A 57,671-nucleotide genomic window follows, 5' to 3' on the forward strand; every position below is an offset into this window, starting at 1 on the left:
TCGGCATTTTCTGAAATGGAATCATTACCAGATTCGTTTAGGTGGAATTGCCAATCCGAATTAAAAGCAATTTCTCTATCTTCAAAAGCAGCTTTTTCTTCCTCCTCCTGGCAGGAAAAAAGAGAAAAAAAGAATAGTATATAGAGAGGGTTTAGTTTTCTGAAATTCATTTGAAAACTTTTTATAACATTAAAGTAAAGCCGAACCAATGAAGATGGAAGTAGCTAAACTTTCATCTTCATTGGTTTCAGCAATTAATTATTATTGATAGAAGCAATTAAGGCAATTCTCTGTAAATTATTTAATTAGTACATAATAATTTCCTCAATGTTAGCAGAGACAGCATCCATATCTGCAAGATCAGCGGCTAGACCAACCACATCTATTACAAAAACAAAGGTTCCCTGAGCTGGACTGGGAGCCTCATAAGTTACAGTGTAAGTACCATCTCCATTAACAGTTATTACATTTCCATCACCCTGAGGAGCCCAATCGCCATCGGCAAAATAGATCTTCGCATCATAAGAGCCTGCGGCATCTTCATTTAGTGTGATCCCACTTAAGCTAAAAGTTATTTCTACCTTTTCGCTAAAAGCTACGTCAGACCGGGTTAAGCCTGGGTCATCCATTGTGGAACCATATTCATTAAATAGTTCAAGACGAAGGTTGCCATTCTCTTCAATATCACCTATTGCCAATTTAGAATTATCAAAGTTTAGAGCAATCGGTTCAGTTGTTCCTTCTCCATCTCCATTGCCTTCATTACCGCCTAAAATATAATGGAAAGCCAACCATTCGTCTGAATCGGCATTATAACTTGTACCAAACCAGATTCCGCGGGATTGGAAATCATCATATGCCTTAATGACTTTTATAACATGGGTGGTCGGATTCATCCAGTGTCCTTCCGGTCCTTGTATTAAAGTATTATTTACAAGAGTGATTTCATTTGTTTCTTCATTAATGCTGAAGGTACCCGAAGTTTCCATACCATTTTGATAGCGGGTGTAATTCATACCGCCCCACTGGTCAAAACGTATCCATGAATCTGCTGCTGCTTCGTCCCAGCCTGCGTTCCATCCCCAGTCTCTGGAGCTGTCTGCATTTTCTGTCCAGCCAATTCCTGAAGCTATCCAGTCCACTGGATTTCCTTCGGCGTCAAGTTCCCATATTCTTCCTGAAGAAGGTCCACCGGTCAACATCTGTAATAATTCACCAGATTCGAATTCAGGATCAAAACCTTCATCTATCGTTGGCTCTACTTCTTCCGGTACATAGTTTTCTTTAAATTCTTCAGAAACAAAATTATAAACCAGTAAAGCAGCTCCGTCACAATCGTCCCGTCTTAAAACTCCAAGTTGCATAGTGTCTTCTGTTAATGACATTACCCGCACGTTGCTCCAGTCATTTACACATTCATCGTTGTTTACACTATGTAAAATCTCTACATCATTATTAAGATTAATCATATGTGCGTCCTTATCCAGGAAAAATGTTCCTGACTGCTCTCCAAGGGAAGGCAGCATATTATGATTTACAGTGACATAGGGGCCTCCTTCAAGACTAAAAGTCATTGATCCATAATCTCCTGCAGGCATTAACCACGTGTTGCCAGACCATTCGGGACTCCAGTTCCAACAGTCACCACCTTCTTCATAGCAACCTGTAGCACCGCCATCCCATTCGCCTCCGCCTTCCAGCCAACCATTGTCGGTTCCATAGAAGTACAGCGGTCCTACGAAATGTATGGAAGTTCCTTCTTCATCAAGATCCAGTACCCAGGTTTTAGATTCTCCATTACCACCGGTTAATTTAGTCCAAAGCGGGTCATCTACATAACTAAGATTGTCTTCAGTAACAGATATGGTTACAGGATCTAGATCTACCACTCCTCCGGCAGTAATTACATTAAGATCTATCTCATAATCTCCCTGAAACGCAAAGCGTACTGTATCAACAACTCTTGAAGATTTACCAGTTCCATAATTCCAGACGGGAGTGGCCCCGGGTGTGTTAAATTTTAAGATGACCGTATTCCCACCAGCATCAATATCATAATCCTGAATGATTTCATAATCTATTTCTGAAGGATCTAGTTTTTCTCCCATGGAATAATCTTCGGGCTGGCAGGAGGTGAGAAATACCCCTGCCAAAAAGAACGCAAACCATATTTTTAAATTTTTCATAACGCTAATATTTTAAGTTGTTCTATTACCAGCCCGTATTCTGTATTAATACGCCATTGGATAGGGTAATCTGGTTATTAGGAATTTGTTGTAAACCTTCAGTTTCCTGAATATTTGAAGCAGAAATTACTTTGGGTGTTTCTATACCGCCATTCAGCAAAGTAGTATCTTCAGCAATAACCTGAGCAGCTTCGCTAACACCACGTCTTAGAAGATCCCAGTATCTTATTCCTTCCAGAGCAAATTCCAGCCATCTTTCATGCTGAATACGCTCAAGAGTGACTGATTGTGAGCTGAAATCATCCTGATATGCCCTTTGTCTTACAGCATCAAAATAACTTTGTGCATTTGGGCTACCCAGCTCTGCAGCCATAAGTAAAACATCTGCATATCTCATAACATAAAAGTCCTGAAACTGACCAATCTGAAAATCTGTTCCACCTAATTCCACAGCAAGGCTACCTCCATCCTCTGTTGCCAAAGGTGTATATTTCTTCGTATAATATCCGGTATATTCTCGCTGATTTTCAATTTTATCAAAAGGAATTTCTTCTTCATCTATGGCGATTATAGAAGCATCTCTTCTGGTATCATCTTCATCATATGCATTGTAAAGCTTAGGATTTACTGTAATCCCCCAACCCTGTGCATATGGATAATGTGTAAATTCACGCATTCCCAACATTACCATCCAGTGGTTTCCATCTGTATTTCCATCATAGTCACTGGTGTAAGTATGTTTTACTGAGAATACTATTTCTTCATTGTTTTCTCCGGCAAAATCATCTACAGATGCTGCAGGCCATAATCTTGCATAGTCTTCCAACAAACCATGACCACTGCTGTTAATTACATCTTCAAGATGTGAAAGAGCATCAGCCTGGCTAACCATACCTACAAGGTCTGACTGATTGTAATAGCCTGTATAGTAAAGGTAAACTCTTGCAAGCATAGATTTTGCAGCCCAACGGGTAACCCTGCCAGATGGAACTGCGTTATAGGATTCTACCGGAAGGTTTTCACTACCAAACATCAGGTCTTCAGCAATAACAGTATAAACTTCATCAGGGTCTGCCTGGGGTATATTTTCTGAAGAAGGCTCTGTTAATAATGGAATATTCCCCCAGAGTTTCACCATTTGAAAATACAAATAAGCCCTAATAAATCTGGCTTCAGATTCGTACTGGCCGCGTAACTCGGGATCGTCACTCCAATCGATCTGGTCCATTTTATTAATGAGTACGTTACATCTGTACAGCGCACGGTAATATTCTATCCATAAAGTTTCATACAAATTCCCGTATGTTGGAGCGCGGTTAATATCAAATTCATCTACCGCCTGAAAGTTGAATGGATCGGCATTTCCCACACCACCAAACATATTATCTGATAGAACCATACTGGTTACTGGGTAGCTTAAGCCGGCAACCCCTCCGGAGGCTATTTGAAGGCCATCATAACATCCAGCAAGGGCAGAAAAAGCATCTTCCGGAGTTCTGTAGAAATTCGCGTCTGTTGTTTCTGTAATGGGTTCTGCATCAAGAAAATCTTCTGAACAGGATACCGTGCTAAGTAACCCCAGGAACAGTAAGAAGTAAATATTTAATCTTTTCATTACTAATTTTTTTAAAATGTTACATTTAATCCTACAAGGAATGTTCTCGGTCTTGGATAATAACCTAAATCAACACCAGAGGAGAAATTATAAGTATCGTTAGAAATACCATATCCAATTTCAGGATCCATCCCGTTGTAGTTGGTAAAGGTGTAAAGGTTAAGAGCAGAAAAATAAAGTCTTAGTTTATCTACTGCAAAATCCTCTGTAATTGTTGAAAAATCATAACCCAAAGTAAGGTTGTTTATTCTCAGGAAATCACCATCCTGTACATAGAGATCCGAGAAATTTGAATAGTTCCTGTTATCCAGGGTTACTCGTGGAACTGTGTTGGAAGACCCGGGCCCTGTCCATCTATCAAAAACAGCAGTGGTGTAATTGGCAAACTGGCTCGCCTGATTTCTATAAGATTGTACCAGCTGGTTTCCTGCAACACCGTTGGCAAGCATGGAAAAATCCAGCCCTTTATAGTTAAAGGAGATATTGAAACCATAAGTAAGATCAGGGTTTGGATCACCAATGTTTGTTTTGTCCAAATCATTAATAATCCCATCATTATTTTGATCCACCAATATAACATCACCTGGTCTTGCATTAGGTTGGATAAGACGACCATTGGCAGTATAATTGCTTACCTGCTCTTCTGTTTGAAAAACTCCCCCTGTTTCCAGTCCCCAAAAATAACCCAGGGGAAAACCGCTTTCTGCTCGATAGAATTCCGGTGAATTGTCAAAAAGCTGGTTGGTTAAACCGTGGATAATCCCATCTTCTGTTGGAATGTTACCCACTTCATTCTGGTTGTAAGCCCCATTTACACTAACATTATAGTGAAAATCCTGACCAATACTATTATTGTATCCAATTGCAAGTTCAACACCTCTGTTGGTCACATCACCCCCATTAGTAAACGGAGGCGCAGCACCTGCTGTAGCAAGCACGGGCGCAATTATTAACCAATCTTGTGTGGTTTTTTCATAAAGGTCAAGATTAACAGTTAAGGTGTTTTGTAAAAGCCTTGCATCAAGACCAAAGTTAATTTGTTGCGAAGTTTCCCATTTAAGATCTGGATTTGCCAATCTGCTGGGATAAGCACCTGGAGTTTGAAGGGCTTCTTCGCTTCCAAAATTGTAATTGGTATTTAAGAAAGTAAGCGGCGCAAGATATTGGAAAGCACTTGCATTCTGGTTACCCACCTGCCCCCAGCTGGCTCTAAATTTTAAATAACTAAAGAAGTCGGAATTTCTCAGGAAGTCTTCTTCCGTAGCAATCCAACCAACAGAAATTGAAGGAAAATATCCCCAGCGATTGCCTGGAGCAAAGTTTGAAGATCCATCTGCCCTAAAAGTAGTGTTTAATAGGTATTTATCTTTGTAGTTGTAATTTACTCTACCAAAGTAAGACATCCTCTTGTTCTCATTATTAGGTCCACCTCCCTGGTCCATTAAAGCACCTTCAGAATTAAGAGCATTATCGAGCCACGCATGTTCCAGATCATTAAAAATAAGATCTACGTTATTACCATTAATATAGGTGCCCTGGTAGCTAAACGAAGAAGTACCGGCAAGAACCTCGAAAAGATGATCCTCTGCAATGTCAAAATTGTAAGTCAGCAAATTATCCCACAGTAGGGAATAACCTTTACTCTGATTTTGGTAAACCCTGTCCCGCTCGTTAAATGTATATACAGATAGCTCATAAATAGGCTGGTAAGAGTGTCCTTCAGAAGCGTAATAATCGAGACCCATACTTGTTCTGAACTTGAGATTTTCCATTAACTCAAATTCGGCATACACATTTCCCAGTAATTTCTGGGTATTACTCTCGTTCTGATTATTGTAAACCATAGAAGCGTATGGATTTGCCCATCCACTCAGCCATGGCTCATTATCATTGGCAGTATTGTAAAATTCACCGTCATTATCATAAAAGTAAACTGTTGGAGGAGTTGCAAAAGCACCACGTAAGCTATTGCTATACTGGTTACCCACACTAACACCGTTACTATTGATGTATGAAAAAGTAAGGTTTTCTCCAAATGTTACAAAACCGTCATAAAGTTCATGTTCAGAGTTTAATCTGAAATTGATTCGTTCATAGTTAGAAAGATCTTCCCCACCTACTACTCCTTCATCCTGGGTAAAAGATAAAGAAGATGAAAATGTAGAAGTTTCGCCACCTCCGGAAAAACCTATATTATGGTTTTGGGTAATAGTATTTTCCTCAAACATTTCTTCCATCCAGTTCGTGCCTTCACCAAGACTGGCAATTTGCTCGTTGGAGAAAATAGGAGAACTACCAGAATTAAGCGCTGCTTCATTCGTGATAATCGCATATTCAGTAGAATTAAGCATCTCTATCTTGTTTGGTACACTTTGGACTCCATAATAAGAATCGAATGTGATCCTAGAGCTGTTTTTTCTCCCCCCTCTTGTGGTAACCAGGACCACACCATTGGAGGCCTGGGAACCATAGATAGCTGCAGAAGCGGCATCTTTTAGAATGGAAATCGATTCTATATCTGCGTTATTTAGATAAGAAATGTCTCCCGTTAAAACCCCATCAACAACATAAAGTGGAGAGTTATTACCAGTAGATCCAATCCCCCTTATCCTTACATTAAGACCAGACCCTGGTTGGCCCGAAGTAGAAGTTATTTGTACTCCGGGAGTTTGTCCCTGCATCGCCTGTAAAGCGTTTGTAGTACTACGATTCTGGAGATCTTCCCCATCAACCTGTACGCTGGCTCCGGTTACAAGTGCTTTTCGTTGAGTACCATATCCAACAACCACAACATCATCCAGGGTATTTAAATCTTCCTGGAGAGCGATGTCTATGGTGTTTCGGTTGTTAATATCAACCACCTGTGTCTCAAAGCCTACAAAGCTAAATTGCAATTGGGCATCTGGTGCTGCAGTAATAGTGTAATTACCGTCAAAATCGGTCACAGCTCCTGTTTGCTGTCCCACAATAGTGATACTTGCTCCAGGAAGAGGAAGGTCATCGCCTGCAGAAGTAACCGTTCCTGAAACCTCAATCGTTTGCGAAAACGAAAAAGAGAAACAGAAGAAACTAAACATAAGCAACAGGTACTTGCTGCACCTACTAAAATAAAAGAGGTAAAATTTTAACATGTGATGAGTTGTTTTAGTTAATTATAAAAGTGATAAAAGAGTATGTTGCAATATTTCATTTTTTTGAAGAGTCAATATTTTTCCCAATAATCATTTATAGATTTTGTGAACTCCCCATTATTTGTTCAAAATGTTACGGATAACATAATTATTACCAAATATAAAGACAGGGATACCCTCGTACTAAATGTTTTTTTGCAGATGCTAATACTTTTTTTGCTTACATATCTTGAAGTAGCTGTATTGAGCACACTTAATACCATAATGTATAGTTAAATAATTAGCAGTGAGTAGTATAGTGAGTAGTATAATGATGGTTTTGAATCATATTATCTGCTGAAGTCCTTATTGAAAATAAAGTGCGGAAAGCTGTAGAGACTATAGGTCGATAATTACCATTCTGAACCAGCACTTTAAAGAATCAAATCTAATAAATTGCCTTATTCCGCTGAAGATAATGTCTTATATGTTCAATCTCTACTGAAAAAATCCCTTCTACCTCCATAACTACCTATTTCATTAAAATAGCACTACCGGAAATAGGAAACGGCATCAGGATTTAATTTTCAGGTCGAAAACTGACATTTTAAGGCATTAGCTTTACTGGTAAAATTACTTTTTTTGGCGAAAAAACATTTTCTTAGAGAAGATTTGCAGTAGGAGGAAAACTGCAGGTCGATAATTGCCATTTTTGGCAGTACATCTTGAAGAAAATCAAATTTTTTTAGAAATAGAAGATCGCTTTGTTCTTTTTCAGATAAATTTAGATTTTTACCTGTCAGACTCAAGGCTTCCGAGTCGATAAGTGCCAAATTTAAGTTGGACTATTATTTTAGGTACAAGACCAGTCAGATATTAAAACCTGACTCTGCTTTTTCCGAAAACGGTTTTCAATTAAGCCTGGTCTTGGAGTTCCACTATAGTTGTAGTTGCACCCAATCAAAATAAAAAGCACAATATTGACCAAAAGTAATTTCACAAAAAATGCCATCCTGAAAAGAATGGCATTTATTAAGCTCCCCCTCTTGGGCTCGAACCAAGGACCCTTTGATTAACAGTCAAATGCTCTAACCAACTGAGCTAAGGAGGAATTTCAGTATGTCCAGAATTTTTAAAAAAAGCTTTCTGTTGCTTTTTGCTCCCCTTCTTGGGCTTCCCTCGACTCCGCTTTGCTTCGCTCGGGACAGGCTTCTCGCCCAAAAGAAAAATCTTCTTAAAAATTTGCTCCCCCTCTTGGGCTCGAACCAAGGACCCTCTGATTAACAGAAAGCTAAATTTCACTTTCATATAGTTTCACTAGGTTTCTTTTCTATTGACAATCAGTTTGTTATAAATTTTTTATTTATATTTACTTTCTTGGAAGTAGTAGAAACCTTCCTAAATGTTGTACCTATGTTGTACCCATATGTAATTACTCATGGTTAATATCAAAATCATTATTAGGAAAAAGAGACTTTCAAATGGGCAGTATCCTATTTATTTGAGAGTAACGAAAGATAGGAAATCCAAATATTTTAAAACCATCTTTAATGTTTTAGAAATTGAATGGGATTCGGCCTCTGGAAGATTTAGGAAATCTAATCCAAATTATATTCAAAATAACCGATTACTTTTGAAAATTCAGGAGAGAGTATATAAGTTGCTTACAGAATTGGAACTTGAAAAAGAAGATTTTTCTCTGGAGGACTTTGAGAAACGTTTCAGAGTAGAGAAAAATCCTCATAAAAATAACTTTTTTGCCTTTTGGCAAGAAGTCATTGACGAAATGGAAGCATCTGGACGCGCAGGGAATGCCAGAGCTAATAAGGATTCTTACCGGTCTTTAAAACTCTTCAACAGATCTACCAATCTTAAATTTCAGGAAGTAACTGCGGCATTCTTAAGCAAATATGAAGTTTTTTTAAGAGCTAGGGGTGGCAGTGATGGTGGAATAGGCGTTCGAATGCGTGCTATAAGGGCAGTATATAATCGAGCTATTGATCGAAATGTAATAAAAGCAACATCTTATCCATTTCGATCATATAAGATATCCCGACTAAAAGGTAAAGGTCAAAAAAAGGCATTAACAATAGAACAGGTTCAGAGTATTGTAAAAATGGATATCGATTCCTATCCCCATCTAATAAATAGCCGTAATTACTTTGTTTTTAGTTTTTATACTCGAGGAATGAATTTCGCAGATGCAATGAAACTTGAATGGAAGGATATTAAAGGCGATAGGATTTTTTATACGCGCTCCAAGACAAAAGGAAATTTTAGGATAAAAATTTTACCTCCGGTGGAAGAAATTTTAAACTTCTACAAAAGTGCGCCTAACGGCACGAAATATGTTTTTCCTATTCTGCTGAAAAACAATCTTTCTCCACAGCAAATAGAAGATAGGAAATCGAAAACTTTAAAACGGTTTAATAAGGATCTCAAGGAGATAGCTAGAATCTGTGAAATTGACAAAATCGTGACCAGTTATGTTGCTCGTCATAGTTTTGCAAATTGTTTAAAGCGAAAAGGAATAGCTACAGATATCATTAGTGAATCTATGGGACATAAAAATTTAACTGTTACTCAAGCTTATTTAAAAGAACTTGATAGCTCCTTATTAGATGAAGCTAGTGAAAAATTGTTGTTTTAATATTTCTAGATTAATAAAAATAGTGAGGTTTTAGTGCCGCGTGATGTGCGATTCTTGTCTCTCCACTTGCAAAACAACTCTTTGCTTGAGTTTCCATTCATATTTTTCATAAGCATCTGGGGAATAATTTTTTATTTGACAGCTATTCGTATTTCAATTCCTGTATGGTACGATTGGAAGACTCCACAACTGGCAACAATTTTGTTGCCGGTATGGTATTTTAATTCCTGTATGGTACGATTGGAAGGCAATCCAAAATATAAAATCCCAAAATACCTACAAATTTCAATTCCTGTATGGTACGATTGGAAGAAGAATTTTTGAGCCTTTGTCTTGTTTTCGAAAGATTTCAATTCCTGTATGGTACGATTGGAAGTGAAGCATCGGTAACCTCATACCAGTATCCTTCTAATATTTCAATTCCTGTATGGTACGATTGGAAGAAGTATGTTTTCAAGTTCAAAGACCTATGGCTGATCAAATTTCAATTCCTGTATGGTACGATTGGAAGTTCAGGAACCAGGAACTTTCCGTTCCTGAATTCTAATTTCAATTCCTGTATGGTACGATTGGAAGTAACCGGAATTTTAAGCAACGTAGAATTTGAAGTATGATTTCAATTCCTGTATGGTACGATTGGAAGCCCAGGCCGATGTGATGAAGACCACCGGAATGACCCGATTTCAATTCCTGTATGGTACGATTGGAAGGCTCATGGCAAGAACAGAAGCAATGCAGCGAAAGTAATTTCAATTCCTGTATGGTACGATTGGAAGAAACAACAGCCAAATAGTTTTCCTTTCGCTTCAGAAATTTCAATTCCTGTATGGTACGATTGGAAGACAAATTAAATGTAGCGGTTAATGAAGCTGTTAACTTATTTCAATTCCTGTATGGTACGATTGGAAGACACAACGTATTTTCAAAACGCCGCGGTGTACACATTTCAATTCCTGTATGGTACGATTGGAAGAATAAAAGGAAAGTCTGGAACTAATACGATAATATTATTTCAATTCCTGTATGGTACGATTGGAAGAATCCCGTGTCGCCGATGCTGTCGAGCATTTCTACATATTTCAATTCCTGTATGGTACGATTGGAAGTGCCAATACCTGAATTCTACGTCACCAAAATACTAAAATTTCAATTCCTGTATGGTACGATTGGAAGGGGAAACTGGTACGGGATTTTCAGGGAGAAAAGAAAGATTTCAATTCCTGTATGGTACGATTGGAAGAAAAATGATCCTAGAGGAAGAAATGGTATTATACATTATTTCAATTCCTGTATGGTACGATTGGAAGCCTAAAAAAGAAACTTTCTTTAAGCTTGTAGCTACAAAATTTCAATTCCTGTATGGTACGATTGGAAGTTTAAAATCACTTGCCGGGGCTACTCACTTATTTATATTTCAATTCCTGTATGGTACGATTGGAAGGGTCCGCTTTTCCTGTAGCTGTAAGAGGTACATTGAAATTTCAATTCCTGTATGGTACGATTGGAAGAGTTTTGATTTTATAAGAGCTAATTCTCCTAATAATAAATTTCAATTCCTGTATGGTACGATTGGAAGAGAAAAGAAACAGTGGGTTTACAATGCTTCCATAGAATTTCAATTCCTGTATGGTACGATTGGAAGATAGTATTTCCTGGCTACAGAAAGACATCGTAAATCGATTTCAATTCCTGTATGGTACGATTGGAAGTTGCGGTGAATGCTATTAGGAGCAGATCCATTAACGGATTTCAATTCCTGTATGGTACGATTGGAAGACTTTTGCGAGAATTAATGGCCAAAATGCAGGTAAATTTCAATTCCTGTATGGTACGATTGGAAGCTGCAAATGGTGGCACTACTTATGACATTGATGCAGATTTCAATTCCTGTATGGTACGATTGGAAGTGGAACGCTGTCAAAGATCATATAAAAGTCGCTTTAAAATTTCAATTCCTGTATGGTACGATTGGAAGGACGAACCGGGCAAGTACAGCCTATTCTATTATCTAAATTTCAATTCCTGTATGGTACGATTGGAAGGCACCCCTACAGATCAAATCATGGGTGCATTATCCATATTTCAATTCCTGTATGGTACGATTGGAAGGCACAAAAGAAAATATAGGTAATTCTACTTTTACAATATTTCAATTCCTGTATGGTACGATTGGAAGGGAAAGTTACGTCATTAGGTGACTCCGCTTTCTATATTTCAATTCCTGTATGGTACGATTGGAAGGCCAATTAAAACTTACACTGTTTACGGCTATGATGAATTTCAATTCCTGTATGGTACGATTGGAAGTCTTTAATTTGAAAATCAAGGTCCTCAAGTTCCATATATTTCAATTCCTGTATGGTACGATTGGAAGCAGGATAGAAAAATTGTCTGGTATTCCTTTTTTAAATTTCAATTCCTGTATGGTACGATTGGAAGTGCTTTTTTCAGAAGGCTCATGTTTTTGTCTGAAAAATTTCAATTCCTGTATGGTACGATTGGAAGTGACCATTTCCTCCCACGCACCCCAAGCCTCAGCTTTATTTCAATTCCTGTATGGTACGATTGGAAGCTGATGAATCAGCACAAGATATAGGTTTTGTTGGTAAATTTCAATTCCTGTATGGTACGATTGGAAGGGGGAAGATCAATTCAAAACTTTATTAAAGATACTAAATTTCAATTCCTGTATGGTACGATTGGAAGAGGAATGCCGTATTATAATCATTCCGTATCTTTACCCGATTTCAATTCCTGTATGGTACGATTGGAAGTAACATTTCAGCTTCAGATAGTTTTTTAAATTATTAAATTTCAATTCCTGTATGGTACGATTGGAAGTCAACTGGTATTCCGAAAATACGAAGTCCTTCTACATATTTCAATTCCTGTATGGTACGATTGGAAGGGCTATATGAAGGGTTATACCTCTCATTCCAATACATATTTCAATTCCTGTATGGTACGATTGGAAGAGATTGGGAGAATTTCAGTAAATCAGGGGTACTTGAATTTCAATTCCTGTATGGTACGATTGGAAGTCTTAAAGGACTGCTTTTTATCAATTCCAATTGAGATATTTCAATTCCTGTATGGTACGATTGGAAGGGTGGGGGTAGTGGCGATGTTACGTATCAGGCTGTAATATTTCAATTCCTGTATGGTACGATTGGAAGAGAAAGTATTTTCAGCAATTATTGCTAATTAATACCGAATTTCAATTCCTGTATGGTACGATTGGAAGCCATTCTTTACTTACAAATTGGGATGGCTCTACAAATTTCAATTCCTGTATGGTACGATTGGAAGAACAAATAAACCCTGTTCCTGTCTTAACGCTAACAAGATTTCAATTCCTGTATGGTACGATTGGAAGATAAATTTTTACAAGCGCAAAAGGTTAAGGCTGAAGCATTTCAATTCCTGTATGGTACGATTGGAAGAATTCTGCGAAGTACCATGATTTTATGGCTTCACATATTTCAATTCCTGTATGGTACGATTGGAAGCAGGTAAGCAAGCCCAATCTGTAGATTATTACACAGAATTTCAATTCCTGTATGGTACGATTGGAAGATACTCCCATCTTTCGGTAAGCAGAACATTGTCCAGATTTCAATTCCTGTATGGTACGATTGGAAGTAGTAGATGCTTTGGGGTATGTTCCTGCTAATGTAGAATTTCAATTCCTGTATGGTACGATTGGAAGTATAATCAGTTGAAAGTGGAGCTTGAAGGGTTAACAGAATTTCAATTCCTGTATGGTACGATTGGAAGTTCAAATTCTATTTGGAAAATCAGGAGTATTTATGCTATTTCAATTCCTGTATGGTACGATTGGAAGCGCATCTTTTGTTCAGAACCTACAAGTAACAAATAAATTTCAATTCCTGTATGGTACGATTGGAAGAGGTGGTGGCGTTAGAAACCCTAAGCCTAAAGACGGATTTCAATTCCTGTATGGTACGATTGGAAGCAACCTATGTTGTTTTAATTCAAGCCATAACTACATTTCAATTCCTGTATGGTACGATTGGAAGAGCGCTGGAAAGAAATTTCCGCGGAACTTATGACTGTATTTCAATTCCTGTATGGTACGATTGGAAGAGCGCTGGAAAGAAATTTCCGCGGAACTTATGACTGTATTTCAATTCCTGTATGGTACGATTGGAAGTTATTCAGGAATGTAACATCGCCACTTTGTGTTTTCTATTTCAATTCCTGTATGGTACGATTGGAAGAGAAGTTAGGAACCGATGCTGTAGTGCGGGATTATAAATTTCAATTCCTGTATGGTACGATTGGAAGATGATGACCGGGATTTGAGCCTGGTCATGTACATCTGATTTCAATTCCTGTATGGTACGATTGGAAGCGTTAAGAAGTTTTTCCAACTCCTTAGAGGTCATTATTTCAATTCCTGTATGGTACGATTGGAAGGCTTGCTGGAGCGTCAGGTTCTTAATGTCCAGGTGAATTTCAATTCCTGTATGGTACGATTGGAAGTAGAGCACTACACGAATTTAAGAAAAGGTAAATCTATATTTCAATTCCTGTATGGTACGATTGGAAGTAATTATTGCGGTTGGTTATCTCTTCAAGGTAGTTCAATTTCAATTCCTGTATGGTACGATTGGAAGAAGAATAAAGAGCAAAAAAGGCAGGCTGTTCTATCTTCATTTCAATTCCTGTATGGTACGATTGGAAGCCGTCGCGATCGACGACAAAAGAAGCCTTATTTCAGGGCTTTACAAAGCTACAACTGCATTTTTTATCCTCAAAAAAGCGTCGATAGGTAATTCCCGATTCTTTCCTTAGGATCGACGCTTAGATAAATTTTTGAATATCAGTATGTTATTTATCAATATGTCAAAGAGCGTATTAATTTAATTTATAAAAAGCCTACATTGACACTTTATAAAAAAGTATCGATTTCATTTTTTTCTTTACCAACTACTTCCTTTTCCAACCATTTCTCATTTCGGCTTTTAAAGATAATTAAACTGTCCTGTTCTTCATCCATAATTTTACCGGCTTCGGCCAATAACTCTTTTAACTTTACCGGGGTGATTTCTCCTTCAAAGACTGAATTCTGGATCCAGTGCAAATATTTCCGGCATAATTTAAGCATTTTGCCCACTCTTTTTTGACCAATATCATAAACTAAAATAAGATACATATTACCACCAAATTTTAAAAGGTTGATATTCTTTAATGCCCAATACGTGTTTACTAAGCTTATAACATTCTAATTTTACCAAATGTTTATAACTAACATGTTTTTTAAGATTGCGATGTTTGATGGTCTCATTAAGACGATCTTCAAACACCTTTATGAACTTTTTCTTTCCCGATTCTTTTAAAATTACTCGGTTTACCTTAATATCAAAATCTTTAGCCTGTAATTGCTTTTTATTAAGTACTTTAAAAATACTACGATCAACTAAAATAGGTTTAAATATTTCGGCTAAATCCAGGGCGAGCGAATAGCGCCTATATCCGGGTTCGTGTAAAAAGCTAATAGTAGGGTTAAGCTGCGTGTGATAAATTTGATCCAGGCATAAAGTGTAGCACATCATATTGCCGAAGGATATTAGCGCATTGACTTCATTGCTGGGAGGTTGTTTACTCCTTCCTTCCATTTTAAAATTTTTTAAGATTTTATCAAAAGCTCCGTAATAGGTATGTCGAATATTACCTTCTATTCCCATTAGGGTTTCAACATCCATGGTCTGATCTATTAACTTTTCATATTTCTCAATAGATTCAATATAAGATTTTACATCACGATCTCGATTTTGATAATATTTTAGATTCTTCTGAATATTAAAAGCAGCACCTTGTACTAATTTTTTAGCGATAATTTGTCTTTTCTTTTTGGAGGTGTAATGTTTTGTCTGGGCGATTTGCATCTTACCAGCCAGTAAATATTCTTTAGGTTGAAAGCTTCCGGTATAATGTTCGTAATAATCGAAAAAATGCACACTTATTTTATTTTTTCCTAAAAAATTGTACATCGCGCTGTTCGCATCTAATGCGCCAAAACATAATAATTTGGAAACACCTTCTACGGGTAAATATTTCGGTTTTTGTTCCTTACCGTCTTCGTCTACCGGTGTAAATTTTAGAGTGTTGTCTTTTCGGCTAAGCCGGCCGGGGTTAAAAAGGTAATAGGATTTTTTCATTTGGCTCTTTAATTATTTGGTGATCCTCGATTCCGAGATCCGTGATCTTGTAATTTTTGGTTAAAAAATCCTTACTTTCATTTATTCCTCCGCATAGCAAAAATCGAAATAGCTACAGCTTCGGCAGATTCGGGAATGAAGCAGCGGTGGGCACTTTTCTTGGGAACATATTTCAATCACTTTTTCTTTCCAGGTTTCCACTTTTCGGGCATCACCATCTTCCCATTCCACTATTTGGCGTTGACGTAGTTTAGGATATTCAATAATGGCTGAAGGATTATCTATTCCATTATTTTTTAGAGTATGGAGATAATATTTCACCTGCGCGATATGCGCTTCTTCCACCTTATCAGATTTTTTAACTTCGTGCACCACTTGTTCCTTGGGATCGTAAAAGTCAATTTTTACGCCATCCAAAGCCAGCTCGGTATATTTCTGGGAACGGTCAGGATAAGACGTTTCGCCAATGAGCTTACCTTCGGCAACCGTAGCGGAAGTTTGTTCCATTCTTATGCCGTGATAGTGCAACCACAATTCGCGATAGCAAACGTGCAATAAATTGATATGAGTGGCATTTACCAGCATTATAAAAATTGCGTTTCTATACTTTGAAATTCGTCGGCATTAAATCCTTCTTCGTAATCATAAAATTTTTTCCAACTTTCTATATACTGGTAGCCAAATTCACTTTTTTCTTCATCTGAAAATTTAATAATTTCAGTCTTGATCTTATCAGAAGCAAAAATTGAAAAGATAAAGTTCGATATGATGCCCTGTAAGATCTTTTGACTGGTTTTCTTGGTGATAAAACCCTGTTTTTGTTGGATTATATTTAGATATAAATCAAACACTTCTTCCCCAGAAATTTTATTTTCTTTGTTTGGAAAAATGGAATGCTTTTCTAGGAAATCCCTTTCACTTTTACTGAAAGTATATTCTGTTTTTTCCTTGTTTTCTGAAATGATAATAGGAATGGGTAAAGGGATAAAACAGGAAATATTGTTTTGTTCTATTAGCTTAAATTGGTCGTTTACCGACTTAAACTTTAAAGATTCGACGAGATTTCTGTAATCCTTAAAATTCTTTAGAAACTTGGTATCGTATGCTTCATTACGTTTTTTAATTACTTTATCGTAATATAATCGGTCAAAATCTTTATTTCTTAAAATTAAACGATACTCCTCAGGTTTTAATTTTTGTGAAATTTTAAGGCGTTCATCTTTATAGATTAATCCTGCTTTGTCATATTTAAATAAAAATAGCCTGCATTCCTTTTTATTAATGTTCCTGTTGATCCTGCCTGCCAGTTGCTCGTCACTATCAATTAGGGAACGGTCTTTAAAACCTATATCCATATCGATATCAACACCAGCTTCCACTACCTGAGTAGTCACTAGTAACACGCGCTTTTTCCTATTTTCTATATTCTTTAAATAATCGATAATGTATTTCCTGCGTGGTTCTAAAATAGTTCCGGAAAGCAAGAAAACTTCATCAAAAAAATCATTGTCCTTTAGAAGTTGATGGAAATCTGAAGCAGATTTTTTAAAAATGAATTCAATAATGGTATACACACTTTCGGCCGGTTTGATCTCTCCAAAATCCTTTTCAGCATAGGCCTTTGAAGTTTTCAGTAAAGTTTCGGCGAGTTCATCTAGTTGAAGTTCTTTTTTTCCCGATAAACTTAAATCGAAATTTACCCGATCACAGAAGTTTGGGTTTTGAAAATAATCCTTTTTTGCATTGGGAAGCAAATAGGAAAAGTCCTGCTGTTTATTTTCATCAATTTTTAGTTTATCGATCTTTGGTAGGGTTGCAGACATTAAAATAAATTTAATATTTAATGCGGAAGCAAACTTCTTTATAAAATAAATTACTTTATCCCAATGCTGCGGTGGGTAGGATTGAAGTTCATCAATTACTACTACAGAATTGGCCAACCTGTGCAGCAGGTAATTTGTTTCTTTTCGGTCAGTTTTTAAAATATCAAAAAAACGAACGTGGGTAAGAAGAGTAAAAGGAAAATTAGCGAACAGATGATGAATGTAATTTATTTTATTACCCCCGTAATTATCATCTTCTTTTTCAGTCTCTTTTTCTTTAAACCCCGCTTTGGAATGCAATTGAACCACCTCATCATCACCAAGTGCAAATACTTCTTTAATGCTTTTATAGGTTTGCGTGATTAATGTTGTAAATGGAAAAACATAAAATACTTTATTGATCTTGCCATCATAAGCTTTTAGAATATCAAGTACCGAAAGCAGCGATAAATTTGTTTTGCCACCACCGGTAGGTGCTTCAATATAAAATAAATTGCGATGTATGTTTTTTCTTAAATTTCGAATGGTTTCAATGGCCATTGCCTGTCGCAGCTTATTTAAATTAGTACCACTTCGCTGCGTTGGTTTTTCCGGGAAATAGGTTTCGTTCTTTAATTTCTCATAAGTCCACCGGTTATAGTTTTCTTTTTCTTCTGCCTTATCCAAAAAATTATGGTTGGTGACGTGTTCAAAAATAGTATCAATTCTTTCCTTTGAGAGTACACCAAAATCATTAAGTGGTGCACAGTTCATATACTCATTCGTCGCCAGGTAATCTGAGGCGGTGAGCAATGAGAAATTTAACCGACAGAGCGCATACAGCGGAAAAGACTTCTGGTATTTTGTAAAACTAGGATCTTTTAATGCTTTAGGATTACCGATGAGGTTATACAGGGCTGGGTTGACTTCAAAATGATACTGTTCGACATAGCTTTTCATAAAGTCTTTCAATTCTGCTATGTCCACAAACTCTGTATCTTTTGAAAAACACAGGCTTTGCTCGATATCGTCGTGGAATTGAAAACCATGATGTTTAAAAATGGAATATGCGAAATACCAGGATATTGCAAATAACATCACCTTTTCCTGCCGGTTAAAATTCTTGGCATGAATTTCTTGGAAATGGTTTGCCAAATAAATGAAGCCGCCCAAAGACGAATGCCGCGATGAGATGGGTGAAGGCTTTACTTTTGTAAAGCCGGGATTTCGCATTTTATCTACTTGAAAATTCTCATTGATTTTCCCATAATCGTGATAGATTACAGTGTCTAAAAAAAGTTTTTTAAGGTAGTCTCCACATTTATCAAGCTCCGGAAATTCACTTAAAAAACTTTCAATTAAGCGATTAATAATGGAATCAAGATGATGGGTCTCTATTAATTTTTCACAATAAACATTGACCAGTTCAATATGCTCTTTTAATGTTTCAGGCTCTTTAAGACCCTCTAACGATGGCGTATGAGCCCAATACTTTTCAGCGTTTTTTAAAAGTTGATCAACAGGTTTGTTGTTTTTGAAGATCACCGATGATTTTTTAAATGAGCTGCACATAATCATTGCTTTCGTTCAACTGATAAAGATCATCTAAACTGAAACTATTCAGAACTGCATAATTAGTAAAAGCAAACTCCCCAAGTCTATATTGCATCAATTCCAAATCGAAATCTTCCGGAAGCCTTTCAAAATAAAGAAAAGGCTCTTCACGGGATTCATAGTTGAGAAGATCTACTTCAGGCGCAGCACTTTTATCTTTCAGGCTGTCATCTTTTTTAAATACAGTTAGGATAGTAAAATTTTCCGTTTGTTTTTTATTTGTTTTTTCGAATGTATAATCCTGAAAACTGCTTTTTAACCAAGAAGCTGTAAATTCATTTTTCCCGAAATAAGGGATGAATTCTGCTTTAGCCTCTTTCAGGTAATCGTACAGTTTTTGTTCGAGTTCTTTTGTCTCATCTAGTAAGATAAAAATTCGATAAGCCGGTGCGATCAGCGTAAGTTCTTCTGTAAGGAAATTACTACCCTTATTGGCATACCCCACTGTATTGGAGTATTTAATATTGGTTTTTAGAAAATTACCTTTTTCATCATTTAAAGGCCTGATACCTATTTTAAGATCTTTTAGCAATTGATAATATTGCGGTAGTTTTCCTTTTTTTCGATATCCCTCCAATCCTAGAATCGCTCCTAATATTCCTAAAACTGCTGGTCTATGAATGAGGTTATAGGATAGGTTGATGGTATTATTGGTATCAGGCTTTCTAAAAAATCCAAAATCTGCCTTTAGATCTATGGATATAAGTTTCATAAGGTTATGTGATTAAAGTTGCAATTTTTCAGCGTCTTGAGGTATATTTTTCACCTGTGTATGCGCATCACTGTAGTAAATTTCAATTTTTTCGATACTATCTTTAATATGATTTTCTGATAGTAACTTATACACCTTATCCAGATTAATAACTTTGTTTTCATCGATTTCAACCAGATCGACCAAGGATGGCAAAACAATTTTGGCACCTTTTTTTAATTGGATCCAAAGCAAAAGCTCATTTTCGGTTCCCGCTTTGGCAGCAGAATCGTAAAATGAAGCTCCCCTGCGTAAGCCTTCTTTTAATTTATCGATATCATCCTGGCTAATGCCTTGTCCTTCCACCCGTGCAACGTCTTCTTCGATATTTTTAGGATTAATGGAAAAGTTATGTACATAATGGCCTTCTTGCAATCTGGATTGAGTACCCAGGGTAGTCATAGTGCTATCAGCACTTTTTTCGTTGGAATTTTTAAAAGGAGACATAATTTGTTCAGAATAAATTACGTCTTCAGTAAATTTGTTCACTCCAGGAGTGATTTGACACGTACCATGAAGGGAGATATTAGTTTTGCCAGCATAAGTCCCACCAAAGAGCCGGACATCCAGACAAGTTAATAAATTCTCTAAAACTTCTAAGCGGAGTTTCGACTTATCTTTATCTTTTTCGTTTTGAAATTCTTTAAAATAATGAAGATAAGTTTCATCTAAAGTTCGGGGCGCCATTATTTCGTCCAGTGATTTGAAATAGAAAATACGTTCCCCTAAAACCTCTTTCATATAATTCCTGATGGTGTATTTTAAAGCCTTGTCTGTAGCGTAAACTTTTCCATTAGGTAGTTTTCGAGGCTGGCCCGAAAAATCAGCATTATAATTGGAATTTACAGATTTTATGATGGCGCATCCGTAAACGCGGTTGTTAAAAGAATTCATTAGTCGTTATTTTTAGAGTTAGAAAAAAGTTTATTATCAGCAAAGAAGCCGGCGAGCATTTCGGGTAGCAAATCTTTTAGGTTAGCACTGGTTTCGTAACTTAATACATAAGAAGCTGCCCGCTCAAATCTGCCAGAGAAATTTTGGTGCTTATAGCGGTCAAAATCATTGGCAATACGCAGCTTGAACTGTTCACACTTAGATTGTTGTGTATAAGGTTCTAATAGATTAAAACCGCTTTGTGAAGATTTGCTTTTGGTGTGGAGGTATTTAATTATCTGTCCGGACAGGAAAGCAAATTCCTCATCAGTAATTGCTTCATTGGTTTGTTTTTCTTCCGTAGTAACCAGATGCTCTACGAAATGGTGATAACTATTCAATTTACTGGGCATGGTAATTTTTAATTTTTGTGGGTTAATAAAATATTCAGCAAGGCTAAACCAGATATTCAAGATTTCTTTAATGCCGTAGTCACTGTCTTGTTTAAGAAGATCTTTTAATCGGGCGAATACCATTTCCCGAAAAGCGTAATAACTAATTGCTTGACGTTGTGCTTTGTAAACATAATCGTAAACGGCTTTTCTATATTTTGAAAATGTACTGAAGCTTTGATCGAGTCCTGTATATTCGTCTTTTTTTAAATCGCTGAAATAATCCAAACGATAGTATTTGTTTTGAATAAGGGGCTTGAAAACTATCAGCTCAAAATCAAAAATATCTGACAAATGATACGATTTTAATTGTTTGCTGCCTTTTTGTTTCAGTTCTAAAAGGTTAACAATTTTGCAGTAATCCGGTAATTTAAATTCAAATTTGGAAACGAAGTCAAAATCCTTGAAAATGACGCCATTCTTGGTGAAAAGCCAGTATAGAAGATAATAATTGGCTATTTCTTCTTGGCTATACTTTCTAAATAAATTTTTCAAGATTTCTTTATAAGAAGCTTTAAAACCACTTTCTTCGTAAAGGCTTATGGCTTCTTTTTGAAGTTCTTCCTCATAAATAAAAATAGGGAGGGGATTGGGCAAAGAACGATTGGGCAGAATATTAAGAAATTCATATAAGGTTTTGGCTTCTTCGCTGCTAATTCTTCCGGCAATATCGAAGCTCGCAGTTTGATGTAGTGAAAATGGCTTTTTATCAGGAAACCCGTTTAAAAAATCACTAGTGCCATAAGTAGATGTTTCGTTCGTTTTAGAGGTGTTATACTCGGATGTATTGAAAAGCTTATCTGATAAATAATTTCTGTGAACATTTTTATAATCTGAAAGTGGACGATTTAGGTAGAAAATAATATAATCACTATCCGCGAGTTCTTTAAATTGCAGTTCTTCGTAATTTAAATATCTTATTTTTTCCTTGAATTTTTCTTTAGAAGCTTTGTCTGATGTAGATTTTATGTTTTCCTGAATCTTTAGGATTTCGGTATGGACCTTCTCTCGCTGCTCTGCATTTTTAGAATCAATTTCATTAAGAATTAGTGTGAAATCATTATGAGTAAAAAGTTGTTTAAAAAGCTTGTATTCTTCCTTCTCGGTTTCGTTTTCGAATAAAGAGAAAGCTTTTTCGAAATAAGCATTAAACCTATCATAGATTTGATCTTTATTTCCTTCGTATTGTTTATATTTTTTACCTCCTTTTAAATGCTCCCGTTTAAAAGCAACACAGAAAGGAGAACAGGAATGAATTGCTTTGGTGGGTAGATCAAAACATTTATTGGTATTTACACACCAACTGTTTTTTTGTTTCATTTTACAATCAGCCAGGAATTCGCTTTCATCTTCCGCCTTCATTTTTTTATCGTACCTTTCGTAAGTATAATTTTGAAGGTCAATTTTAGAATAACCTTGATTATCGGTAATCTTATTCACTACAATATGTAAACCCTCTTTGGGCGAATAGCCTAGTATCTTAAAGGGTTCTTCCAATTGTTCGGTAAAATTTACGAGCTCTTTAATCATAGTGCATTAGTGTTTATAGGTTGAAGGAATCCCATTCCCTGCGCATTATAAAGCCCGGCACCACAATTCTGCAAAATCTCGACAAAGCGTTTTTCGGCTCTTAAACGGAGTTTAAAATTGAGAAACCCCCTTATTTTAGTTTTGGCTGGGGTACCGGCTTTTATGGTAATAAGTCTGGACCGGGCGGCATTATTTCCATAGAAATAGATTTCGGAAATTAATAGAGCATTATCTGCGGTTTCCACATCATAATTGGCCTCAATCTTTTGGCGCCAATTATAAATAAGACTCTCATTAAATTGCTCCTCTCCCGGCTCTAAGAAAGCATAATTTTTTTTATCGTTTTTAATGCCACAAACTATTGGCGATTGTGGTTTGAAATTGGCCTCAATAATCTCATTAGGTTTAGCTGTTTTTAAAGGATTTTCTAAAGCCTCTATATTTTTCACTTCAAAGTCTACTTTAGAATTTTTATCGGCAATGCTTATTTTCCGAAACTGAAATAAGCCTTTGATAAAATGTTGTGATGCTTCGGGTAAATGAAAATTGATAAAAAAAGATACGATAGGGAACTGCAGGATCATTCTGTCCCCGTGAATTCTAAACTTTGCTTTAAGATCAGAAAAAGAAAAGAATTTATAGCCTTTGCCATAACCTTCTCGATGTAAAAATTCGGCATATTCCTTATCTGCCTGATCAATAATTTTATAAATCGCAGCACTTAAAGGATATTGGTAGTTAATCGGTAAGGTTCGGTAATTCCCAAAACATTCTAAGGTGATTTTAAATTTCATTTCTTTAATAATTTATTTCAAAAGAATCGCGCCACTACAGATTCATATTTTTACCCTTCTCTGAGCGAATAAAGCCGTATCTTGTAAATACAGATTGCAGATTTGGATTCCTGCCAGGGGTTCTTTATAAAGTTTATAATAGCCTTTACTTTATAATAATAAAACAAGTTCATTGAATATATCGCCATCTATGTCATTCCCCGACCTTAAGAAATGTCTCCTGCAAGTGTTCAAAATATTGACTTTTCAGCTATTAATAAAAAGATGTTCTAAAAGTAAACTGTGTTTTATTGGTACCACTACGAAAAACTGTAGTGATGTTGAAATTCCCTCTATTTGTATTTAGTGAATAGAACATTAGACCTTAGATGCAAACTCGTAGGGGAATCTTTATCGGAAGGGATTACATATTTACTAAAATTCTCTTAATATTCCTATAGAAAAATAAATCTTCTCTTCAAGAGGTTTTCTGAAAGTCGGCGAATGTTATTAGTTTTTGTAAAACTGTTTAAATAACCCTACCTAGCCCCTTATCTACCATAACTTACCTGCGCCGGATCCTGTGCTGTTTTTATAGCGTACGGGAAGTTAAGTGTTAAGTAAAAACAGCATAGGGCGCATCCTACTTATGTTTTACATTACCAGTAAATTTCGGCCTGTTTTCAGGGTCTTTGAGCCCATTTACTGGAATATCCACTCATTATCCACTGATCTAAAAAATTGCTTTTATTTTTTACTAATTTTTTGCCGTAAATTTCAACGGGTTTACTGAGGGTTTCAGGCCATTTGCCGCAAATTTATTAATTTTTGCTACAGGCCATTTGTCATTACAAACCCTAGTATCCACTCTCTAGCCACTTGCAGTATGCCTCTTTGATTTTCGGATATGCTTCGAAATAATCATCGTATCGCTTATTTTGAGATTCCATGATCATCTGGTAGATTTCAAAATTTTGCTCTGTTTTTTCTTTTGAGGTGTAACTAAAGTATCCTACCAAACTTAAAGAAAGTATTCCCATACTACCAAAAAGGATCAACAGGTAATTTGGTATCAGCCTGGCATTCTTTAATTTCTTATCAATGCCCTTTAGAATTTCATCCCTTTCCTGGCTTTGCGTTTCCTGCTTTTTCAGAAAGATGTTCAATTCTTTTTCCAGAACTTCAGTTGTAATGGGGATGCTGAGATCAAATAGTTTATCCGAAAGTCGTTGAAGCTCCAGAACAGTAGTTTTAAAATCAGTCATTTCATCGGCCATCAATTCCATAATCTCGTCTAGTTTTTTCATTGCTCAAAATTTTAAAATCATATTCCTATACCGGTATCCAGTGCTTTCAATGCTCCCTTTATAAGTTCTTTGGCTATTTTAGTGCTCAGGTTAGAACTTAACTGTACCGTTTTGTTCATTATCAGCAGGCTTTTTGGTGCTTCCTTTAACCTGGTAAGACTCCTGTTTTGAGAAATTTGCGCAATAAGTCTATTGCCACTCATGTCCCGGTGTACCTCGCTTGCTTTGAGATTTACTCCTTTGTATTCCACACTAAACCCCTGCAGTTGATTGGATTTATTGACAGTGGGAATCACTTCCACTTTATGAGCTTTCATTTTGCTCATATACTCATCCATCGACTTTGGCCTTGTTTTAAGGACCCGGTCATTTATAATTTTTATTTCCTGTCGAAGGTTTTTTAACTCCTGAAGTCTTTCCTTTTGTATTCCCCGCGCCCTGCTAAGCCCTAATTCCTTTGCTACATTATCTGCCGCTAGTTGGCTTCTTTTCCCAATAAAGCTGTCATTGTAGGCCTTTCCATCAAAACCAATCCTATTGGTATAGATATGAATATGGGTATGCGCCTTATCCCGGTGAACAAACCCAATGGACTGATTGTTTTGCAGGTTCATCTCCTTTAAAAACTTTTTAGCGATTTCCTCCAGGTCTTTTTTGGTTAAATCTCTTCCGTCCTCAATCGACGGGCTTACTATAAAGCTTAAGGTGTTGTTATGGCAACGCTCATTTTGCGACTGGATAATTTTGAACTCTTCCGTTATTTCAGCGGGAGTATCTCCTGCCAGATGTTCTTTCAGCACTACTTCAGCCTCTTTTTCCTGGTTCCAGCCATAGGATATGGATACCTTTGTGCTGGAAATTGAATGTCCTTTCCCTATCATTTTTTAAAGTTTTTTAAATGGTTCCTGATTTCTTCCGCCAGCTTCTCCACCGTTGCAGCCAACTTAGGATCCCGCTTTTTAAACATGCTGCTTATCCGTGCGAAGTTATTTTTGTATTGTACCAACATCCGGTAGTATTCCAACTGCTCCGGTGTAATCCGTTCTATAATATTTCTTTCAAAGGCAGTAGATCGGAGATATTCTGAAAGGGAAATTCCTGCCCTGGCCGCTCTTCTTTTTAGCAGCTTCTTCTCGTAAATCGAGCAGCGGATCTGGATGTATTCCCTTTTCATTTTTTTCTTTTAAAGTCTTTGCAACCTCCGGGCGTAAAGCAAGAATGTCATGACAATGACACATCTTGCTTTACCCTTTCAACTGAAATTCTCCAATAGGCATTTACGGTTATATTTATTCCTCTCCTTCAACTTTTTTATTCTTTGAATTGAAGATCAGTTTTTCATTCAGGTCTTTATATGGGTGGTAAGAATCACTGCAATCAGTGACATTATCGTAAAAGCTTAAAAGCGATTTAGTAGCTCTTTCTCCTGCAGGGTCGTTATCCAGAAAGAGAAATACTTCGTGGTATTTAGAAACAATGTTTTTGATGTCTTTCAGGAAAACAAGAGAATTAAGTACAATACCATCTGAAGCATTTACTAAACCTTCATTTAGAACTGCCAGGGTAAGAAAATCAAAGATGCCTTCGGTTACCACAAGTCGATTTGATGAATGATCAATAAAGCTATATGATTTAGGAGAAGAGGAATTCTTGTAATATTTATTGCGAAGCTCCCATCCCCCCAAATTGTTTTCTAATCCTACAGCAAAGTATCCCTGGCCTTTCAACGTGTACCAAACTTCTTTACAATACCTCCGGGCAACTTCAATAGAAATGTTCCGGGACTTCAAATACCCTACTAAAGCTGGATGCTCCAGAGACCCTACAGCTGTAATTTTGATTTTGTTTTCAGAAGAGATTTGTGGTGTAGGCGCAATAAAATAAGGAATTAAAGTATCCGCTTGTAAGAATTGCACTGCCTCCTTTATAGAACAGGATTTCATAGCCATAATTAAGTCTATAATAGAACCTCCTTTGCCAATTCCGAAGTCATACCATAAGTTCTTACGCAAAGAAACGTTGAAAGAGGCTTGGGTTTCTGACCGAAGGGGACTCAGAAACCAAGCTTCTTTCTCCGATGTTCTGCTGGGGAAGTGCCCTAATTTTGCAAGCGTTTTTACGATGCAAATATTACGGGCGCTTTCACAGCTCTTGGATATACAATTTTCTCTTCTCATTTCACTTTTCATTGATGAGTACTACTAATTCTTGCTATTCCCACTTCATCATTATTCTTTGATGAAAAAACGATGAGGAAAATGATGCGGCTGAAAACCCAGAGTATCACTAGTCCTATCTATATTTTCTCATCATTCATCAAAAAAAAAGAAATAACCTAATGCTGTTTACTAGTAGTATACTCTCAGGATGATCTGGAATGATGATTATTTGATGGAAAGATCATATAAACCGTACCTTTCGCAGGTGTATCACTTATTCATCATCTCATCACTTTGCTGTTCGTGGCCAAAGCGCTGCAGTAAAAAAGATGCTGTAACAGTATAGTATCTTCCTTTTGCAGGAATGAACCCCAGTCCGCCATCCACCCACATGATCATCTTTTGATAGCTAAGGGAATTGTCCTGGTTGCTTAGTTCCCAATCCTTTTTTAGGATCTGCCGCAATTGTGTTAGATCCGTTTTAATCCGGGTGCGGTTTAAAACATGCAAAGCATCCACGGGACAAATATTTACTTCATCCACTTCATAAGTTTCCATGACGCTCAGGATTATATTGGCCAATTCCTTTTCCACACGGTTTCGGTTATTCTGCATCAAACTGGTCAAAGCATCGGTGCGTACCTCTTCTGGCGCAAACCACATCCTCGTGCTGTGCCTGCTAGTTAACTGGCGCTGATCCAGGTAATATAGAAATGCCGGAATTTCTGCCTTCAGGTCTTCTAAAAAATGGGTTTCTTCTTTTTTTAGGGAAGGAACTTTTAATACCCAGAAGCGCGTTTCCTCACTATCGATTTTAATGAAGTTATCTTCATTGTTGCTGCAAAGGATAAACTTGCTAAAGAATTCCACCTCGCGCTTGTCTTTGCCTTTAGCTTCCAGTTTATTAAAATCGGTGGTACTTAAATATTTGATCCGTTCTGTAAGCTCTTCTTTGTTGAACAGTACTTCATCAATACATATAAGAAGTTTGTTTGCCCAATCAGCATTAAACTGGCTGCTGAAATTGTCATTGGTGAGGTAAGTCAGGTTATTATCAAAAATTGCCTTTAACCATTTGAGAAAGGTTGTTTTACCTGTAACCCTCTCTTTGGATACCAGGCACAGGATGGGTAAGATCTGGAGCGGCCTAGAATACAGTAGCTGTATATAATCAAGTCCCAGCTCGAACTGATCCCCAAAAATATGCTTAACAAAACGTAGTGAAATATCCACTTTCCCTTCCTGCGGGATATGAGGCAAAGGAGAATAGGTATTGTAAAACCCGTGACATTCCTTTTTGAAATCCTTATGACCGGGAAGACAGGTAAAGCCATCATATTTTTTAATAGCGCCAATAAAAGCTTTGCCGTGATCATTGCGGAGGGTTTCAATGTTCCATGGAACTAAACTCTCATTAAAGCTCCCTGAAATGGTAGGTATCTGTACGATTTTATAGTAGCAGGTACCAACCCTGATATAGGATATATTTTTCATCTTCGAAAATTTTAAGGTTAGTGAATGGGAAAATCTACTTTCGGTTCTTTAGCAGCTTTTGATTAAACTGTTGCTCCAGGAATTCATCAGAAAGGTTTGGTTCTCCCAACAGCCAGGCATCAATCTTATCCTTATCAAAAAACTTCTGACGGATATTCGGATTATTGCCGGTAGGGATAAGCTTCAAATGGGTAAGCTTATAGATCTTGCTTTTGGAGAGTCCTGTATATTGTGCCAGATCTTCCACGTTCATTACTTTTTTAGTGTGGGAAAGCAAGACTTTAATATCTTCCAATAAACCCACCACTTGTTCTTGCTCATTCATAACTATAGCATTAAAATTAAAAATGAGTAAAAGGCCTTTTACATTTTGCGCAAGACAAACTTAGGAAAGCAAATACCTATAAATCAATAGGATAATTGGAATAAAAAGAAGATTACGCTATAATTATTCTATTCCCAGCATCTGCCGGACGAGCTTTCGCTGATTGCGGGAATTAATTTTTTCCTGATCGTTTTTCCAGGTGGAAAAACTGGTTTTTAAGGTGTTTTCTTTTAGCGGCTCGTTGTTCATTAAGAAGGAATCCATGAGTAAGTTGAAAAAGCTACGTTTCCGCTCCCCGGTAAGTTCTTGAATACCGCCAGCGACCAGTTCATCGAACAGTACGAAAAGGATACGATGATTGGCCGAGTCACCGCTTTTGTTGCCCATGGTGAAATTGATTTTTTTCCTAACCCGTAATCCTTTTATCAACCTGATAAATTGTTCTTTTGATTCTTTATCAAGATTTAGTAGTTCGAACCTTACCTCCAATTTCTTAAGAGGAATTATCCGAAAATCATGACGTCCGGTTTCTAAATACTTATTTGATTCGTAGAAAATGGCCAGCCAAACCAGCACCAAAAGCATTATTACGAAAAGGATCAAGAAAACGGATAAATTATCAGCGATAGATCCCATTCCGAAAATAAGGCTGAAGCTTAGGATAAAAACAACAAAAATAGAAAGGATGAAGAGAATAAGATTGGTTGAGTTATTCTGCACTTTCTCTTCCAGGAAATAATTTATCCCTGACCTCCATTTAGCCAATGCTTTTCCAGCATTTAGAATAAACTTTTCCATGCCAATAGGTTCAACCTATTAAATATAACCAAAAGAAACTTTAGGAAGAAGTACCAAAATAGACCAAATGATAGTAAACTAAAGGGATTTAGGCAACGGAGCGGTGGAACTTTGTAATTTGAAAGATGTAATCTTAGAATATATTACAATAATTTAATTCAAAAAGTCTCTAAAATTATCTCTATTAATAATAGTGACTTTCGCATCATAGGTTTCTGAAAACTTCTTTGGCACTTTTACTTTACTTTTTTGCTTCCATTTGATCTCAAAACCTTTCAGCATCCCAGCTTCTTCTTCAACATAGTCAATTTCCTGCTGTTGCACGGTTCTCCAAAAATATCCTTTAGCAAGAGAACTGTTGTAAGCCCTAAACTTTAAACGTTCAGCTATTAAAAAATTTTCCCACAGATTTCCTTTATCCTGTCTGCTTTCCATAGGCGTTAGATCGCCAATTATCATATTTCTAACACCGGTATCGTAAAAGAATATTTTTTGATTGGTTTTTATTTCGTTGCGTAAATTCCTACTGAAGCTTGGGAGCTTGAATATTACAAATGCCTGGCAGAGAAGGTCAATGTAGGTTGCTACCGTTTTTTTATCAATCCCCAACAATTGAGATAATTCGTTATAACTCACCTCACTGCCAATCTGAAAGGCAAGAGCTCTCAATAACTTTTCAAGTATTTCTGGTTTCCGAATTCCTCCATAACTTAGGATATCTTTATATAAATAGCTATCGGTAAGTTGTTTCAGAATATCCTTTTCCTCTCCAAAATTATTTATCACATCAGGATACATCCCGTAGACTACTCTTAATTCTAATTGTTGCTCGGCTTTAAGAAATCCTATATGTGATTCGAATTCTCCCCAGGAGATAGGATACAGCTGATATTCCCATTTTCTGCCTGTAAGCGGTTCTTGAGTCTGGTTGTTTAATTCGAAGGCAGAAGAGCCACTAACCAGGAGTTGAACCGAATTTAATTGATCTGTAATTAATTTGAGAGTGATTCCTATGTTATCCATACGTTGGGCTTCGTCTACAAATACAATTTGGTGATTCCCTATTATATTTTTGAGTTGTTCTAAATTAGGATTAGAAAGTAGTTTTCTAACCGTGGGATCATCTCCATTTAGAAAAAGATATTCTTTCCCTTCCAATAATTTATTGAAAAGAGTTGTCTTACCAACTTGTCTGGGGCCAATTAAAAGAATTGCCTTACCGCTTCCAAAGCGGTTCGCAATTTTTTTCTGTAATGCTCTTTCTATCATAATTAAGGATTGTATTCCCCAAATATAATGTTTTTTAGGGATTACATTCCCCAAAGATTAAATTATTGCTGCGAAGTGTTTTTTGCGAAGAGATGTATGACCATAGCGTAGAAAATATTAACCGGTATTTCCTATAAATAATTTCCTGATTATTTAAAAACCATATATTCTCCCTGATTTTCCTTGAAGCTAACCACTTTTTAATCCCAGGTCATAATTATAGTATTCATAATTAACAGGAATCCAAAAATCCGCTTCAAAATCTTGAGAAAGCTGGTCAAAAAATAACTAAAATCGTCAAGGCTTATAAGAGGAACAACATCCCCAGCTAATAAGTATATCTCCAGCAGGCTTTACTGGAAATTCTTCAAAAAATTGATTCTCAGATAATTATAAGTGGAGGTCTGAAACATATTGAATTTTAAGTTCTGGAGTTTTCATCATATTCAATCAACTTAATATCTCATGTGCTTAAAGAAAAAGAAAAAATGAGATTACAGCCAATTTCTACGATCATCAAAACGAAAATATCACCGAAGCTTATCCAAAGAGAAATTGATAGACCTTCAATTAAGAAAAAAAATTTGTTGTACCTATGTTGTACCCATGAAAAAAACAAAGCCTTTTGATTTCTCAAAAGGCTTTGTTTTGCTCCCCCTCTTGGGCTCGAACCAAGGACCCTTTGATTAACAGTCAAATGCTCTAACCAACTGAGCTAAGGAGGAATTTCAGTATGTCCAGAATTTTTAAAAAAAGCTTTCTGTTGCTTTTTGCTCCCCCTCTTGGGCTCGAACCAAGGACCCTCTGATTAACAGTCAGATGCTCTAACCAACTGAGCTAAGGAGGAATTTTCGCAATCAATTTTGCGGACGCAAATATAATATATTTTTTATTTCTCGCTAAATATTATCAAAAAAATAATGGTAAAAAATATGCTGGAAATAAGATTAAAATTTGATCCTGCTATTCAGTTAATTACAGGAGTGAAAATCAAAATGTCAAACAGAGATATAGAAAAATGAGAATATGATTTTTTATGAGACAGTAAAACGCTAAATTCATAAAAATATTATTGAGAATTATGCGTAATAAAGTTGAGATAATGGCTGTTAAGGGTGGAATTACCCAACAACCCGATATAATGGCCATTGTAAATGCTGCTAATGCCCATCTAACTACAGGGGGTGGAGTGGCTGGAGCAATTCATCATGCCGCAGGTAATGACCTTTTCAGGGAATGTCAGGATTTGGCACCTATAAAACCAGGTGAGGCTGTAATTACCAAAGCTTATAATTTGCCAAATGACTATGTTATACATTGTCTTGGTCCCGTTTACGGCAAAAATAAACCGGAAGATGTACTACTGGCAAAATGCTATACTAACGTCCTGCGCCTTGCAGAAAAAAATCAAATTACTTCTATAGCTTTTCCTGCAATCTCTACAGGAGCATTCGGTTTTCCTATGGAAGCAGCAACCGGTATTGCTATTAAAACAATTTTAGCCGAACTTCCCTCTCTTAAGCATGTAGAAAAGATTAAATTTGTCTTGTTCTCGCAGGAAGATCTGGATATTTACCAGAAAAAACTTGCAGAAGTTCAATAGGTTAATAACCAAGGCAAAATTATTTATGTTCGATTTTACTGCTACTTATACAGACCAGTACCAGCTTGCTATGGCCCAGGTTTATTTTGAGAATGGTCATAAAAACCATCAGTCTGTTTTTGATTATTTCTTCAGAAAATTACCATTTGAAGGAGGTTATGCAGTTTTCTCGGGACTTCAGGATTTGTTGGAAATTATTGAAAATCTGCAATTTGACGAAAAAGATATTGCTTTCCTTAAAAAAGCAGGATTTAATGAGGGTTTTCTGGACTATTTAAAGAATTTTAGATTCCGGGGATCAATATATTCCGTTAAGGAAGGAGATATTGTTTTCCCCACAAGGCCTGTACTGCAAATAGAAGCAAATATTATAGAAGCCCAGATCATAGAGACCATTCTTTTGAATCTGCTGAATTTCCAGACGCTTATTGCTACAAAAGCGAGCAGGATGAGGCTGGTCGCAGGAGACCGGCACTTGCTGGATTTCGGACTCAGAAGAGCGCAAGGCCCCGGAGGTTATTATGCTACCAGGGCAGCCATTACCGGAGGGTTCGACGGTACAAGTAATGTTGTGGCTGCGAGGAATTTTGATATTCCGGTTTCTGGTACTATGGCGCATTCCTTTGTGCAAAGTTATGATCATGAACTTGATGCTTTCCGGAGCTTCGCCAAAGGTCGCCCCGATAAGTGTGTTTTATTGGTGGATACCTATAACACTTTAGCCAGCGGAATTCCAAATGTAATTACTGTTGCAAAGGAAATGGAGGAGAAAGGGCAGAAGCTTTTCGCAGTTCGGCTGGATAGCGGGGATTTGGCCTATTTTGCGAAAGAAAGCAGGAAACTTCTTGATAGAGCAGGATTGGATTATGTGAAAATTGCGGCTTCTAATCAATTGGATGAGTATGTGATTAAAAGTCTGTTGGAACAGCAGGCCCCTATAGATATCTTCGGCGTAGGTACAAATCTGGTTACGGGTAACCCAGATTCTGCTTTGGACGGGGTTTATAAATTGGCTGAATCCAACGGGAAACCAAGAATTAAAATTTCAGAAAGCCTTGCGAAGGTTACCCTTCCGCATAAAAAGCAAGTCTTCAGAATAAAAAACAGTAACGGGCAATGTGTTGGAGCAGACGCCATCGGGTTGAGATCTGAGACGCAGATAGAAGAAATGTTTCATCCTTTTGAGCCATATAAATCTATGAAACTTCAGGATTTTAAACAGGAACCGCTACTGCATAAGGTAATGCATAATGGGAAATCATTTTTAGAAAAGCAATCATTAAAAGATATAGCGGCTTACAGTCTTTCGAGATTGGCTGAACTACCCATAGAATACAAACGTTTTAACAATCCTCATATTTATAAAATCGGAATTAGTGAGGTCTTAAAAGAAGAGCGTGATAAATTGATTAAGGAATATAAACAACTATCATGAAAGCTTTATTAATTATTGATGTTCAGAATGATTTTATGCCGGGGGGTGCTTTAGCGGTTCCCGAAGGAGACAAAATTGTTCCGGTTGTAAACGAGCTCCAGGAGAAGTTTGAGCTGGTAATTGCCACACAGGATTGGCATCCTCAAAATCACGCTAGTTTTGCTGATAGCCATGCTGATAAAAATGAATTTGAAACCATTGACCTCGACGGAATTCAGCAAATATTATGGCCGGTTCATTGTGTACAAAATTCTGAAGGAGCCGAATTTCATCCGGAATTAAATACTTCTAAAATTGAAGCGATCTTCAGAAAAGGTACAAATCCTAAAATAGATAGTTATAGCGGTTTTTATGATAATGCGCATTTAAAATCTACGGGACTTACCGGTTACCTGAAAGAAAAAGGAGTGGAGGAAATATATTTCTGCGGACTTGCTGCGGAATTCTGCGTATATTTTTCAGTAAAAGATGCACTACAGGAAGGCTTTTCAGCAATTTTAATAGAAGATGCCACCAGAGCTTTGGATAATAATGAATTTAAGAAGGCAAAGGAAGAAATTCTGAAAAAAAGAGGGAAAATAATTACTTCTGAAGATCTTATTAATTAAAGTTGAGTTGCTGAACATATCCCATGCCTACCCAAAACACCCAGTCATTTGCTTTATTCTGGGGAGCATCAATATTTAGACCATCAATCCAGTCACTGTTGTAGTAATGCCATTTGCCCTCGATTAAAAAATCCCCGGTCCGGTGAATTTTATAGCGTACTCCCATACTTCCAATTACAGCAAATGTGTTCTTTGGCTCAAGCTCAATCCCACCCTCAAAGGTGGGAAAAACATTAGCGGGATCATCTAAAGGTCCAAGATCTGAATAAGCCCTTGGTCGAAAATGTACTAAATGCGCTCCCAGACTTACATATGGGGAAAACAGATAACCGAAATTTGCAAAATCCCTTATATTAACAGGGTGGTACTCCAGGTGCATCCCCATTTCATAAGTTTCAGAAAAACCATGCATAGCCCTTAGTAATTGGCCGCCAACAGTATTTTGGGAGGCTACAGGGCCATGATGCTCCAGGTTGGATCGTAAATAGTCAAACTCACTACGAACCCGAAAATGCTTATTAAAATACGAATTTTGAACCCGATAATTACAATCTGAGTCAAAGGCGAAGTTGATATAATGTACTATTCCTACACCTAAACCAGAATTATTTATATTGTTTTTTAAGTTCCATCGTTCCCCGTAATCAGTAAAAAAAGAAGATGGTCCAACTAAAACCCCAATTTCGTGCGTAAATCCAAATTGAGAATAGCTTTTCCCGCCAAAAACAAGGAAAAAAATAAACAAAAAGAACACAGTACGTAGCATTTTGGGACTGGCTATAGGTAGAAGCAAATATATGAAAAGAACTTTAACATCGTTAATAAACAGAAATTCCAAAGATTCATTTAAATTATCATGTTAATATTATATCAAAACATAAAAATGAACAGGTATCGTTTGCAGAAATCTTATATTTGTAATGCATAACAGCAATATTTTTTAATAATCCTCATTACTCTAATATTATTATGGAACAAAATGTAAAAGATTTCCTTGATAAAATCTCGAAAAGAAATCAGAATGAACCTGAATTTATGCAGGCGGTTCATGAAGTTGCAGAAACAATAATCCCTTTTATAGAAAAAAATAAAAAATACCAAAACGCTAAGCTTTTAGAGCGTATGGTGGAGCCGGAGAGAGTGCTTATGTTTAGAGTGCCATGGGTCGATGAAAAAGGTGAAATACAGGTAAACAGAGGCTTCAGGATCCAGATGAATTCTGCCATTGGGCCTTATAAAGGTGGTTTAAGGTTTCATCCATCAGTTAATCTAAGTATTTTGAAATTTCTCGCTTTTGAGCAGGTTTTCAAAAATAGCTTAACAACCCTTCCAATGGGTGGTGGTAAAGGAGGTTCAGATTTTGATCCAAAAGGAAAAACAGATAATGAAGTAATGCGTTTTTGCCAGAGCTTTATGACCGAACTTTTTAGGCATATTGGAGCAAATACAGATGTGCCGGCAGGAGATATAGGTGTTGGAGGACGCGAAGTAGGCTATATGTATGGCCAATACAAGAGATTACAAAATGAGTTTACCGGAATTTTAACCGGAAAAGCTATTTCTTATGGAGGTTCGTTAATTCGTCCTGAAGCTACGGGTTACGGAAATGTGTATTTTACAGAAAATATGCTTTCTAAAAAAGGAGATAGCATTAAGGGAAAAACCATTGTGATATCAGGATCTGGAAATGTGGCGCAATATGCTGCAGAAAAAGCACTGCAGTTAGGTGGTAAAGTACTTACTATGTCAGATTCCGGCGGGTACGTTTACGACAAAGAAGGAATCGATGCAGGTAAGCTTCAATATGTAATGAACCTTAAAAATGAGAAGCGCGGCAGGATAAGCGAGTATGTGGAACAATATCCTAACGCTGAATATTTTGAGGGAAAAACACCATGGGGTATTAATTGTGATATAGCAATGCCATGTGCTACTCAAAATGAATTACTGGAAGAAGATGCGAAAACCTTGGTTTCCAACGGCTGTATTTGTGTAGGAGAAGGCGCTAATATGCCATGTACGCCAGAGGCTGTTGCGGTTTTCCAGGAGGCTAAAATTTTATTCTCTCCGGGAAAAGCATCAAATGCCGGAGGTGTAGCCACTTCAGGATTGGAAATGTCCCAGAATTCTATGCGCTACTCCTGGACTTCAGAAGAAGTAGATGGAAAACTTAAGGAGATTATGAACGATATTCATGCAAAATGTGTTGAATTTGGATCTGATGAAGATGGATATGTAGATTACGTAAAAGGAGCTAACATTGCCGGTTTCGTAAAAGTGGCAGATGCTATGCTTGCACAGGGAGTAGTGTAAACACCATTCCTATACAATTTTAAGAGGTCGTCTAATGCCAATTATCGTCATCTGGAGTTACTTCAGTTGAAGAAAAAAAGGATTTAGACGACCTCTTTTTATACCTTTGGTTTCAAATTTATTTCAATGCACGTAAATACCGAAGCAATAGTTATTAGTGCGCTAAAGTATGGAGAGGCAGATCTTATTGTAAAAGCCTATACCCTGGAAAGTGGATTAAAAACCTACATACTTCGTGGAATATTAAAATCGAAAAAGGGCAAATTAAAGACCTCGCTTTTTCAGTTGCTTACCCAACTCGATCTTGTCGCCAGCCATAAAAACAAAGGCACTTTGGAATACCTCAAGGAGGCAAAAGTGCTGCATACTTACCAGACGTTGCATACAAATGTGATAAAAACATCTATGGTGATATTTTTAGCTGAAGTTTTAAAGAATTCGATCCGGGAAGAAGAGGCAAATCCACCGTTATATGAATATTTGAAGGCAAGTCTAAATTGGCTGGACCTTCACGACTCGATTGCTAATTTCCATCTGCTGTTTTTGCTGAAATTAAGTCGATATTTGGGGTTTCAGCCAGATGACTCTAACAAAGATTTTCCGTACTTCAATATGCTGGATGGGGTTTTTCAGGAATATAAGAGTAACGAATATTGCATTGAAGGTGAAAACCTTGAAATTTTACGGCAGTTCTTGGGCATAAATTTTGATAGTCTTACCAGTATTAAACTCAACCAGACCAGCCGGACAAATTTCTTAAACATGCTCATTTTGTACTACGAATTACATATTGAAGGTTTTAGAAAGCCAAAGTCTCTTGCCGTACTTAATGAAATCTTTAGCTAATGCGATTGTTCTCCGGCATTATTGCCTGTTTTTTATGTTTTTCAATATATGCGCAGGAAATTCAGGTTTTCGATAAAGAAACTAATGAGCCCCTTCCCAATGTAGCAATTTACAATCCCGAGAAAACCAAAAGCGCCCTTACCAATTTTGATGGCTTTGCCGATATTACCAAATTTAGTACAAACGAAATTTTAATTTTTAAGCACATTTCCCATGATGAGGTGAGGAAAAGGAAATTTGACATCATCAGGGAAAATCATTCTGTTTATTTAACAGGGAATGAAAATGAACTCGAGCAGGTGATTTTGTCCATTTCAAAATTTGAAATGAGCAAAGAAGATATTCCGCAAAAAATAATAAGTATAACTTCTGAAGATATTAAACTCTATACTCCCCAAACTTCAGCAGATCTTCTTGAAAACACGGGTCAGGTGTATGTTCAAAAGAGTCAGTTAGGCGGTGGAAGTCCGATGATTCGAGGCTTTGCAACAAATCGTTTGTTGATTACCGTAGATGGCGTGAGGATGAATAACGCGATTTTCAGGAGTGGAAATCTTCAGAATATAATTTCTATTGATCCTCTTGCAGTGGAGAGCAGCGAAGTGATTATTGGCCCCGGCTCTGTGGTTTACGGGAGCGATGCAATTGGCGGTGTAATGAACTTTTATACGCTGCGCCCCGATTTTTCTTTCACCGGAAAAACTGCAGTCTCCGGAAATGCCTATTCCCGGTATGCTAGTGCTAATACTGAAAAAACAGTACATGCAGATGTAAATATTGGAAGACCAAAGTGGGCTTCCCAAACTTCTATTACCTATTCCGACTTTGGAGATCTTAAAATGGGAAAATATGGCCCTGAAGAATATTTGAGGAAAGAATACGTAGTTCGTCGAAATGGTGGGGATATCCAGGTGGAAAATCCAGATCCGCGGGTTCAGAAACCAACCGGTTACAGTCAGATCAACCTTTTGGAAAAGATCAGATTTATGCCCGATGGGAACTGGGATTTTAACCTGGGGCTTATCTATAGCACAACTTCAGATTATCCGCGATACGACAGGCTGTATAGAAAACGGGAAGGAAATTTACGGTCTGCCGAGTGGTATTATGGTCCGCAAACGTGGTTTATGGGGAATTTTAAAGTGAATAAAAGAGGAGATGGAACGGCGTATGATAAAGCGCAATTTACAGCGGCTTATCAATATTTTGCTGAAAGCCGTAACGATCGGAATTTTGGAGAGGAAGTACTTTTTAATTCAGAAGAAAATGTAGGCGCATACTCTTTTAACCTCGACTTTGAAAAAGGATTTCAGGAGAGCAAATTTTTCTACGGAATAGAATATGTGCTTAATAATGTTAATTCTGAAGGTGGGAGTAAAAATATAATTTCCGGTGAAGTTAATCCGACGGCTTCCAGATATCCCGATAATTCTTCCTGGCAGTCTCTTGCCGCCTACGGAAGTTATCAGTGGAAAATACAGGAAAGCCTGGCTTTTCAATCTGGAGTAAGGTATAACCGGGTAATATTAAATGCAGATTTTAATTCGGGTTTTTACGATTTTCCTTTTGAAGAGGCAAATATTAATACCGGTGCGTTAACCGGAAGTGCCGGTATTAACTGGCAGCAAAACAGCAGTCTTGGCTGGAGGCTGAATTTTTCCACAGCTTTTCGTGCTCCGAATATTGACGATATTGGAAAGATTTTCGACTCCGAACCCGGTGCAGTTGTAGTTCCCAATCCAGATCTTGAACCTGAATATGCTTACAATGGGGAACTGGGACTGGACTGGACTCCCGGAGAAAATATCCGTTTCGAAATTGCTGGATTTTACACCTATCTCGATAATGCCATGGTACGGCGGGATTTTAGTCTGGAAGGCGAAACCATCATAGATTACCAGGGAGAGCCAAGCCGTGTGCAGGCCATCCAGAATTCGGCAAGTGCTTATGTCTACGGTTTTGAAGGAGGAATGAAAATAGATTTTTCAGTGGCTTTTAGATTGACTTCCCAGCTTACTATTACTGAAGGGAAAGAAAAAGAAGGTAACAATTATGTACCTTTGCGACATGCGGCACCCGTTTTTGGGAATACGCACCTTTTATGGCATAAAAAAAGACTGAAATTTGATCTTTACGGAGAATACAACGGCGAATTTGAATTTGAAGAACTGGCACCTTCAGAACAAAGCAAGGAATATCTTTACGCTATAGATGAAAATGGAAATCCTTATTCCCCCGCCTGGTATACGATCAATTTAGCCGCACAATACACGTTAAGTGAGCATTGGAAGGCGACAGCGTCACTGGAAAACATTATGAATCAGCTTTACAGGACGTATTCTTCAGGAATTTCAGCAGCAGGAAGAAATTTTATCCTGGCGTTAAATTATCTTTTTTAACTGAAAAAATCTGTTTTAAAGCGAGTGCCTCAAAATGGCAATTTTCGGCAAATAGGATTTTTTAGATCAAGCCAAAATTTTTCAGTTAAACTTCAGGACGAAAATTACCGTTTTTATATTATCCTCTGTTCGTAAACATTATAATTTACTTAACCTCAGCATGTTATCTATTGTGTATATTATAGGCAGGCTGTTCTTTTCTTAAGAACATTCCTAAAATGAATAAATTTAAAACAATATAATATGAGGAATGGGAAATTGTGGGCTGTGATAGCAGTAATAGTAATAGTGGCAGCAGGAATATGGTGGTGGCAATCATCTTCATCAGGCACTGGACAGGGTGGAATAGCACAGGACTTAAAGCCGGAAATGAGCATAGCTTCTGCCAGAATAACTGATATAAGTGACGAAAAGATAAGTATAGTAACCGAAGTCGTTTTAAAAAATCCTTTTCCGGTAGAATTTAAAAGTAAAAGCATGGAATATGAGGTTTTTATAGATTCTATTAAAGTTATTCAGGATATATATGATGATCCTTTCAATATTAAAACATCGGACAGTACGGTAATAGAATTGCCTATGGAAATTCTGGTTGATCCAATGACAAAAGTTCAGGATTATTTTGAAAAAGAACGTGTTGATAGTGCCTTTTATGCATTAGAAGCAAGCGCGACGCTAGATGTACCTATTGAAGGAGAGGAGGAATTTTCTATGAAAATTTCTGATAGTCTTCCCACATTTCAGAAGATGAAAATGGAACTAAAAAACATAGAGACCAATCTTCTTGATTCTGATGAAAGCATGGATGTTATCGTAAGTCTAACGAATCCTAATCATTATCCTACAAATATTACTAATGGATCCTTTTCTTTTACCGTAAGGGATGAAATGGAATTGGTTGGCCAGATGGAAGATATTCATATACAGCCAGGAGCTACAGAAGATATTACGGTACATGTTAAAAAAGAATCCGGAAGTCTTACACAGTCTGCAAAGGATTTTATATTTAATCAGGATGAAACTGTTTTCATTTTTCAATTTAATGCCAGGATGCATTCTGATAATAAGATGCTGGATAACACAAAGCTGAATATAAAAATGACAGGTACTCTGGCCGAGATTTCAGATGCGATTTAGCCTGATAGTACTTTATGTAGCCCTTGATCTTTAACTTTTTCTTTTTAATTCCCAAATATTTTCTTTTTTGAAACTGTCTGTAATCCTCAATAGTGGAGAATTCCTGAAATAGGATTTTCTTTTTATGCCCCTCTCTTTTGTCAAAATTGATTAATTTCGCACATCATTAGAAATTTCGATAAAATGAGCAATAAGTTCCCTGAATATAAAGGACTTGACTTACCAAAAGTTGCAGAAGAAACCTTATCCTGGTGGAAGGAGAACAAGATATTTGAAAAAAGTATCTCATCACGTGAAGGTGAAGAACAATTCATTTTCTTTGAAGGACCGCCATCGGCTAACGGACTGCCGGGGATTCACCATGTAATGGCTAGAGCCATTAAGGATATTTTTTGCCGCTATAAAACCCAGAAAGGATTTCAGGTTAAACGGAAAGCCGGTTGGGATACCCACGGTTTGCCAATAGAACTTGGTGTTGAAAAAGAACTTGGGATTACAAAAGAAGATATTGGCACCAAAATTAGTGTCGAAAAATACAATGATGCTTGTAAAAATGCGGTAATGCGTTACACCGATGTGTGGAATGACCTTACCGAAAAAATGGGTTATTGGGTAGATATGGACGATCCATATATTACCTATAAATCCAAATACATGGAAACAGTTTGGTGGCTGCTTTCCGAAATTTATAAGAAAGGTTTAATCTATAAAGGCTACACCATTCAGCCGTACTCACCAAAGGCGGGTACCGGTTTAAGTTCCCACGAGCTTAATCAGCCGGGAACGTATCAGGATGTTACCGATACCACGGTGACCGCGCAATTTAAAGTAGTTCAGAATGAAACTTTTAAAGCCTCACCTCTAGGGAAAGATTTAGAGGATTGGGGCGATCTTTTCTTTATCGCCTGGACCACAACTCCGTGGACTTTGCCTTCTAACACTGCACTTACAGTTGGGCCAAAGATTGAGTATGTAATTGTAAAAACGTATAACCAATATACTTTTAAGCCCGTCACGATTGTGGTGGCAAAAGATCTTGCTGAAAAGCAGTTCGATAAGAAGTTTAATAAGGTTGAAAGCAAAGAAGCCCTTCAGGATTATAAAGAAGGAGATAAGATCCCTTATTTTATAGGGAAGAGTTATTCGGGTAAAGATCTTGTAGGGATAAAATATGAGCAGTTAATGCCATACGCTCAACCATATAATAATCCTGAAAATGCCTTTCGGGTAATTGCAGGAGATTTTGTAACTACCGAAGATGGTACGGGGATCGTACATACTGCGCCTACTTTTGGTGCAGATGATGCGCTGGTAGCGAAGCAGGCAATTCCGGAAGTTCCGCCATTGCTGGTTAAGGATGAAAACGATAATCTGGTTCCGTTGGTTGATTTGCAGGGAAAATTCAGAAAAGAACTTGGAGAGTTTGCAGGGAAATATGTGAAGAATGAATATTATGACGATGGAGAAGCTCCGGAAAGATCTGTAGACGTTGAAATCGCGATAAAACTGAAAGAAGAAAATCGTGCATTTAAAGTTGAAAAATATGTGCACAGTTATCCAAACTGCTGGAGAACAGACAGGCCAATATTATATTATCCATTAGATTCCTGGTTTATAAAAGTGACCGATGTTAAAGACCGGATGCATGAATTGAACCTCGGAATCAACTGGAAACCGAAAGCTACGGGAGAAGGACGTTTTGGAAACTGGCTGGCAAATGCAAACGACTGGAACCTATCCAGAAGCAGGTACTGGGGAATTCCGTTGCCAATCTGGAGGACAGAGGACGGCCGGGAAGAAAAGATCGTTGGTTCCATTGCAGAGCTAAAGGAAGAAATGGGCAAAGCTGTAGCGGCCGGAGTGATGGACAAGGATATTTTTGAAGGTTTTGAGCCCGGCAATATGAGTGATGAGAACTATGAGCAGGTAGATCTTCATAAAAATGTGGTAGACGGGATTACGCTTATTTCCGAAAGTGGTAAGCCTATGAAAAGGGAAGCAGATCTTATAGATGTGTGGTTCGATTCCGGTTCTATGCCATATTCTCAGTGGCATTATCCCTTTGAAAATAAAGAAAAAGTAGAAGAGACCTGGAGGCAGGCAGATTTTATTGCTGAAGGTGTGGATCAAACAAGAGGTTGGTTCTATACGCTTCATGCCATTGCAACAATGATTTTTGATGATGTTGCTTATAAAAATGTAGTTTCCAACGGACTTGTTTTGGACAAAAACGGACAAAAAATGTCCAAGCGCCTTGGCAATGCGGTAGACCCATTCGAAACTTTGGCGGCTTTTGGTCCCGATGCGACCCGGTGGTATATGATCTCCAATGCCAATCCATGGGATAACCTAAAATTTGATATTGAAGGAATTGGGGAAGTGCAACGTAAATTCTTCGGAACACTTTACAATACGTATTCTTTCTTTACCCTGTATGCAAATATTGACAATTTCACTTATGCTGAAGATGAAATTGCGTTGGAAGAAAGACCGGAGATAGATCGCTGGATCCTTTCAGAATTGCTTACGCTTATCCAGAACGTCGATAAATTCTATGCAGATTATGAACCTACAAGGGCTACCCGGGCAATTTCAGAATTTGTTCAGGAAAACCTGAGTAACTGGTTTGTGCGTCTAAGCAGGAGAAGGTTCTGGAAAGGAGATTATGAGCAGGATAAAATTTCAGCATATCAAACGCTCTACACCTGCCTGAAAACTGTTGCAAAGTTAGGTGCTCCGGTAGCTCCATTCTATATGGAGAAACTTTACAAAGATTTAAACCAGGCAACAAATAAGGAAACATTCGAATCTGTACATTTGGCTCAGTTTCCGCAGTTTGAGGAAAAGTTTGTTGATAAGTCTTTAGAGCGAAAGATGGAGAAGGCACAAACTATTTCTTCTCTGGTACTTTCGCTGCGAAAAAAAGAGATGATAAAAGTTAGACAGCCTTTGCAAAGAGTAATGATTCCGGTACTGGACGAGCGACAGAAGGAAGAAATTCTGGCTGTTCAGGATCTTATAAAATCTGAAGTTAATGTAAAGGAACTGGAGCTTATAGATGATGCTTCAGGAATACTTGTAAAACAGGTAAAGCCAAATTTCAGAGTTCTTGGTCCGAGATTTGGAAAAGATATTAAATTGATTGTTAGCAAGATAAGTGGTTTTACTTCCGAAGATATAGCACAAGTGGAGCGTGAGGGAAGTATTGATATTGAAGTTAATGAAAAAATGATTAATTTGGCGATCGATGAGCTGGAAATATCCTCGCAGGATATTGAAGGTTGGACGGTAGCCAGTAGTGGCAATATTACAGTAGCTTTGGACGTAAATATTTCTCCTGAATTGAAGAAGGAAGGAGTTGCCCGGGAGTTAATTAACCGCATTCAGAATATGCGTAAAGATTCTGGTTTTGAAGTAACAGATACAATTAATGTGACCCTACAAAAGGACGGCATGATCGAGGATGCTGTTAATGAAAATATAACTTATATTAAAAATGAAACATTAACTGCAAGTCTCGAATTTGCAGATGTGGTTGAAGAGGGTTCTCTGGTAGAATTTGACGAAATTTCCACAAGATTGTTTATTAAAAAACATTAAGCCTATGTCTACAGATGTTAAAGAAAGATACTGCGATGCTGATTTAGCAGAGTTTAAGGCCTTAATCTTGAAAAAGATTGCAAAGGCCCAGGAACAACTTGAAATCTATCAAAATGCTTATAAAAACGACGGCGATAACGGTACAGATGATACCTCCCCGACCTTTAAAGCTTTTGAAGAAGGAAGTGAAACCATGAGTAAAGAAGCAAATTCCCAGCTGGCTATTCGTCAGGAGAAATTTATCAGGGATTTAAAGAATGCTTTGCTTCGTATTGAAAATAAAACTTATGGCATATGCCGCGTTACCGGAAAACTTATTGCAAAAGAGCGACTTATGCTTGTTCCGCATGCGACACTAAGTATCGAAGCTAAGAACCTTCAGCGATAATCGACATTTTTAAATTTATGGAAAACGCTCCTGTTGAATTCAGCAAGGAGCGTTTTTTGATTTTCATAGTGAAGCAAGTTTTAATATGTAGTTTTCTTTTTTTCGGAATTCTTCTGTGTAACGCTCAGAAGGATACCAGGGAGATTTTTGATGCCAGCGACATCCATAAGATTGAAATTTATGCCGATGAGGTTTATAAAATAAGCCTATATACTTCGGGTACAGAAGAAATCAAGATTTCTACTCATTCTGAAGGAGAATATTACAACAATATTTTTCTTGTTACTGAAGTAGAAAAGCAGACGCTGAAACTCAGCAGCCGGTTTCCCAAAGCCTTAACGGGAGGGTATGATAAACTTAGTGCTCATAAAATTATTTCTATGGAAATAAAACTGGAGGTACCGGAAAATATCCAGGTTTTTATCAGTTCTAATCTTGCTTCGGTAGAGGCGGGAGGGAGTTTTAAATATCTTTTTGCCGATCTAAAGGACGGCTACTGCAGGCTTTTATCCTTTAAGGGTAAAGCTACTGTAAATACGTACAAAGGGAATATTTATGTAGAGACGACACCCGTTAATGTACAAGCTAAATCCAGAAACGGAATAGTATATGTTCAGCCAGGAATTCGTGGAACTAATCTTCTAAAACTCAAATCTATTAATGGGGACATTCGTGTCCTTAGAACTAAATAATATTAGTATTTTTGGTTCGTTTTTAACTTAACATTCATGTCTCTAAAAAAAGCTGGCGTTATTATTTTCCTGGTATTGTTAATAGACCAGGTATCCAAAATCTACATCAAAACTAATTTTACTTTAGGGCAGGAGCTTCCGGTATTCGATTGGTTTAGTATTCTTTTCGTTGAAAATGAAGGAATGGCCTGGGGAACTAAGATACCGGGAACTTATGGGAAGTTAATTCTAACCTTATTCCGATTGGTAGCTATTGTTGGAATTGGATATTGGTTATGGGACTCTGTACGCAAGAATGCATCTAAGGTTCTCATCGTGTCCATTGCACTTATCTTTGCAGGCGCAATGGGGAACATTATAGACTCTGTTTTCTACGGAATAATCTTCAACGACAGTTATCGCCAGATCGCAGAATTTATGCCTGAGGGAGGAGGCTATAGCACACTCTTTCATGGTAAAGTTGTGGATATGCTTTACTTCCCATTATACGAGGGGTATTTACCGGAATGGATCCCTGTTTGGGGAGGAAATTACTTTACCTTTTTTGAACCTGTATTTAATATTGCAGACAGCGCAATTAGTGCAGGGGTAATTCTTCTGCTAATTTTTAATAAACGAGCTTTTCCAAAACAAGAAGAGGAGGGGAATTAAGCAGCAGGTATTGTTCTCTCAAAGATTTTTTCAAACTTTTTAAGTTCAATGGGTTTAATAAGATAGTCCGTTACTAGATTGATGGATTTTGCCCGTTCTAAATCTCTTGGATCTATTGAGGAACTCACGACGTAAAGTGTAATTTTCTTATTAAAATAATTTTTGATTTTGATGAATTCATTCAGGAATTCCCAGCCGTCCATCACCGGCATGTTTAAATCAAGAAAAATAATTTCAGGAAGCCTGTCTTCTGTCATGTTGCCAAGGATATGTTCAAAGTAATCCAGAGCTTCTTTTCCATTTTTGTAAATCAGAAGGTTTTCTGAGAGTTGTTTAATTTCAATAATTTTCTTTACCAGATTCACGTATATCTTATCATCGTCGATAATACATGCCAGTCCTACTTTTTGCCCCATAATAGTAAAATCTAAAACATTATCTTAAAAGTCGTCCCGATGTCAACTGTACTCGTAACAGAAATTGAGCCTCCCAACGCCTCCACCTGATTTTTGGTGATAAACAGCCCAATTCCCTTTGCTTCGGGATTTTGATGAAAGGTCTTGTACATTCCAAACATCTTATCCCCATGTTGATCGAGATCTATGCCCATACCGTTGTCACTAATTTCCAGAAATTCCTTTCCGTTAGAGACATATGACTGAATATAAATAACCGGTTTCCTGCCTGGCTGTTTATATTTTATGGCATTACTAATTAAATTTAGTAAAATACTTTCAAGATACTCAGGTATATAGTAAATTTCTTTTAAAGAATGGAATTCAGCGATGATTTTTGCATTTTCCCGATTGATCAGGGAAGAAATGGAGGCCAGGACAAAATCCAGGGCGTCATCAAACTTGATTTTTGCCCTCTCTTTAGCTAAAGTGGTATCGATGCTCACCACATCATTAAGTTGTGCAATGGCGGTATCCAGGTTTTTAGAAATATAACTTACGTTTTCCAGTAGATCCAGTTTATCCTTATCTGTTTTAGCTTCTTTTAGTAGCTCAACCACAAGACTAAGATTACTGCTATGGGATCTTAATTTGTGGGAAACAATATGCGCAAAATTGAAGAGGCGTGAATTTTGGGTGGCGATAATGTCCAGAGAGTTCTGGAGATTTATTTCGTTGGTTTTATTTTCATTAATATCCTGAAAAACCCCTCTTATACCTATTATTTGCTGTTCCTGATTATAAACAGGTTTTCCGGTGGCGCTCACCCAAAATTCCTTTTTATAAAGCGTCAACATTTTAAGTTCAATTTTGAAGGGGATCCCGTAAAGTTCACATTTTTTAAATGCAGAATTTATTAGATGATGGTGTTCCGGTGTATAAAACTTCAATCTTTCTGTGTAATCCAGTTGAAAGTCCTGGGGGCAATCCATAATTCTCTTGGTGACATTGTCCCAATAAATATTCTTGTCTATAATATCTACGTACCAGCCACCTGTAGAAGTCATTTCTGCTGTCTCCCTATAGTAGAAAAAATTCTCTTCTATAGTATATTGGTCACGTTTGCTCTGGTGGATATTTACAAAGATCAGCACTGCTGTTTCTCTTAAGCTACTGTCTTTATTTTTTAGATTCTTGCATTCAAACCACCGATATTTGCCATTTTCGAGGCGCATCTTTATTTCAAAGCTGAAGGTTTCGTTTTCTGAAAGTAACTTTTCAAAGTTAATTCGGAAGTCGTAACGATAATCTGGGTGCAGGATTTCCTGAAGAAAAAATTCAAAGGAATCATTAGAGGTATAAGGATTGCCAATTAATGTAGTAAAATGATCAGACCAGTCAATTTCCTTGCTGAAGAGATTGATTTTCCAATAAGCTATATCAAAATCCTCTAGGATACTATTTAGCTGGAGGTCATTAAGCATTAACGGGGGAATATTTAGATAAATGTAGGCTAATGTGAATAGTCCTACAAATAAATTTAACTTTTTCTAAAGCTGTAGGAGTTTTTAGGGGTCACACAATAGTCAAGTGGAATGTCTGACTGATAAGTATCTTCAATTTTTTCTTCAGCCTCAAAAAACGAGAGTCCAACCTTCAAGACGTCTGGCTGGCAGGTTGCGAAAAATTTATCATAGAAGCCTTTGCCATAACCAACACGGTGTCCGGAGGTGTCAAATGCAAGAAGCGGTACAAACACAACCTCTATTTTGTTTGCTTCGATAATTATTCCATCCTGTGGTTCCGGAATGTTCCAACGATTCTTTTTAATTACTGTTGTATCCGTTAAAAGGTAATTTATAAGTTCATTTGTAGGAGCGTCGGTCTTAGGGAGTACTACATTTTTGTCTTTTCCCTGTAGAATATGGAGTATAGGTTCTGTATCGACTTCTTTCTGTTCAGCAATACTTAAAAAAAGATGATAAAAGCTGAAATCCCAGATTGGCAGTGTTAATAGTTGATTGGCGATTTGCAGACTCAGATCTTCAATTGTTTCCGTAGTCAAATTAAGTCTTAACTTCTTATATTTCGCTCTCAGATATTTCTTCTTCATTTGTCCTTTTTGGAAGTGTAATATGAAAAACCGCATCGCCCTGGTAAACTATGGGAGATTCATTCACATTTATTACATAGCCTTCATTTGCGGCTTTAATCTTATGTCGGAATTTGCCGTAAGGATCGGTAATTGTTGCAATAAATTCTCCTTTTTCCACATGCTTGCCACAAGGAATTTTAATATGCAGAAGTCCGCTGTACTTCGCACGCATCCAGAAGGTATTTTCGATCACTACCGTTTCGGTAATAGCATCGGGATAGTCAAATTTAGGATTTAACATGTCCAGGTGGCTTAGGATTCGTGTAGCACCGTCCACTCCATGTCTTGCAATTTCTTTATTGCTGTTAGAAGATTTTCCGCCTTCGAAAAGAAGTACCGGAATTCCTAATTTCGCACAAGTCTCCCTGTATGACTTTGTTATTGTTTTAGAATTAATGGTAAATGGAGCATTAAATATACGAGCGTACTTAAGACTTTCCTCATTGCCTTTCTTTATTCTGATCTGGGGCGCATTAAATCTACTTGCTCCACCAGTATGGAAATCCATGCAAAAATCTGCTACCGGAAGAATTTTCTTTACGAATTGATATGCAAATCTACTAGCCAGAGAGCCATGTTTTGTTCCGGGAAACACTCGGTTTAGATCCCGGCCATCTGGAAATTCCCGTGTTAACGTAAGAAATCCAAAAATATTTACAACCGGAATACAAATTATAGTACCTCTCTGGGGTTTGTTAATTCCTTTGGAAATAATCTGCCGTACTATTTCCACCCCATTTATTTCGTCCCCATGAATTCCTGCTGTAAGTAACACGACCGGACCGGGTTTTTTCGAACGTTCAATAATGACCGGCACCTCTACAGATGTAGTGGTGTAGAGTTTGGCCATATTAAAATTAATTGTTGCACTCTTTCCCGGGGGTATTCTTTTTCCCAGTATCTCCAGGACATTATCCTTGTCTATTTGTGGCATAAATTACACATTTCGCTCAATGTACCTTATAATGGTTTTTGCTATGTCTTTTCCCGTGGCAGCTTCAATGCCTTCAAGGCCTGGAGAGGAGTTCACTTCTAGAATAAGTGGTCCTCTGGCACTTTGCAGCATATCCACACCGGCAACTCCAAGACTCATTGCTTTGGCGGCTTTTATGGCTGCATTTTCCTCTTCATCTGTAAGTTCAATGATCTCAGCAGACCCACCACGGTGAAGATTAGAACGAAATTCGCCTTCTTTTCCCTGGCGCTTCATTGCTCCAACTACATGGCCGTCTACAACAAAAGCACGAATATCGGCCCCGCCGGCTTCTTTAATAAACTCCTGGACGATAACCCTTGCCTGTAATCCATTAAAAGCTTCAATAACAGATTCGGCTGCATTATTTGTTTCTGCAAGTACAACTCCCAATCCCTGGGTCCCTTCAAGTAATTTTATAATGAGAGGCGCACCTCCTACGTGATCTATTACTTCTTTAACATCTTTTGAGTAGTTGGTAAAGACCGTTTTTGGCAGCCCCAGTCTGGCGCGGGAAAGAATCTGCAGGCTCCTAAGTTTATCACGACTTCTCACCAATGCCTGTGATTCTGTAGTAGTAAAAGTACCCATCATTTCGAATTGCCTTACAACCGCAGTTCCAAAGAAAGTAATTGATGCACCAATTCTGGGGATTACCGCATCTGCTCCTTCAATAGCTTTTCCTTTATAAAATATCGAGGGTTTTTTCTTTTCTATAACAAGATCACATTTAACTGGATCTATAACTTCAACTTCGTGATCACGTTTTTTAGCGGCTTCCACCAGTCGTTTGGTTGAATAAAGGTTGCTATTTCTGGATAGAATTTTTAGCTTCATTTTCATTTAAATTATTAGAAACGTTTGTTAGTTCTGTATCGACAATAAATTTTTTGGTGAGAAATTTTCTCCCGATAAGAACCGGAAATCGCATTTCCTGACGCGAAGACAAAGAAAGGGAAATTTTAAAAATCTTATTAAAAAGTTTAATGTTGGATTGTACCTGATACCTCTTTTGTATAATCCCGTTACTACTGCGTACAAAGACAATGTCAAAATCGTCGAAAATAATTTCCCTGCCATTGTACAAAGGGTGCTCTTCATCCAGAAAGGTACAATAAAGTTTATCGTCCTTTTCTTCAATATTTTCACAATGTATGGACGAAGTATAAGCGCCCGTATCTATTTTTATCGCAATATCATATAACCTGAGGGCCGGGAAATCTGCTTTGTCAAACCTGCCTATCACTCTTTTCTCCATATTGCAAGATAACAAAATAGCCTGCGTTTCTTCTTAATGTATTCTGAAAATAGTCTGCTTTGGAAATTCTAAATTATATACTTTTTTTCGGGAGCAAATTTTCTTCGGAAGAATTACTGGTTATAGTTACTTCAGATTTGCGGGATGAATTCCGGCTGGTATAGTTTGTGTTACAGATTAAGCGAAAGTTTTTTGAATTGCGTGCGCTTTGAAGAGATATTAAAAGTTGTTCCGCCAGTTAAATGAAGTAGCCTCTAAAATTCTATTTTTGCGCTAATGATTTCAATTTTAACTTTATCTTCACAAACTGCCTGATAAAGAAAAAATTTTAGAAGAAAAATTTTCCGTTTTCTTTTCTGGAGCCGGAAATTTTAGTAAAAAAGTACGATTTACACAAAATAATATACATGAAGAGAAGAGATCTCATTAAAATCTTCGGAATATCTGCCGTAGGACTGGCAACAGTTCCTTTCTGGGTAGATTCCTGGACAGCAGACGAACTACCCCAAGCAAATGTCGATATAGATGATGACCAGAAACTAATGCTTGCGGGAATGATAGAGACTATTATCCCGGCTACTGATACACCTGGCGCAAAAGAGCTTGAAGTAGATCGTTTTGTACTTGTAATGGTTAGTGACTGTTTTGATAAAGAAGTGCAAACAGAATTCGCAGGAGGTTTTGATGAGGTAAATAGAGCTAGTAAAGATCGTTTCGAAAAGGCTTTTTTAAACCTTTCAGATGCCGAAAAACATGAGGTTTTGAATAAGATGCTGGAGGCCGAAAAAGCATCAGACAGAAAAATAAACTTCGTCCCTTTTGTTAAGGATCTAACCGTAGCAGGTTATACGAGTTCTAAATATGTTCTTGAAAATATAATGGATTACGAACAGGTACCTTCAAGATGGGATGGAAGTTTTCCCGTTAATCAGGAAAAATATTACAACGCTTAACTATGGCATATTTTAATATAAACGGAGTAGAAGAAAAAACCTATGATGTAATTGTAATTGGCTCTGGCATTAGCGGGGGATGGGCGGCTAAGGAGTTAACCGAAAAAGGGCTGCGCACTTTGGTGCTGGATCGTGGTAAAGATGTTAAACATGTAATAGATTATCCTACAACCAGTTTACATCCATGGCAAATGGAGCATCGGGGGACAATTCCTCTTGAGGTAAAAAAGGCTAATCCTATTGCCAGCAAATGCTACGCTTTTAAAGAGGATGCCGCACACTTTTTTTCTAAAGATAATGAACATCCATATGTACAGGAAAAACCTTTTGACTGGATAAAGGGATACCAGGTTGGAGGTAAATCTTTGCTGTGGGCAAGACAAGTGCAGCGCTGGAGTGATTTCGATTTTGAAGGGCCTGTAAGGGATGGTTTTGCAGTAGACTGGCCTATTCGCTATAAAGATCTGGCTCCGTGGTATAGCCATGTCGAAAAATTCTCAGGAATTTCCGGAAACAAAGATGGTCTTCCTGAATTACCTGATGGTGAGTTTTTAAAACCTTATGAATTGACAAAAGTAGAGAAGTACTTTAAAGAAAAGGTAGCTGAAAAATATGATGACCGGCATGTGATCGTGGCACGATGCGCGCATATTTCAGAACAAAAAGATATTCATAAACAGCAAGGACGGGTACAATGTCAAAACAGGGTGTTGTGCCAGAGAGGATGTCCTTATGGGGGCTATTTTAGTAGTAATTCCTCAACGATTCCGTGGGCAGAGAAAACAGGTAACCTTACTTTAAAGCCTGATTCTGTCGTGGAATCCCTGATTTATGATAAAGAAAAAGAAAAAGTTACTGGCGTACGGGTTATTGACGCCCATACTCAGGAAGTGACGGAATATTTTGCGAAAATAGTTTTTGTAAACGCGTCCGCTGTGAACACGAACCTGATTTTGCTGAACTCCAAATCACGTAGATTTCCAAATGGACTGGGAAATGACAACGGACTCATGGGCAAGTATTTTGCCTTTCATAATTATAGGGCCAGGGTAACTGCAGAGTATGATGGTTTTGCAGAGTTTACTACAGACGGGAAAAGACCTACCAGCGGATATATCCCTAGGTTCCGGAACATACATAAGCAGGAGACAGATTTCTTGAGAGGATATGCTGCGGGAGTAGATTCTTATCGTAGTGAATATACCAGTCAGGATGGATTAGGAGTTTCTTTAAAAGAAAATCTTGCCCAACCTAAATTGGGGCCATGGAGAATAGGAAGCCATATGATGGGAGAAACAATTCCGAAGGAGAGTAATTTGATAAGCCTGAATGACAGTAAAAAGGATCAATGGGGAATTCCTCTGCTGAATTTTGATGTAGATTATGATGATAATGATGAAAAGATGATTCAGGATTATTTTGAACAAATTACTGAAATGTTTGAAAGCGCCGGATTTACGAATATCCAGACCAGTGATTCCAAACAGGCTCCGGGATTGGATATTCATGAAATGGGTGGTGTTCGTATGGGAAAAGATCCAAAAACCTCTTTGTTGAATAAATGGAACCAGTTGCACGCCTGTAAAAATGTGTTTGTGACAGATGGTGCCTGTATGACTTCAACGGGAACCCAAAATCCATCTTTAACATATATGGCACTTACTGCCAGGGCGGTGGATTATGCAGTAAAAGAATTGAAGAACGGAAATATTTCATAAACTGAAATTTTCAGAAAAAGAAAAAACCATCGGTAGCAGCTGCGAACCGATGGTTTTTCTGGTTTAAATATTAGTCGGGACAACAGGATTAAAGCGCGATAAATTTTATCTTTGACATGATGGAAAAGCCTGCATTGGAAGTACAACTGCAAACCCTGCCGGATAGCCCGGGGGTCTACCAATATTATGATAAAAACGGAAAAATATTATATGTAGGTAAGGCCAAAAACCTTAAAAAACGGGTTACTTCTTATTTTACCAAGCGCCACGACAGTCACAGGATTGGCGTAATGGTAAAGAAAATCAGGGAGATTAAGCATATCGTCGTAGCTTCTGAAACCGATGCGCTGCTGCTTGAAAATAACCTTATTAAAAAACATCAGCCGCGATTTAACGTGATGCTGAAGGATGATAAAACCTACCCCTGGATTTGTATTAAAAATGAACGTTTTCCAAGGGTCTTTCCAACCCGCAGGCTTATTAAGGATGGAAGCGAATATTACGGCCCCTTCACTAGTTTTAAGACGGTAAATACACTTCTTGATCTTATAAAAGGATTGTATAAACTCAGGACCTGCAATTATGATTTAGCTGAAGATAAGATCGAAAATGGCAAATATAAGGTCTGCCTGGAATACCATCTTGGCAATTGCGAAGGTCCTTGCGAAGGAAAACAGGCAGAAGAGGAATATAATAGGAATATAGAAGCCATACGACAGATTGTAAAGGGAAATTTCAAAGATTCCCTTCAGCAGTTTCGGAATCAGATGAAATTGCATGCCGAAAATATGGAATTCGAAGATGCGCAGCGAATCAAAGAAAAAATCCATGTACTGGAGAATTATCAGTCAAAATCTACAATCATAAATCCCAAGATTACAAATGTAGATGTGTTTTCTATTACCAGTGACGAGGGTTATGGGTATGTAAACTTCCTTCAGATTTCTCATGGCGCCATTATTAGATCACACACTATTGAAATGAAGAAAAAGCTGGACGAAAGCGACCAGGAACTGCTGGAATTGGCAATTACGGAGATAAGGCAGCGCTTCAATTCAAATTCAAAAGAAATTTATCTTCCGTTTAATATCGAATTTGCTGAAGATGTAAAGGTTACGGTTCCGCAGTTGGGTGATAAGAAGAAGATTGTAGAGTTATCCCTCAGAAATGCCAAATATTACCGTCAGGAGCGCTTTAAACAAATGAAAATTGTAGATCCGGACCGGCATGTGAATCGCATAATGGCCCAGATGAAGGAAGATTTACGTTTAAATGAAGAACCGCGGCATATTGAGTGTTTTGACAACTCAAATATCCAGGGAACGAACCCTGTAGCGGCCTGTGTGGTCTTTAAAAACGGAAAACCAAGTAAAAAAGACTATAGAAAGTTCAATATTAAGACGGTAGAAGGTCCAAATGACTTCGCTTCTATGGAAGAGGTGGTTTTTAGAAGGTATCGGCGATTATTAAATGAAGGAGAAGACCTGCCGCAGCTAATTATAGTCGATGGCGGAAAAGGGCAATTATCGTCCGGGGTTAAAGCTTTGGAGACTTTAGGTCTACGCGGTAAAATTGCAATTATCGGCATTGCGAAACGATTGGAAGAGATTTTCTATCCAGATGATACTATTCCGCTTTATCTGGACAAGAAAACGGAGAGTCTAAAGATTATTCAGCAGCTTAGAAACGAAGCGCATAGATTCGGAATTACTTTTCATCGTAACAAAAGGAGTAAAGTTGCGTTAAATACAGAGTTGGAATCCATTACCGGAATTGGAGAAAAAACGGTAGTTGAATTATTAAAACAATTCAGGTCTGTAAAAAGAATAAAAGAAGCTTCGCTGGAAAATCTGAGTGAAGTAGTTGGAGCCTCAAAAGCACGTATTTTATATGAGCATTATCACAAGGAATAAATGAAAAATATACTGGTCATTTTTTTGTGTTTGCTAAGTTTTACGGGATTATCCCAGCAAAAAGATGATCCTAAGGTTGGTCTTGTTTTAAGTGGTGGTGGTGCAAAAGGGTTGGCGCATATTGGTGCTTTAAAAATTATTGAAGAAGCCGGGGTGCGTATAGATTATATTGGAGGGAGTAGTATGGGCGCTATAATTGGTGGTTTATATGCTTCGGGGTATACTGCCAATGATCTTGATTCTATTTTTCATGAGACAAATTTTAATATTCTTATCCAGGATGACCTTCCGCGAAGCGCAAAAACTTTTTACGAAAAAGAGGACACTGAGAAATACGCTATAAGTCTTCCCTTTGAAAATTTTAGGCTGGGCCTGCCATCGGGACTTTCCAAGGGGCAGAATATATATAATCTTATGTCGCGTTTAACGATGCATGTTAGCGAAATACATGATTTTAATGAGCTTCCCATTCCGTTTTTTTGTACTGCTGCAGATATAGAAACTGGCGAAGAGGTTATTCTGGATAGTGGTTCTCTTGCCAAAGCAGTCTCGGCCAGTGGTGCTATTCCTTCTATTTTTAGTCCGGTGAAAATCGATGGCCGCTTACTTACAGATGGCGGGGTGGCGAACAATTATCCAATAGAGGAATTAAAACGAAGAGGGGCAGAAATTATAATTGGAATAGACGTTCAGGATACTTTAATTGATAAGGATCATCTTAGGAGTGTACTTGATATTTTAACACAGATAGGAAATTTCAGGACCATTAGCGAGATGAAGAAGAAGATTCCGCTCACAGATATTTACATAAATCCTGATATTTCTAAATTTTCTGTGATTTCGTTCAGCGAGGGGGAGGCCATTATCGACTCCGGAAGGGTTGCAGCAATAGAAAAATATCAGCAGTTGGAGCAGCTTGCGGCAAGGCAGAAAGATTTTAAGAGAGAATTGAGAAAACAGGGGCAGGACAGTATCTATGTGACGGATCTAAAGATTGAAGGAAACAATACTTACCCTCAGTCCTACATCTTGGGGAAACTGAAACTTGACCCTGAAGAAAAACTAACTTTTAATGATCTTAATGTTGGGGTTAATAACCTATCGGCTACCGGAAATTTTAATAAAATTAGTTATAACCTGGTTCCGGGTGAAGAAGGCGAGGAGTATACGCTAAATATGGATATTGAGGAGAGCGAGAATAAATCGTACCTCCGGCTGGCACTGCATTACGACGAACTTTATGAAAGCGGCGTGCTGCTGAACCTTACCCGTAAAAGTTCGCTATTTACCAATGATGTTGCGTCGCTGGATGTTGTGGTGGGTGATCAATTCCGGTATTATTTTGATTATTATATTGACAAAGGTTATTACTGGAGTTTTGGGGTGAAGTCGAGGTATAATAAATTTAATAAGGATATTTCGTTTGATTTTGCCAATCAGAACGGAAATCTGAGAAATCTTGGGGTGGAGAATATAGGTATAGAATACCGGGACATCACCAACCAGATTTACGTAGAAACACTTTTTCAGCAGGTTTTTTCTTTTGGGATGGGCGCCGAGCAGAAATATCTGGATATCACTTCTGAAGCTTTTCAGAACGATAATGGTGAGACGGTTAACACTGTATTTGAAGATAACCATTACTACAGCGCCTTTGGATATTTGAAGCTTGACTCTTACGACAATAAATATTTTCCCAGCAAGGGTGTATATTTTGATGGTGACTTTCATGTTTATTTAT

43 protein-coding genes, 3 tRNA genes and 1 CRISPR repeat array (2 of these 47 running past the window's edge) are annotated in these 57,671 nt (G+C 37.5%); of the genes, 16 read left to right on the forward strand and 30 right to left on the reverse strand.

Annotated elements, in window-relative coordinates; all coding sequences use genetic code 11:
- The 5 genes from galB to RM549_RS07975 all read right to left on the reverse strand — a co-directional run.
- Positions 1–170, reverse strand: partial view of a beta-galactosidase GalB gene (gene galB, locus RM549_RS07955; RefSeq protein WP_311683519.1) — the start only. It extends 2,299 nt beyond the left edge of the window; only the first 170 of its 2,469 coding nucleotides appear in the window; its start codon is at positions 168–170; its stop codon lies beyond the left edge, outside the window.
- 135 nt (positions 171–305) lie between these two features.
- On the reverse strand, positions 306–2,186 hold the full coding sequence (locus tag RM549_RS07960; protein WP_311683521.1) for a copper resistance CopC family protein: 1,881 nt from the start codon (positions 2,184–2,186) through the stop codon (positions 306–308).
- 25 nt (positions 2,187–2,211) lie between these two features.
- Positions 2,212–3,801, reverse strand: a complete 1,590-nt coding sequence (locus RM549_RS07965) for a RagB/SusD family nutrient uptake outer membrane protein (RefSeq protein WP_311683523.1) — start codon at positions 3,799–3,801, stop codon at positions 2,212–2,214.
- A gap of 11 nt (positions 3,802–3,812) precedes the next feature.
- Positions 3,813–6,932, reverse strand: a complete 3,120-nt coding sequence (locus tag RM549_RS07970; RefSeq protein ID WP_311683525.1) for a SusC/RagA family TonB-linked outer membrane protein — start codon at positions 6,930–6,932, stop codon at positions 3,813–3,815.
- Between the two features lie 1,016 nt (positions 6,933–7,948).
- A tRNA-Asn gene (locus RM549_RS07975) sits at positions 7,949–8,022 on the reverse strand.
- Between the two features lie 327 nt (positions 8,023–8,349).
- Here RM549_RS07975 and RM549_RS07980 point away from each other — a divergent pair.
- The gene (locus RM549_RS07980; RefSeq protein ID WP_311683527.1) at positions 8,350–9,561 is read left to right on the forward strand and encodes a phage integrase SAM-like domain-containing protein; all 1,212 of its coding nucleotides are present in this window, start codon (positions 8,350–8,352) and stop codon (positions 9,559–9,561) included.
- 150 nt (positions 9,562–9,711) lie between these two features.
- Positions 9,712–14,269: direct repeats of the CRISPR family, unit length 30 nt; unit sequence ATTTCAATTCCTGTATGGTACGATTGGAAG.
- A gap of 207 nt (positions 14,270–14,476) precedes the next feature.
- Here RM549_RS07980 and cas2 read toward each other — a convergent pair.
- From cas2 to RM549_RS08070, 18 genes are all read right to left on the reverse strand, one after another.
- Positions 14,477–14,740: a CRISPR-associated endonuclease Cas2 gene (cas2, locus tag RM549_RS07985; RefSeq protein ID WP_311683529.1), complete on the reverse strand. Its 264-nt coding sequence runs from the start codon at positions 14,738–14,740 to the stop codon at positions 14,477–14,479.
- Between the two features lies 1 nt (position 14,741).
- Complete coding sequence (gene cas1b, locus RM549_RS07990; protein ID WP_311683531.1) at positions 14,742–15,746, reverse strand: type I-B CRISPR-associated endonuclease Cas1b; 1,005 nt, start codon at positions 15,744–15,746, stop codon at positions 14,742–14,744.
- An 81-nt stretch (positions 15,747–15,827) separates the two neighbouring features.
- Entirely contained in the window at positions 15,828–16,331 is a 504-nt protein-coding gene (locus RM549_RS07995) for a CRISPR-associated protein Cas4 (RefSeq protein WP_311683533.1), read from the reverse strand.
- A complete protein-coding gene (gene cas3, locus RM549_RS08000) occupies positions 16,331–19,093 on the reverse strand; it encodes a CRISPR-associated helicase Cas3' (protein ID WP_311683535.1) in 2,763 nt (920 codons plus the stop codon). Before cas3 ends, RM549_RS07995 begins: the two co-directional genes overlap by 1 nt.
- A gap of 10 nt (positions 19,094–19,103) precedes the next feature.
- Positions 19,104–19,874, reverse strand: a complete 771-nt coding sequence (gene cas5b / locus RM549_RS08005; RefSeq protein WP_311683537.1) for a type I-B CRISPR-associated protein Cas5b — start codon at positions 19,872–19,874, stop codon at positions 19,104–19,106.
- A gap of 12 nt (positions 19,875–19,886) precedes the next feature.
- Positions 19,887–20,807: a type I CRISPR-associated protein Cas7 gene (locus RM549_RS08010; protein WP_311683539.1), complete on the reverse strand. Its 921-nt coding sequence runs from the start codon at positions 20,805–20,807 to the stop codon at positions 19,887–19,889.
- Positions 20,807–22,768: a hypothetical protein gene (locus tag RM549_RS08015; RefSeq protein ID WP_311683540.1), complete on the reverse strand. Its 1,962-nt coding sequence runs from the start codon at positions 22,766–22,768 to the stop codon at positions 20,807–20,809. Before RM549_RS08015 ends, RM549_RS08010 begins: the two co-directional genes overlap by 1 nt.
- A complete protein-coding gene (cas6, locus tag RM549_RS08020) occupies positions 22,765–23,562 on the reverse strand; it encodes a CRISPR-associated endoribonuclease Cas6 (protein WP_311683541.1) in 798 nt (265 codons plus the stop codon). Before cas6 ends, RM549_RS08015 begins: the two co-directional genes overlap by 4 nt.
- 836 nt (positions 23,563–24,398) lie before the next feature.
- A complete protein-coding gene (locus tag RM549_RS08025; protein ID WP_311683543.1) occupies positions 24,399–24,848 on the reverse strand; it encodes a DUF6730 family protein in 450 nt (149 codons plus the stop codon).
- A 17-nt stretch (positions 24,849–24,865) separates the two neighbouring features.
- Positions 24,866–25,729: a relaxase/mobilization nuclease domain-containing protein gene (locus RM549_RS08030; RefSeq protein ID WP_311683545.1), complete on the reverse strand. Its 864-nt coding sequence runs from the start codon at positions 25,727–25,729 to the stop codon at positions 24,866–24,868.
- Positions 25,726–26,022 (reverse strand): mobilization protein MbpA, encoded by a 297-nt coding sequence (mbpA, locus tag RM549_RS08035; protein ID WP_311683546.1) that lies wholly within the window; start codon positions 26,020–26,022, stop codon positions 25,726–25,728. The genes RM549_RS08030 and mbpA overlap by 4 nt, the downstream gene beginning before the upstream one ends.
- Before the next feature lie 115 nt (positions 26,023–26,137).
- Positions 26,138–27,037 carry a DUF8464 domain-containing protein gene (locus tag RM549_RS08040; protein WP_311683548.1) on the reverse strand — a complete coding sequence of 300 codons (900 nt, stop codon included), beginning with the start codon at positions 27,035–27,037 and terminating at the stop codon, positions 26,138–26,140.
- A 240-nt stretch (positions 27,038–27,277) separates the two neighbouring features.
- Positions 27,278–28,501: a primase-helicase family protein gene (locus RM549_RS08045; protein WP_311683550.1), complete on the reverse strand. Its 1,224-nt coding sequence runs from the start codon at positions 28,499–28,501 to the stop codon at positions 27,278–27,280.
- 34 nt (positions 28,502–28,535) lie between these two features.
- Positions 28,536–28,826, reverse strand: a complete 291-nt coding sequence (locus RM549_RS08050) for a helix-turn-helix transcriptional regulator (RefSeq protein WP_311683552.1) — start codon at positions 28,824–28,826, stop codon at positions 28,536–28,538.
- A 123-nt stretch (positions 28,827–28,949) separates the two neighbouring features.
- Positions 28,950–29,624, reverse strand: coding sequence for a hypothetical protein (locus RM549_RS08055; RefSeq protein WP_311683554.1), 675 nt, complete (start codon positions 29,622–29,624; stop codon positions 28,950–28,952).
- A gap of 153 nt (positions 29,625–29,777) precedes the next feature.
- A complete protein-coding gene (locus RM549_RS08060) occupies positions 29,778–30,893 on the reverse strand; it encodes an ATP-binding protein (protein WP_311683556.1) in 1,116 nt (371 codons plus the stop codon).
- Positions 30,894–31,544: 651 nt separating this feature from the next.
- Positions 31,545–31,618 (reverse strand) — tRNA-Asn (locus RM549_RS08065).
- Between the two features lie 48 nt (positions 31,619–31,666).
- Positions 31,667–31,740: transfer RNA gene (locus RM549_RS08070), tRNA-Asn, on the reverse strand.
- Positions 31,741–31,974: 234 nt separating this feature from the next.
- On the opposite strand from RM549_RS08070, the gene RM549_RS08075 reads away from it, so the two are divergent.
- The 3 genes from RM549_RS08075 to pncA are packed head-to-tail and all read left to right on the forward strand — an operon-like array spanning position 31,975 to position 34,539.
- Positions 31,975–32,496: a macro domain-containing protein gene (locus RM549_RS08075; RefSeq protein ID WP_311683558.1), complete on the forward strand. Its 522-nt coding sequence runs from the start codon at positions 31,975–31,977 to the stop codon at positions 32,494–32,496.
- A 25-nt stretch (positions 32,497–32,521) separates the two neighbouring features.
- Positions 32,522–33,931 (forward strand): nicotinate phosphoribosyltransferase, encoded by a 1,410-nt coding sequence (locus tag RM549_RS08080; protein ID WP_311683560.1) that lies wholly within the window; start codon positions 32,522–32,524, stop codon positions 33,929–33,931.
- Entirely contained in the window at positions 33,928–34,539 is a 612-nt protein-coding gene (pncA, locus tag RM549_RS08085) for a bifunctional nicotinamidase/pyrazinamidase (protein ID WP_311683563.1), read from the forward strand. Before RM549_RS08080 ends, pncA begins: the two co-directional genes overlap by 4 nt.
- On the opposite strand, the gene RM549_RS08090 is transcribed toward pncA, so the two are convergent.
- Positions 34,532–35,305: a THC0290_0291 family protein gene (locus RM549_RS08090; RefSeq protein WP_311683565.1), complete on the reverse strand. Its 774-nt coding sequence runs from the start codon at positions 35,303–35,305 to the stop codon at positions 34,532–34,534. The two genes, pncA and RM549_RS08090, sit on opposite strands and share 8 nt — an antisense overlap.
- 203 nt (positions 35,306–35,508) lie before the next feature.
- Between RM549_RS08090 and gdhA the strand changes: the two genes are divergently transcribed.
- The 8 genes from gdhA (at position 35,509) to RM549_RS08130 (ending at position 46,565) form a co-directional block, all read left to right on the forward strand.
- Entirely contained in the window at positions 35,509–36,852 is a 1,344-nt protein-coding gene (gene gdhA / locus RM549_RS08095) for an NADP-specific glutamate dehydrogenase (protein ID WP_311683567.1), read from the forward strand.
- A 126-nt stretch (positions 36,853–36,978) separates the two neighbouring features.
- The gene (recO, locus tag RM549_RS08100; protein WP_311683569.1) at positions 36,979–37,698 is read left to right on the forward strand and encodes a DNA repair protein RecO; all 720 of its coding nucleotides are present in this window, start codon (positions 36,979–36,981) and stop codon (positions 37,696–37,698) included.
- On the forward strand, positions 37,698–40,097 hold the full coding sequence (locus RM549_RS08105) for a TonB-dependent receptor (RefSeq protein ID WP_311683571.1): 2,400 nt from the start codon (positions 37,698–37,700) through the stop codon (positions 40,095–40,097). Before recO ends, RM549_RS08105 begins: the two co-directional genes overlap by 1 nt.
- Before the next feature lie 243 nt (positions 40,098–40,340).
- Complete coding sequence (locus RM549_RS08110; protein WP_311683573.1) at positions 40,341–41,234, forward strand: hypothetical protein; 894 nt, start codon at positions 40,341–40,343, stop codon at positions 41,232–41,234.
- A 183-nt stretch (positions 41,235–41,417) separates the two neighbouring features.
- Positions 41,418–44,834: an isoleucine--tRNA ligase gene (gene ileS / locus RM549_RS08115; protein WP_311683575.1), complete on the forward strand. Its 3,417-nt coding sequence runs from the start codon at positions 41,418–41,420 to the stop codon at positions 44,832–44,834.
- Positions 44,835–44,838: 4 nt separating this feature from the next.
- Positions 44,839–45,222, forward strand: a complete 384-nt coding sequence (locus RM549_RS08120) for a TraR/DksA family transcriptional regulator (RefSeq protein ID WP_311683577.1) — start codon at positions 44,839–44,841, stop codon at positions 45,220–45,222.
- 17 nt (positions 45,223–45,239) lie between these two features.
- On the forward strand, positions 45,240–45,914 hold the full coding sequence (locus RM549_RS08125) for a DUF4097 family beta strand repeat-containing protein (protein WP_311683579.1): 675 nt from the start codon (positions 45,240–45,242) through the stop codon (positions 45,912–45,914).
- 36 nt (positions 45,915–45,950) lie between these two features.
- Positions 45,951–46,565 (forward strand): lipoprotein signal peptidase, encoded by a 615-nt coding sequence (locus RM549_RS08130; RefSeq protein WP_311683581.1) that lies wholly within the window; start codon positions 45,951–45,953, stop codon positions 46,563–46,565.
- On the opposite strand, the gene RM549_RS08135 is transcribed toward RM549_RS08130, so the two are convergent.
- From RM549_RS08135 to RM549_RS08160, 6 genes are read right to left on the reverse strand one after another with little or no spacing between them, the layout of a single operon-like run.
- Complete coding sequence (locus RM549_RS08135; RefSeq protein WP_311683584.1) at positions 46,562–46,981, reverse strand: response regulator; 420 nt, start codon at positions 46,979–46,981, stop codon at positions 46,562–46,564. The genes RM549_RS08130 and RM549_RS08135 overlap by 4 nt on opposite strands.
- 11 nt (positions 46,982–46,992) lie before the next feature.
- Positions 46,993–48,444, reverse strand: coding sequence for a PAS domain-containing sensor histidine kinase (locus tag RM549_RS08140; protein ID WP_311683586.1), 1,452 nt, complete (start codon positions 48,442–48,444; stop codon positions 46,993–46,995).
- Positions 48,445–48,500: 56 nt separating this feature from the next.
- Positions 48,501–49,073 (reverse strand): 5-formyltetrahydrofolate cyclo-ligase, encoded by a 573-nt coding sequence (locus RM549_RS08145; protein WP_311683588.1) that lies wholly within the window; start codon positions 49,071–49,073, stop codon positions 48,501–48,503.
- Positions 49,042–50,049 (reverse strand): succinylglutamate desuccinylase/aspartoacylase family protein, encoded by a 1,008-nt coding sequence (locus tag RM549_RS08150; RefSeq protein ID WP_311683590.1) that lies wholly within the window; start codon positions 50,047–50,049, stop codon positions 49,042–49,044. The genes RM549_RS08145 and RM549_RS08150 overlap by 32 nt, the downstream gene beginning before the upstream one ends.
- Positions 50,050–50,052: 3 nt before the next feature.
- On the reverse strand, positions 50,053–50,925 hold the full coding sequence (gene rimK, locus RM549_RS08155; protein ID WP_311683592.1) for a 30S ribosomal protein S6--L-glutamate ligase: 873 nt from the start codon (positions 50,923–50,925) through the stop codon (positions 50,053–50,055).
- The gene (locus tag RM549_RS08160) at positions 50,897–51,346 is read right to left on the reverse strand and encodes an ATP-dependent zinc protease family protein (RefSeq protein WP_311683594.1); all 450 of its coding nucleotides are present in this window, start codon (positions 51,344–51,346) and stop codon (positions 50,897–50,899) included. Before RM549_RS08160 ends, rimK begins: the two co-directional genes overlap by 29 nt.
- Positions 51,347–51,753: 407 nt before the next feature.
- Here RM549_RS08160 and RM549_RS08165 point away from each other — a divergent pair, with 407 nt between their 5' ends.
- The 4 genes from RM549_RS08165 to RM549_RS08180 form a co-directional block, all read left to right on the forward strand.
- A complete protein-coding gene (locus RM549_RS08165; protein WP_311683596.1) occupies positions 51,754–52,299 on the forward strand; it encodes a gluconate 2-dehydrogenase subunit 3 family protein in 546 nt (181 codons plus the stop codon).
- 2 nt (positions 52,300–52,301) lie between these two features.
- Positions 52,302–54,017, forward strand: coding sequence for a GMC oxidoreductase (locus tag RM549_RS08170; protein ID WP_311683598.1), 1,716 nt, complete (start codon positions 52,302–52,304; stop codon positions 54,015–54,017).
- A 119-nt stretch (positions 54,018–54,136) separates the two neighbouring features.
- Positions 54,137–55,930, forward strand: coding sequence for an excinuclease ABC subunit UvrC (uvrC, locus tag RM549_RS08175; protein ID WP_311683624.1), 1,794 nt, complete (start codon positions 54,137–54,139; stop codon positions 55,928–55,930).
- Positions 55,931–57,671, forward strand: the 5' portion of a protein-coding gene (locus RM549_RS08180) for a patatin-like phospholipase family protein (RefSeq protein WP_311683600.1). 479 nt of this gene lie beyond the right edge of the window; only the first 1,741 of its 2,220 coding nucleotides appear in the window; it begins with the start codon at positions 55,931–55,933; its stop codon lies beyond the right edge, outside the window.

Origin of the sequence: Autumnicola patrickiae (genome assembly GCF_031846525.1) — a bacterium.
Classification (GTDB): Bacteria; Bacteroidota; Bacteroidia; order Flavobacteriales; family Flavobacteriaceae; genus Autumnicola; species Autumnicola patrickiae.

What these genes read in the sequence shown, in the direction of transcription:
- RM549_RS07960 (WP_311683521.1), bottom strand. Translation starts at nt 2,186, where the DNA reads ATGAAAAATTTAAAAATATGGTTTGCGTTCTTTTTGGCAGGGGTATTT.
- RM549_RS07965 (WP_311683523.1), bottom strand. Translation starts at nt 3,801, where the DNA reads ATGAAAAGATTAAATATTTACTTCTTACTGTTCCTGGGGTTACTTAGC.
- RM549_RS07970 (WP_311683525.1), bottom strand. Translation starts at nt 6,932, where the DNA reads ATGTTAAAATTTTACCTCTTTTATTTTAGTAGGTGCAGCAAGTACCTG.
- RM549_RS07980 (WP_311683527.1), top strand. Translation starts at nt 8,350, where the DNA reads ATGGTTAATATCAAAATCATTATTAGGAAAAAGAGACTTTCAAATGGG.
- cas2 (WP_311683529.1), bottom strand. Translation starts at nt 14,740, where the DNA reads ATGTATCTTATTTTAGTTTATGATATTGGTCAAAAAAGAGTGGGCAAA.
- cas1b (WP_311683531.1), bottom strand. Translation starts at nt 15,746, where the DNA reads ATGAAAAAATCCTATTACCTTTTTAACCCCGGCCGGCTTAGCCGAAAA.
- RM549_RS07995 (WP_311683533.1), bottom strand. Translation starts at nt 16,331, where the DNA reads ATGCTGGTAAATGCCACTCATATCAATTTATTGCACGTTTGCTATCGC.
- cas5b (WP_311683537.1), bottom strand. Translation starts at nt 19,874, where the DNA reads ATGAAACTTATATCCATAGATCTAAAGGCAGATTTTGGATTTTTTAGA.
- RM549_RS08010 (WP_311683539.1), bottom strand. Translation starts at nt 20,807, where the DNA reads ATGAATTCTTTTAACAACCGCGTTTACGGATGCGCCATCATAAAATCT.
- RM549_RS08015 (WP_311683540.1), bottom strand. Translation starts at nt 22,768, where the DNA reads ATGATTAAAGAGCTCGTAAATTTTACCGAACAATTGGAAGAACCCTTT.
- cas6 (WP_311683541.1), bottom strand. Translation starts at nt 23,562, where the DNA reads ATGAAATTTAAAATCACCTTAGAATGTTTTGGGAATTACCGAACCTTA.
- RM549_RS08025 (WP_311683543.1), bottom strand. Translation starts at nt 24,848, where the DNA reads ATGAAAAAACTAGACGAGATTATGGAATTGATGGCCGATGAAATGACT.
- RM549_RS08030 (WP_311683545.1), bottom strand. Translation starts at nt 25,729, where the DNA reads ATGATAGGGAAAGGACATTCAATTTCCAGCACAAAGGTATCCATATCC.
- mbpA (WP_311683546.1), bottom strand. Translation starts at nt 26,022, where the DNA reads ATGAAAAGGGAATACATCCAGATCCGCTGCTCGATTTACGAGAAGAAG.
- RM549_RS08040 (WP_311683548.1), bottom strand. Translation starts at nt 27,037, where the DNA reads ATGAAAAGTGAAATGAGAAGAGAAAATTGTATATCCAAGAGCTGTGAA.
- RM549_RS08045 (WP_311683550.1), bottom strand. Translation starts at nt 28,501, where the DNA reads ATGAAAAATATATCCTATATCAGGGTTGGTACCTGCTACTATAAAATC.
- RM549_RS08050 (WP_311683552.1), bottom strand. Translation starts at nt 28,826, where the DNA reads ATGAATGAGCAAGAACAAGTGGTGGGTTTATTGGAAGATATTAAAGTC.
- RM549_RS08055 (WP_311683554.1), bottom strand. Translation starts at nt 29,624, where the DNA reads ATGGAAAAGTTTATTCTAAATGCTGGAAAAGCATTGGCTAAATGGAGG.
- RM549_RS08060 (WP_311683556.1), bottom strand. Translation starts at nt 30,893, where the DNA reads ATGATAGAAAGAGCATTACAGAAAAAAATTGCGAACCGCTTTGGAAGC.
- RM549_RS08075 (WP_311683558.1), top strand. Translation starts at nt 31,975, where the DNA reads ATGCGTAATAAAGTTGAGATAATGGCTGTTAAGGGTGGAATTACCCAA.
- RM549_RS08080 (WP_311683560.1), top strand. Translation starts at nt 32,522, where the DNA reads ATGTTCGATTTTACTGCTACTTATACAGACCAGTACCAGCTTGCTATG.
- pncA (WP_311683563.1), top strand. Translation starts at nt 33,928, where the DNA reads ATGAAAGCTTTATTAATTATTGATGTTCAGAATGATTTTATGCCGGGG.
- RM549_RS08090 (WP_311683565.1), bottom strand. Translation starts at nt 35,305, where the DNA reads ATGCTACGTACTGTGTTCTTTTTGTTTATTTTTTTCCTTGTTTTTGGC.
- gdhA (WP_311683567.1), top strand. Translation starts at nt 35,509, where the DNA reads ATGGAACAAAATGTAAAAGATTTCCTTGATAAAATCTCGAAAAGAAAT.
- recO (WP_311683569.1), top strand. Translation starts at nt 36,979, where the DNA reads ATGCACGTAAATACCGAAGCAATAGTTATTAGTGCGCTAAAGTATGGA.
- RM549_RS08105 (WP_311683571.1), top strand. Translation starts at nt 37,698, where the DNA reads ATGCGATTGTTCTCCGGCATTATTGCCTGTTTTTTATGTTTTTCAATA.
- RM549_RS08110 (WP_311683573.1), top strand. Translation starts at nt 40,341, where the DNA reads ATGAGGAATGGGAAATTGTGGGCTGTGATAGCAGTAATAGTAATAGTG.
- ileS (WP_311683575.1), top strand. Translation starts at nt 41,418, where the DNA reads ATGAGCAATAAGTTCCCTGAATATAAAGGACTTGACTTACCAAAAGTT.
- RM549_RS08120 (WP_311683577.1), top strand. Translation starts at nt 44,839, where the DNA reads ATGTCTACAGATGTTAAAGAAAGATACTGCGATGCTGATTTAGCAGAG.
- RM549_RS08125 (WP_311683579.1), top strand. Translation starts at nt 45,240, where the DNA reads ATGGAAAACGCTCCTGTTGAATTCAGCAAGGAGCGTTTTTTGATTTTC.
- RM549_RS08130 (WP_311683581.1), top strand. Translation starts at nt 45,951, where the DNA reads ATGTCTCTAAAAAAAGCTGGCGTTATTATTTTCCTGGTATTGTTAATA.
- RM549_RS08135 (WP_311683584.1), bottom strand. Translation starts at nt 46,981, where the DNA reads ATGGGGCAAAAAGTAGGACTGGCATGTATTATCGACGATGATAAGATA.
- RM549_RS08140 (WP_311683586.1), bottom strand. Translation starts at nt 48,444, where the DNA reads ATGCTTAATGACCTCCAGCTAAATAGTATCCTAGAGGATTTTGATATA.
- RM549_RS08145 (WP_311683588.1), bottom strand. Translation starts at nt 49,073, where the DNA reads ATGAAGAAGAAATATCTGAGAGCGAAATATAAGAAGTTAAGACTTAAT.
- RM549_RS08150 (WP_311683590.1), bottom strand. Translation starts at nt 50,049, where the DNA reads ATGCCACAAATAGACAAGGATAATGTCCTGGAGATACTGGGAAAAAGA.
- rimK (WP_311683592.1), bottom strand. Translation starts at nt 50,925, where the DNA reads ATGAAGCTAAAAATTCTATCCAGAAATAGCAACCTTTATTCAACCAAA.
- RM549_RS08160 (WP_311683594.1), bottom strand. Translation starts at nt 51,346, where the DNA reads ATGGAGAAAAGAGTGATAGGCAGGTTTGACAAAGCAGATTTCCCGGCC.
- RM549_RS08165 (WP_311683596.1), top strand. Translation starts at nt 51,754, where the DNA reads ATGAAGAGAAGAGATCTCATTAAAATCTTCGGAATATCTGCCGTAGGA.
- RM549_RS08170 (WP_311683598.1), top strand. Translation starts at nt 52,302, where the DNA reads ATGGCATATTTTAATATAAACGGAGTAGAAGAAAAAACCTATGATGTA.
- uvrC (WP_311683624.1), top strand. Translation starts at nt 54,137, where the DNA reads ATGGAAAAGCCTGCATTGGAAGTACAACTGCAAACCCTGCCGGATAGC.